Origin of the sequence: Dyella solisilvae (genome assembly GCF_003351225.1) — a bacterium.
Classification (GTDB): Bacteria; Pseudomonadota; Gammaproteobacteria; order Xanthomonadales; family Rhodanobacteraceae; genus Dyella; species Dyella solisilvae.
Window position 1 is genome coordinate 84,201 of record NZ_QQSY01000004.1, and the last position, 52,684, is coordinate 136,884.

33 protein-coding genes are annotated in these 52,684 nt (G+C 66.2%); 14 read left to right on the forward strand and 19 right to left on the reverse strand.

The genetic code is table 11. The features are described from left to right. Positions 1-397: 397 nt before the first annotated feature. From DVT68_RS15025 to DVT68_RS15035, 3 genes are all read right to left on the reverse strand, one after another. Positions 398-910 (reverse strand): DUF2127 domain-containing protein, encoded by a 513-nt coding sequence (locus tag DVT68_RS15025; RefSeq protein ID WP_114825923.1) that lies wholly within the window; start codon positions 908-910, stop codon positions 398-400. Positions 911-1,043: 133 nt separating this feature from the next. Beyond that, entirely contained in the window at positions 1,044-1,241 is a 198-nt protein-coding gene (locus DVT68_RS15030; protein ID WP_114825924.1) for a YbdD/YjiX family protein, read from the reverse strand. A gap of 10 nt (positions 1,242-1,251) precedes the next feature. Beyond that, the gene (locus DVT68_RS15035; RefSeq protein ID WP_114825925.1) at positions 1,252-3,327 is read right to left on the reverse strand and encodes a carbon starvation CstA family protein; all 2,076 of its coding nucleotides are present in this window, start codon (positions 3,325-3,327) and stop codon (positions 1,252-1,254) included. A gap of 215 nt (positions 3,328-3,542) precedes the next feature. On the opposite strand from DVT68_RS15035, the gene def reads away from it, so the two are divergent. Next, complete coding sequence (gene def / locus DVT68_RS15040; protein WP_114825926.1) at positions 3,543-4,082, forward strand: peptide deformylase; 540 nt, start codon at positions 3,543-3,545, stop codon at positions 4,080-4,082. A 163-nt stretch (positions 4,083-4,245) separates the two neighbouring features. Here def and DVT68_RS15045 read toward each other — a convergent pair whose 3' ends face one another. Both DVT68_RS15045 and DVT68_RS15050 read right to left on the reverse strand, forming a co-directional pair. Then, a complete protein-coding gene (locus DVT68_RS15045) occupies positions 4,246-6,021 on the reverse strand; it encodes an acyl-CoA dehydrogenase C-terminal domain-containing protein (RefSeq protein ID WP_114825927.1) in 1,776 nt (591 codons plus the stop codon). A 37-nt stretch (positions 6,022-6,058) separates the two neighbouring features. Continuing rightward, positions 6,059-6,541, reverse strand: coding sequence for a hypothetical protein (locus DVT68_RS15050; protein WP_114825928.1), 483 nt, complete (start codon positions 6,539-6,541; stop codon positions 6,059-6,061). Positions 6,542-6,737: 196 nt separating this feature from the next. On the opposite strand from DVT68_RS15050, the gene DVT68_RS15055 reads away from it, so the two are divergent. After that, a complete protein-coding gene (locus DVT68_RS15055; RefSeq protein WP_114825929.1) occupies positions 6,738-7,205 on the forward strand; it encodes an SET domain-containing protein in 468 nt (155 codons plus the stop codon). Between the two features lie 16 nt (positions 7,206-7,221). On the opposite strand, the gene DVT68_RS15060 is transcribed toward DVT68_RS15055, so the two are convergent. Both DVT68_RS15060 and fusA read right to left on the reverse strand, forming a co-directional pair. Then, positions 7,222-7,725, reverse strand: a complete 504-nt coding sequence (locus DVT68_RS15060; protein ID WP_114825930.1) for a GreA/GreB family elongation factor — start codon at positions 7,723-7,725, stop codon at positions 7,222-7,224. 135 nt (positions 7,726-7,860) lie between these two features. Next, positions 7,861-9,900, reverse strand: a complete 2,040-nt coding sequence (fusA, locus tag DVT68_RS15065) for an elongation factor G (protein ID WP_114825931.1) — start codon at positions 9,898-9,900, stop codon at positions 7,861-7,863. Between the two features lie 417 nt (positions 9,901-10,317). Here fusA and DVT68_RS15070 point away from each other — a divergent pair, with 417 nt between their 5' ends. From DVT68_RS15070 to DVT68_RS15080, 3 genes are all read left to right on the forward strand, one after another. Beyond that, positions 10,318-11,202 (forward strand): hypothetical protein, encoded by an 885-nt coding sequence (locus DVT68_RS15070; RefSeq protein ID WP_233523501.1) that lies wholly within the window; start codon positions 10,318-10,320, stop codon positions 11,200-11,202. Positions 11,203-11,284: 82 nt separating this feature from the next. Beyond that, a complete protein-coding gene (locus DVT68_RS15075) occupies positions 11,285-13,186 on the forward strand; it encodes a hypothetical protein (protein ID WP_233523502.1) in 1,902 nt (633 codons plus the stop codon). A 208-nt stretch (positions 13,187-13,394) separates the two neighbouring features. Beyond that, positions 13,395-15,959 (forward strand): hypothetical protein, encoded by a 2,565-nt coding sequence (locus DVT68_RS15080; RefSeq protein WP_114825934.1) that lies wholly within the window; start codon positions 13,395-13,397, stop codon positions 15,957-15,959. A gap of 1,202 nt (positions 15,960-17,161) precedes the next feature. Here DVT68_RS15080 and DVT68_RS15090 read toward each other — a convergent pair. The 7 genes from DVT68_RS15090 to DVT68_RS15120 all read right to left on the reverse strand — a co-directional run bounded on the left by DVT68_RS15090 (position 17,162) and on the right by DVT68_RS15120 (position 28,919). Continuing rightward, on the reverse strand, positions 17,162-17,743 hold the full coding sequence (locus DVT68_RS15090) for a DUF4136 domain-containing protein (protein ID WP_114825936.1): 582 nt from the start codon (positions 17,741-17,743) through the stop codon (positions 17,162-17,164). Between the two features lie 85 nt (positions 17,744-17,828). Beyond that, a complete protein-coding gene (locus DVT68_RS15095; RefSeq protein WP_158543517.1) occupies positions 17,829-20,069 on the reverse strand; it encodes a patatin-like phospholipase family protein in 2,241 nt (746 codons plus the stop codon). Positions 20,070-20,307: 238 nt separating this feature from the next. Beyond that, positions 20,308-22,572, reverse strand: a complete 2,265-nt coding sequence (locus tag DVT68_RS15100; protein WP_114825938.1) for a xanthine dehydrogenase family protein molybdopterin-binding subunit — start codon at positions 22,570-22,572, stop codon at positions 20,308-20,310. After that, on the reverse strand, positions 22,569-23,099 hold the full coding sequence (locus DVT68_RS15105; protein ID WP_114825939.1) for a (2Fe-2S)-binding protein: 531 nt from the start codon (positions 23,097-23,099) through the stop codon (positions 22,569-22,571). Before DVT68_RS15105 ends, DVT68_RS15100 begins: the two co-directional genes overlap by 4 nt. Before the next feature lie 51 nt (positions 23,100-23,150). Next, positions 23,151-24,476 carry an APC family permease gene (locus DVT68_RS15110; protein WP_114825940.1) on the reverse strand — a complete coding sequence of 442 codons (1,326 nt, stop codon included), beginning with the start codon at positions 24,474-24,476 and terminating at the stop codon, positions 23,151-23,153. A gap of 145 nt (positions 24,477-24,621) precedes the next feature. Continuing rightward, a complete protein-coding gene (locus tag DVT68_RS15115) occupies positions 24,622-26,550 on the reverse strand; it encodes a S53 family peptidase (protein WP_114825941.1) in 1,929 nt (642 codons plus the stop codon). A gap of 443 nt (positions 26,551-26,993) precedes the next feature. After that, positions 26,994-28,919 (reverse strand): S53 family peptidase, encoded by a 1,926-nt coding sequence (locus DVT68_RS15120; protein WP_114825942.1) that lies wholly within the window; start codon positions 28,917-28,919, stop codon positions 26,994-26,996. 548 nt (positions 28,920-29,467) lie between these two features. Here DVT68_RS15120 and DVT68_RS15125 point away from each other — a divergent pair. The 8 genes from DVT68_RS15125 to DVT68_RS15160 all read left to right on the forward strand — a co-directional run bounded on the left by DVT68_RS15125 (position 29,468) and on the right by DVT68_RS15160 (position 38,621). Next, complete coding sequence (locus DVT68_RS15125) at positions 29,468-30,982, forward strand: fumarate hydratase (RefSeq protein ID WP_114825943.1); 1,515 nt, start codon at positions 29,468-29,470, stop codon at positions 30,980-30,982. A gap of 299 nt (positions 30,983-31,281) precedes the next feature. Next, complete coding sequence (locus tag DVT68_RS15130) at positions 31,282-33,900, forward strand: bifunctional aspartate kinase/diaminopimelate decarboxylase (RefSeq protein WP_267897421.1); 2,619 nt, start codon at positions 31,282-31,284, stop codon at positions 33,898-33,900. Between the two features lie 88 nt (positions 33,901-33,988). After that, the gene (locus tag DVT68_RS15135) at positions 33,989-34,384 is read left to right on the forward strand and encodes an endonuclease domain-containing protein (RefSeq protein WP_114825945.1); all 396 of its coding nucleotides are present in this window, start codon (positions 33,989-33,991) and stop codon (positions 34,382-34,384) included. 3 nt (positions 34,385-34,387) lie between these two features. Continuing rightward, on the forward strand, positions 34,388-35,731 hold the full coding sequence (gene murL / locus DVT68_RS15140) for a UDP-N-acetyl-alpha-D-muramoyl-L-alanyl-L-glutamate epimerase (RefSeq protein ID WP_114825946.1): 1,344 nt from the start codon (positions 34,388-34,390) through the stop codon (positions 35,729-35,731). Positions 35,732-35,742: 11 nt separating this feature from the next. Beyond that, entirely contained in the window at positions 35,743-37,098 is a 1,356-nt protein-coding gene (gene murD / locus DVT68_RS15145; RefSeq protein WP_114826129.1) for a UDP-N-acetylmuramoyl-L-alanine--D-glutamate ligase, read from the forward strand. Then, complete coding sequence (locus tag DVT68_RS15150) at positions 37,061-37,690, forward strand: hypothetical protein (protein ID WP_147281749.1); 630 nt, start codon at positions 37,061-37,063, stop codon at positions 37,688-37,690. The genes murD and DVT68_RS15150 overlap by 38 nt, the downstream gene beginning before the upstream one ends. Beyond that, entirely contained in the window at positions 37,687-38,133 is a 447-nt protein-coding gene (locus DVT68_RS15155) for a GNAT family N-acetyltransferase (RefSeq protein ID WP_114825948.1), read from the forward strand. Before DVT68_RS15150 ends, DVT68_RS15155 begins: the two co-directional genes overlap by 4 nt. A 32-nt stretch (positions 38,134-38,165) precedes the next feature. Further along, entirely contained in the window at positions 38,166-38,621 is a 456-nt protein-coding gene (locus DVT68_RS15160) for a GNAT family N-acetyltransferase (RefSeq protein ID WP_114825949.1), read from the forward strand. A 106-nt stretch (positions 38,622-38,727) separates the two neighbouring features. On the opposite strand, the gene DVT68_RS15165 is transcribed toward DVT68_RS15160, so the two are convergent. The 5 genes from DVT68_RS15165 to DVT68_RS15185 form a co-directional block, all read right to left on the reverse strand. Next, positions 38,728-40,806, reverse strand: coding sequence for a M13 family metallopeptidase (locus DVT68_RS15165; RefSeq protein WP_114825950.1), 2,079 nt, complete (start codon positions 40,804-40,806; stop codon positions 38,728-38,730). 96 nt (positions 40,807-40,902) lie between these two features. Then, positions 40,903-44,697: a translocation/assembly module TamB domain-containing protein gene (locus DVT68_RS15170; protein WP_233523503.1), complete on the reverse strand. Its 3,795-nt coding sequence runs from the start codon at positions 44,695-44,697 to the stop codon at positions 40,903-40,905. 10 nt (positions 44,698-44,707) lie between these two features. Next, entirely contained in the window at positions 44,708-46,468 is a 1,761-nt protein-coding gene (locus DVT68_RS15175; RefSeq protein WP_114825951.1) for an autotransporter assembly complex protein TamA, read from the reverse strand. Between the two features lie 151 nt (positions 46,469-46,619). Beyond that, positions 46,620-49,241, reverse strand: a complete 2,622-nt coding sequence (locus DVT68_RS15180; RefSeq protein ID WP_114825952.1) for a glycosyltransferase — start codon at positions 49,239-49,241, stop codon at positions 46,620-46,622. A 943-nt stretch (positions 49,242-50,184) separates the two neighbouring features. Next, positions 50,185-50,652, reverse strand: coding sequence for a Dps family protein (locus tag DVT68_RS15185; RefSeq protein ID WP_114825953.1), 468 nt, complete (start codon positions 50,650-50,652; stop codon positions 50,185-50,187). A 160-nt stretch (positions 50,653-50,812) separates the two neighbouring features. Here DVT68_RS15185 and hrpA point away from each other — a divergent pair. Further along, on the forward strand, positions 50,813-52,684 hold a 1,872-nt coding region (hrpA, locus tag DVT68_RS15190), incomplete at its 3' end, for an ATP-dependent RNA helicase HrpA (RefSeq protein ID WP_114825954.1).

The window sequence follows — 52,684 nt, forward strand, 5'->3', positions numbered from 1 at the left end:
AACTGGTCGGGCCGAAGGCCCGGCCAGCGCCGAGTGGGGTGCTCTTTCTTTTGGTTACTTTTCTTTGGGCAAGCAAAGAGAAGTGACCCGGCCTCCGGCAGGAGGACGGAAGCCCGCCGCAGGCGAGCAAGGCCGCGGAAACGCCCCGTCCAGAGCAAAGTCACTGGATGACTCGCTGCGCTCGCCCCTTCGGGGCCGCCCTGCGGGCGTTCTCCGTGCTTCGCGCTCCGTCCAGCCTTCGCTGTGATGACGTCGAGGGAACGCACACGGAGATGGGTAGCCTCCCCCAGATGATCTGCACGTCTTGCCCTCCGCACTGTGTGCGCAAGGGTGACGAGCAAAGGCCACCCCGCCTCCGCCAAGATGCCGCCCCAGGAAGAAATTTGCAGAGCCGCCGCTAGCCCGCGGCCTTGGCCTTCTTCGGCCGCGGCTGCATCGCAATCCGCACCAGATACACCACGATCACCACATTGGCCACCAACGCCCCCAGCTTCAGCCAGGTGAAGCGAAACAGCACCTCATAGAACTCGATGGGAATCAGCGACCCGGTGGCGATCACGGTGAACCATTCGGCCCAGTGCTTGCGCAACCACAGGCCCGTGCCCTCGGTGGCGAAGATCGCCGCGTAAGCCAGCGCGACCAGGCCAATCGCCACGAACTTGCTGGGGCCCCACTCCTGCAGCAGGCCCACCAGCCTCCAGCGCAGGTCATTGCTGTCCGTCAGCGACAGGTGTTCCAGCCAGTGCACCAGCTTCTCGAAGTTCTGCTCGCGATACAGATGGAACGCGAACGCCGCCACCAGGATCAGGCCGATCGTCTTCACGCCTTTGTAGATGGCGATGATGCGCAGACCGAGGCTGTGCTGGGCCTCGATCTCGGAGGTGGGTTGGGTGAGGTGGTGTTCGCTCATGGGGGAGGGGCGACTTTACTCGCTCGCCCGGGAATGATGAAGGGAATGGCGGGGAAAGCCCAGCGGACGGCGGTGATACGAGAAAGGCCATGCCCCGACAGGGGCATGGCCTCGGGTGAACGGAGGCAGGCTTTCAGCAGCAGCGCCCGCCCGTGCCCTTGTAGCGGGCGATCTGCCGCTCGCGGAAAAATTCCTTGTAACTGGGGACCGGACGCTCGGGATGGTGCTCGCGCAGATGCTTGACGTAGACGTCGTAGTCCGGGATGCCGCAGCAGAGGCGGGCGGTTTGCACCGCCCACTTCCGGAACGCTTGCAGGTTGGACATGTTCATGAGTCAGCCCTCAGCGGACAGGCACGCTCCCCAGCGCCACGTATGGTTCCTCGTGCGCAGTGGGATGGTTGATGCGCCAGGCTTTCATGATCGCGGCAATGGCGAAGCCGGCCATGGTCACCACCAGCAGTATGAAAATGAGCGTCAGCGCCGCGTCCACGTAATTGTTGGTGATGATGCGCTCCATTTCCTCGGCGGTCTTGGCCGGGGCCAGCAGCTTGCCTGCGTCGCGGGCGTCGGAGTACTTGGCGGCCGCGGCCATGAAGCTGATCGGCCCCCAGAACTTCTGCCAACCTGCGGTGAGGGTGCACACCACCAGCCAGATCGCCGGTATGCCGGGCACCCACACATAGCGCTCGCGCTTGAGCTTGACCGTGACCACGGTCGCCAGCATCAGCGCCACGGCGGCCAGCATCTGGTTGGCGATGCCGAACAGCGGCCACAGCGTGTTGATGCCACCCAGCGGATCGACCGCGCCCTGGTACAGGAAGTAACCCCACAGGCCCACGCAGATCGCGGTGGCGAGCAGGTTGCCGGTCCATGACTCGGTGTGCTGCAGCGGCTTGTACACCAGGCCGGCGATCTCCTGGATCATGAAGCGGCCCACGCGGGTGCCGGCGTCCACTGTGGTGAGGATGAACAGCGCTTCGAACAGGATGGCGTAGTGGTACCAGAACGCCATCATGCCTTCGCCCGGGATGATGCCGTGGAGCAGCTGGGCCATGCCGACCGCCAGGGTCGGCGCGCCGCCGGCTCGGCTGAGGATGGTCTTCTCACCGATGTTGGTGGCGGTATTGAGCAGTTCGTCCGGCGTGACCACGAAGCCCCACTGGCTGATCGCGGTGGCCGCGTCCTGCGCGGTGGTGCCGATCAGCGCGCCCGGCGAGTTCATCGCGAAGTACACGCCCGGATGGAGCGAGGCGGCGGCCACCAGCGCCATGATGGCGACGAAGGCTTCCATCAGCATGCCGCCGTAGCCAACCATGCGTGCTTCGCCCTCATTGGACAGCAGCTTGGGCGTGGTGCCCGAGGAAATGATCGAGTGCCAGCCTGACACCGCGCCGCAGGCGATGGTGATGAACAGGAACGGGAACAGGTTGCCCTGGAACACCGGGCCGGTGCCGTCGATGAACTTGGTCAGGGCCGGCATCTGCAGCGTGGGGGCGGCCAGGAAGATGGCCAGCGCCAGCAGCATGATGGTGCCGATCTTGAGGAAGGTGGACAGGTAGTCGCGCGGCGCCAGCAGCAGCCACACCGGCAGCACCGAGGCGCAGAAGCCGTAGGCAATCAACAACCAGGCCAGCGCCTTGGCGTCGAAGTCGAACATCGGGCCCAGGGTCGGCGAGGTGGAGACGAAGGCGCCGAACCAGATCGACAGCAGCAGCAGGATCAGGCCGATGATCGACACCTCCAGGATTTTGCCCGGACGGATCCAGCGCAGGTACACGCCCATCAGCAGCGCGATCGGGATGGTGCAGGCGACGGTGAAGGTTCCCCAGGGGCTGTGCGTGAGCGCCTTGACCACCACCAGGGCCAGCACCGCGAGCACGATCATCATCAGCACCAGGACGCCGAACATGGCGACCACGCCGGCCACCGGGCCGAGTTCGTCGCGCAGCATGTTGCCCAGCGAGCGGCCGTCGCGTCGCACCGAGAGGCCCAGGATCATGAAGTCCTGCACCGCGCCGGCGAACACCACGCCAAACAGGATCCACAGCGTGCCGGGCAGGTAGCCCATCTGTGCGGCGAGCACCGGTCCCACCAGCGGCCCGGCGCCGGCGATCGCGGCGAAGTGATGGCCGAACACCACCCATTTGTCGGTGGGCACGTAGTCCAGGCCGTCGTTGCGCAACACTGCCGGCGTGGCCCGGCTCGGGTCCATGCACAACACTTTGTCGTTGATGAACTTGCTGTAGAAGCGATAGCCGATGACGAACACCGAGATGGCGGCAGCCACCAGCCAGATGGCGTTGATCGGTTCGCCGCGGCGCAGGGCGACGACGCCCAGGCACCAGGCGCCAATGATGGCGATGGCAGCCCACAGGATCTTGCCTGCCGGGCTGGGTTTGACGGCGACAGTAGACATACGCGTTGGCTCCTGGACAGTCCCCAGCAAGGGTCGTCCCGGTCGCGCCGGGGGTCAATGCCATTATGCGCCGGCAAATATTAGCCTTTGGTCGAATGTCCTTCGGCTTGGGTCAAAGCCCGGGGATGCGCCGCGGTCACGCGTGGCGGGTAAACTGCCGATCTTGCCGGAGCGGCCTCCGGCATCGGCATGGCGTTGAACAGGCGAGGTTTTCCATGATTCGCGAGATCCTGAAAATGGGCGACCCACGGCTGCTGCGGGTGGCGCCGCCGGTACCCGACGCCATGTTCGGCAGCGCCGGGCTGGACGCGCTGATCGCCGACATGTTCGACACCATGCACGCCGCCGGCGGCGTTGGCCTGGCCGCGCCGCAGATCGGCGTGGACCTGCAACTGGTGATCTTCGGCTTCGACCGTTCCGAGCGTTACCCGGACGCGCCGGCGGTGCCGCGCACCGTCCTGCTCAACCCGGTCATCACGCCCTTGTCGCAGGACATGGAGGAGGGCTGGGAGGGCTGCCTCTCGGTTCCCGGCCTGCGCGGCGCGGTGAACCGCTACACGCTGATCCGCTACCAGGGCGTGGACCCGGCAGGCGCGCAGATCGACCGCAACGCCGAGGGGTTCCATGCGCGCGTGGTGCAGCACGAGTGCGACCACCTGATCGGACGTCTATACCCATCGCGCATCACCGATTTCACCAAGTTCGGCTACACGGAAGTGCTGTTTCCGGGGATGGATGCGGGAGCGGACGAGTAAGTTCGGTGGTGCACACTCACGGCGCTGCCAAAGTTTCGTAACGCCCCATCCGCGCATCGTCCTGCTGTCGCAGCAATGACGGCGAGCCTGGAAGTCATCGCAAGCACAAAAAAAGCGGCCCCTCATCGGGGCCGCTTTTCTTCAACCATTGACCTCAACCCGCTCAGCCGATCGCCGGCAGCGTCTCCACGCCTGCGTCGATCGCCGCCTTGTGCAGCAGGCAGCGCGGCAGGATGCGCGCGAAGTAGAACTTGGCCGTGTCGCGCTTGGCCTGCTTGAACGCTTCCTGCTGGCTGCTGTTGGCCAGGGCCGCCACGCTGCGCGCCCACATGTAGGCGAGCGTGATGTAGCCGGAGTAGTAGAGGTAGTCGTTGGCGGCGGCGCCCAGTTCTTCCGGGCTGGCCATCACGCGCTGGGCGAGCGACAGGGTGAGGTCCGCCCATTCCTTGGTGTAGGACGCCAGCGGGCCGATCAGGCCGGCCATGGCCGGATCCTGCGCATGCTGCTGGCAGAAGGCCTGGATCTCCTTGGCGAACACCTTGAAGCCTGCGCCCTGCAGCTGGAGGATCTTGCGGCCCAGCAGGTCCGCGGCCTGGATGCCGGTGGTGCCTTCGTACAGGGTGATGATGCGGGCGTCGCGCACGAACTGCTCCACGCCGTTCTCGCCGATGTAGCCATGGCCGCCGTAGACCTGCAGCGCTTCCTTGGTGCTCTCCTGCGCCAGCTCGGTGACCACGCCCTTGGCGATCGGGATCAGGAAGGCGACCAGGTCGCTGGCCGTCTTGCGGGTGGCCTCGTCGGCGCCGCGGGCTTCCACGTCGGTCTGCAGCGAGGTGTACAGCAGCAGCGTGCGGCAGCCTTCCACGATCGCGCGCTGGGTCAGCAGCATGCGGCGCACGTCCGGCTGCACCAGCAGGTTGTCGGCCGGCTTCTCGGGGAACTTGACGCCGGACAGCGAGCGGCCCTGCAGGCGCTCGCGTGCATAGTTGAGGCTGTTCTGCAGCGCGCGCTCGGACAAGGCCAGGCCCTGCACGCCCACGCCGAGGCGTGCGGCATTCATCATGGTGAACATCGCGGCCAGGCCCTTGTGCGGCTGGCCGATCAGGTAGCCCTCGGCGGCGTCGAAGTTCATCACGCAGGTGGCCGAGCCCTTCAGGCCCATCTTGTGCTCGATGGCGCCGGCCGCGACGGCGTTGCGCGCGCCCAGCGAGCCGTCGGCGTTCACCTTGAACTTCGGCACGATGAACATCGAGATGCCGCGGCTGCCGGCCGGCGCGTCGGGCAGGCGGGCCAGCACGAGGTGGATGATGTTCTCGGCCAGGTCATGCTCGCCGGCGCTGATGAAGATCTTGGTGCCGGTGATCTTCCAACTGCCGTTCTCGCCGGCATCGGCGCGGGTCTTGAGCAGGCCCAGGTCCGAACCGGCCTGCGGTTCGGTCAGGCACATGGTGCCGGTCCAGCGGCCTTCCACGATCGGCTTGAGGTAGGTGTCCTGCTGCTCCTGGGTGCCATGCAGCTCCATCGCGTGGCAGGCGCCTTCGGACAGCAGCGGGTACAGGCTCCAGGACAGGTTGCCGGACTGGAAAATCTCGGTGGTGGCGGTGCCGACGGTGTTGGGCAGGCCCTGGCCACCGAAGTGCTCCGCCTGGGTCAGGCCGGTCCAGCCGCCCTCGGCGAAAGCCTTGAAGGCCTCCTTGAAGCCCTTGGGCGTGGTCACCGTCTGGGCGACCTTGTCGTACACGCAGCCTTCGGCGTCGCCACTGGCGTTGAACGGGGCCAGCAGGGCCTCGCTGAGGCGGCCGGCTTCTTCGATCACGGCATCGAGCAGGTCCCGCGTGTGGCCTTCGCCGCCCTCGAGCTTGGTGAGGATGGATTCGGCGCCCAGCACGTCAAAGAGGGCGAAGCGCTGGTCGTCGAGCGGGGCCTTGTAGATCGTCATGGCGAAGTTCCTTCGGTGGTAATGCTGGGCGCTGCAATTAGCGCCAGGTGTCAGGGATGCCCGGCACGGGCGAGAGCCAGTCGTTGCCGTGGAATGGGAAGTCGCGCGTGTCCTTTTCCTGCTCGGGCTTGGCTGTGGTGCTGCCCATCACGCTGTAGGGCACGCTGCCCGCGCTGCCCTTGACGGCCGCGACCTTCAGGGCGGCGGTCATTTCCGGCGTGGGCAGCAGGTTGATCTGGGTGACATCGGCGGCGAAGGCCGGGATGTCGAGGTCGAAGCGGGTGTGCAGGCGCACCGGCACCAGGTCGGCGACCTTCAGCTCGCCATCGAGGGACTGGAAATCCATCCCGCCGTAGCTGTTGTTCTGGATGCGGAGGGTGACCCGCCACTCACCGTTGGGCTGGGTGGTCATTTCCTGGATGCTCACGGTCGGCGGAAACACACTCTTCTTCGGCGGCCCGCAGGCCACCAGGCCAGCCACCAAAGCACCAAGCGCCACACCACGAAGCAGTCGTCCCATGGGTTCACCTCAAACGATTGTTTGAATCTTAGCAGGATGACCTTGGCGTCTGTCACGGGGGTCATCAAGTCGGCGGGTGATCTCATCGGGTATGCGATCACGCCCGCGTGATGACGCCGCCGGAGGCGGGGGGAGGTTCCCATGGCGCAGCGCAACAGGCATCATCGCGGGCTCTCCCTCCCAGACCCGTCTGCACATGACCCGTCGCATCGTCGCCCGTCGCTCGCCCATCCACGGCAATGGCGTTTTCGCCGTCGCTCCGATCAAGAAGGGCGAGGAAGTCATCGAGTACAAGGGCACGCTGATGACCCACGCCGAGGCCGACGTGATGTACGGCGACGGCGGCGAGACCGGGCACACCTTCCTGTTCACGCTCAACGACGAGTACCTGATCGACGCCAACCGCAAGGGCAACACGGCGCGCTGGATCAACCACAGCTGCGATCCGAACTGTCAGGCGCTGATCGAAGAGAGCGCCAATGGCGATCCGCGCAAGGACCGCGTGCTGATCGAGGCGATCCGCAACATCAAGCCGGGCGAAGAGCTCACCTACGACTACGGCATCACGCTCGACGTGCCGCACACCGCCCGCCTCAAGAAGCTCTGGAAGTGCCTGTGCGGCTCGAAGAACTGCACCGGCACGCTGCTCAAGTCCAAGCGCTGAGCCAACAGCGCCCGGGCTACGGTTCCGCCGGGTACTCGATGGCCATCACCTCCACGCTGAGGTTGCCGGCGGGGCGTTGCCACACGACCTCGTCGCCCACGCGGGCGCCGAGCAAGGCCACCGCCACGGGCGATACGTAGCTCACCATGCCGCGCTCCACGTCGGCCTCGTCTTCGCCGACGATTCGGTATCGCGCTTCGCCTTCCTCGCTGTCCACGGTCACCAGCGCGCCAAAGGCGACGCGGTCACGGGGCTGTTGCGACAGGTCCACTTCGATGGCGCTGCCCACCCGCGCGTTGAGCCAGCGCAGCTCGCGCTCCACTGCCGTCAGTTCGCGCTGCTCGGGCAGGGTGTCGCTGGCGGCGCGCAACGCGTCGCGCCGCTCGCGCACTGCGACCAGCCGCTTGCGCAACTGCGCCAGGCCCGTGGGCGTGACGTAGTTGGGATGCTCGCTAAGCGGGATCTCCGGCTGCCTGTCGCCGACGGACTCGTCCGCATCCTTCACAAAGGAGCGACTCATCGCTGACCTCCAGCGCCGGTCCAGCCGGCGCGCGTTCTGAAGATTCATATGGCGGCGCCACGGTTGCGCATCAAGCGCTCGGGACGCACTGGTCGACCGCGCGGCGTCGGCCGCGCGGACCGGAAAAGTGACGGCTCAGTCTTCTTCCACGTGGGGCTTCCATGCCTCGGTGAGCTGCTTCTGCACCGGTGGAGGCACCGGTTCGTAGTGACTGAGGTCAAGGCTGTAGCGGCCGCGACCACCGGTCATGGCCTTCAGCTCGGTGGGGTAGTCGGTGAGCTCGGCCAGGGGCGCCTGCGCCTTGATCACCAGCTCGCCGCCACGCAGCGAATCGGTGCCGAGGATGCGCGCGCGCTTGCCGGCCAGGCCGCCGGTGACATCGCCCACGCTGCCCTCGGGAATGGACACCTCGACGTCCACGATGGGCTCCAGCACGATCGGGCGCGCCTTGCCCACGGCGTCGAGGAAGGCTTTCTTGCCGGCGCTGATGAAGGCCACTTCCTTGGAATCCACCGGGTGGTATTTGCCGTCGTAGACGGTGACGCGCAGGTCCTGGATCGGATAGCCGGCGATGGCGCCGTTCTCCATCGCCTGACGCACGCCCTTCTCGATCGCCGGCAGGTACTGGCCGGGGATGACGCCGCCTTTCACGGCATCGACAAACTCGAAACCCGCGCCGCGGTCGAGCGGTTCCACCCGCAGGAACACCTCGCCGAACTGGCCGGCGCCGCCGGTCTGTTTTTTGTGGCGATGGTGTCCTTCGGCGCGACCGGCAATGGTCTCGCGGTAGGCGATGCGCGGCGGGTGCGTCTTCACTTCCACCGTGTAGCGCTCCTTCATGCGCTCGAGCATCACCTTCAGGTGCAGATCCGACAGGCCCCGCACCACGGTTTCGTTGAGTTCCTTGTGATGCTCCACGCGGAAGCAGGGATCCTCCTCCGCCAGGCGCCCCAGCGCCTGCGAAAGCTTCTGCTCCTGCCCCTTGTGGCTGGGTTCCAGCGCCAGCCCGAACATCGGTTGCGGGAAGCGCATGGGTTGCAGGTGGATGCGGTCCTCGTCGTGGGAATCGTGGAGCACCGCATCGAAATGGATTTCCTCGACCTTCGCGATCGCCGCGATGTCGCCGGGAATGGCCTGTTCGATCTCCTCATGGCCCTTGCCGCGCAGGCGGAACAGGTGGCCCACCTTGAACGGTTTCTTGTTGTCGTCGATGAACAGCTGGGTGTCGCGGCGGATCGTGCCTTGCCACACGCGGAACACGCCCAGCTTGCCGACGAACGGATCGTTGACGATCTTGAACACGTCGGCGATCACGTGCTGGCGTGGATCGGGGTTGACCGTGATGTGCTCGTCCTCGTCGTTCTGGAACGGCGGCGCGTTGCCTTCGGTGGGGTTGGGCAGCAGGCGGTCGGCGAGGTCGAGGAATTCCTTCACGCCCACGCCGCTGCGCGCGCTGACGAAACAGATCGGCACCAGGTGACCTTCGCGCAGGCATTGCTCGAAGGCATCGTGCAGCTCCTGCGGGCTCAAGTCGCCCTCGCCGGCGTCGAGGTAATGCCCCATCACCGACTCGTTGATCTCCACCACCTGGTCGAGAATGCGCTGGTGCGCGTCGGCCAGCGACGAGAAGTCGGTGGCGCCTTCGCTGTGGAAGAAACAGTCGCGCACCAGCTTGCCACCTTGCGCAGGCAGGTTCACCGGCAGGCACTGCGGTCCGAACTCGTCGCGCAGCGCCTCCACAAGCGCCCCCAGCCTGGCGCCGTCGAAGTCGATCTTGTTGATCACCAGCACGCGCGCGAGACCGCGCTCGGCGGCGCGCTCCATCATGCGGCGCGTGCCGTACTCGATGCCGTTGGTGGCGTTGACGACGATGGCGACCGTTTCCACCGCCGCAAACGCGGAGAGGGTGGGGCCGCGGAAATCGGCATAGCCCGCCGTATCGATGAGATTGAGATGGCTCTGGCCGTGCGGGATGCTGGCTATGGCGGTGTCGATGGAATGGCCGCGCGTCTTTTCCTGCTCATCGCTATCCGACTGCGTGGTGCCGCGCTCCACCGAACCCTGGCTCTGGATGACGCCGCCGGCATGCAGCATGGCTTCGAACAGGGTGGTCTTGCCGGCGCCGGCGTGTCCGGCGAGCGCGATATTGCGGATATTTTCCGTGTTGTACGACACGATGCGACCCTCCCGTGCATGGGCGCGGAATCGTGCCGGCGATGACCTGCGGCGCCGCACGAAGCCGCGCTGGCGGCTGACGATGGCGGGCCGTCATGGTCGTCCGGGCGTGCGGGACGCGGGGGCGGTCATGGCGGATACGGCCGGGGAGGCCGTCGCATTAGCCTTTCCCCATTGCCTGGCGGGGTCAAGTTGCAGTGCGGGGAAGGGGAACCCCCGGGCCGTCCGGGTTGTCTTGAGAAGTCTGAATCCCACGCGCGGGCGGCAGGACGCCCTCCCTCGCTTATCCCCGGAATAGAGCAGGGACTCGCCATCGAGCACACCGAGCAGGTCGAACACCATCGCTGGACGCCGCCTGGGCCACGCACGCGCGGGCTGGCGCCCCTGGATGGTCCCACACGCGCGCTTTTGCATCAGATGCGCTGGCGTCAGGCGCCGCCCAACCGGGTGCGCCGTAGCGTTGCGCTGGGCGTCGTTCTGCTGCTGCACGTGCTGTTCGCGCTGCTCGTGCTGCATGAGCTACGCCTGCCACCCTGGGGCGAGCCTCGCCATGCGCACCGGGATGCCTTGCAGGTGCGCCTGATCCGGGCGGCGCCGCCGGCCGTCCCTTCCGCGCCGCCCGAAGCCGTTCCGCCGCCGCCCCCGCCGCCGCCCAAGCCGTTGGTGCGCGAGCCTCCGGCCAAGCAGGCGATGACGGTCACCTTGCCTGAGCCGGCTCCGGCGCCGCCCGCCACCGTCGCCCCGCCACCGCAGCTCTACGACACCACCGGCCAGCTGCGCCTGCCCACGTCGGCGTCGACGGCGCCGGCTGCGCCCGAGGCAGGCTACGTGCAGCGCAAGCCGCAAGGTGACAGCCAGGTGATGAAGCACGACAGCCCGGTGACCTACCAGGCGACCCGGTTCGAGAACGACTGGGCGCCCGACCGCGGCAACAGCTCGATCGACGATGCGCTCAAGCGCGCCGTGGACAAGACCACGGTCACGCATACCTTCCACGTGGCGCCCGGCGTGCGGGTGACCTGCGCGGTGACCCTTGCCGCCCTGGCGGGAGGCTGCGGCGTCGGCGATCCGCCGCGGCAGCCGTCCGGACGCAGTGGCGACATGCGCCTGAACATGGCTCCGGCCAGCTCGCTGGCGCCGGGCGCGCCGCCGCCGCCGGCGCCGAGCATCGACGACTGCATCGCCATCTATCGCGCGAACAAACCGCTCCCGCAAGGCTGTCCGGTCGATACGCCGACGCGGTCGGTGGATGCGGAGATGCGGCAGCACTCGCCGCAGCCAGCGCCACCGTCGGGTCCTTGAGTACCGCCATGCCGCTGTCACGTTGCGTAGTGCGCTGCACGCCTGTCGCGCCCGTTACACTGGGCCCATGGAGAGGGAGTCCGTGCGCCGACTGACCGTGACGTTGCCATCGCCGAAGTCGGCGGCGGAGAGTGCGTTCGTCTATCGTCGTCGGCGCGCCGAGCGACCGCGCGAGCGCTGGTTGCGCATCCTCGCCCTGGTCGGCGCCCTGCTGGTGCACCTGGTGTTCCTGTTCGGCGCCATTCTCGGGCCGGCGTACGAGATGGAAGAGCTCAACGAATCGAGTGCGCCGCTGGTCGTGCGCCTGATCGAAAAGCCGAAGGAAGAGCCGCCACCGCCACCGCCGGTGCGCGGCACGCCGCCCAAACAGGTGGGGCCGGTGCACAAGGGCAGTGCGATCCATGCGCCGCACTTGGTCCGGCAGAGCAGTTCGTCCACGCGCACCAACAGCGAGCTGGCTCCGGTGCCGGTGCCCGCGATGCAGACACCGGTGATCGCCGAGGCTGCCAAGGCGAGCGTGCCCAAGCCGCAGATCACCGCGGCGCCGCTGCCGCCGGTCACCGTGCCCAAGCCCGCGCCCGCGGAGCAGTTGGAGCCGGTCCCTGTGGCGCCCCAGCCACCACAGGTGGCGATGGAAACGCCGCCCGTAGAGCACCCGGTCCCCCCGAAATTCCAGCCCGAGCCGGTGCGCAAGCCGCAGATCGAAGGCAACCAGCCGCCACCGCCGCCCGCGTCGATGGCCATTCCCGAACTGCCGTCGCAGTCGGCGCCGACGATCACGCCACCGACCATCGCGATGGAAAAGGCCGCGCCGGTCGACACGCATGCGAGCGTCGTGCAGGTTCCGCGCCCGGAGGCGCCGGCGTCGCCGCCTGAACCGGACATGCAACCAGTGCCGATGCCGGCCCAGGCCGCGCCGGCGGTCAACCTGCAGCCGCAGCCGAGCACGCAGGCCGTGGTGGTGCCGAAAGAGCAGCCGCAGGTCCAGTCGCCGGCCATCCGCGTGGCGGAGGCGGAAATGGAAGCCGTGCCGTTGCCTCCCAATCCCCAGCCCAGTCTGGAACGTCCTCAGGCGCCGAAGCTGCAGACGGCGGCGCCGACGGCGATCGCTCTGGATAACAAGCCAAGCATCGAGCGTCCGCAGATTTCGGTGGAGCCGCCATCGGAGGCGCCGTCCAATCAGCCCAGCACCGCCGCCGCGCCTGCCGCCAACGCGCCGTCACAGGGCGCCTCCAACGCATCGGAAAGCACCGCCAGCGCGGCCAACCCCACTACTAGCGGCGAGAGCGGCGTCAGCAGTGCGCCCAACGCCACGCCACAAGGCAGCGAGAGCGGCAGCCCGGGTCAGCCGCATGGCGTGGAGCGGTCTCCGTCGGTGGCCGGTGGCAACGGGCTCAACCTCAACCCGCCGGCGGGACAAGGCGCCGGGCAGGGCAGCCAGGGACAGGGCAGCGCCAATGAAGGCGTGAGTGGCACCTACGTGCAGCTCAAGCCGCATGGCAACACCGAAGTCATGTCGCACGGCACGCCCAATATCGGCTACACGCCCACGCGCTTCGAGAAGGACTGGACGCCCGAAGGCGAAAGCTCGATCGACACCGCGCTGCGTCATGCGGTGGAAAAGACCACCATGCGGCACACCTTCAAGCTTCCGCGCGGCGTGCGCGTGGAGTGCGTGGTGATGCCGTTGTTCCCGGTGGCCTTGTTCGGTTGCGGCGACGGCAATCCGCCGCCCAAGCCGGTGGACGACGTGGTTTACGACAAGATGAAGATGGCGCCGAGCAATCCGCTGATTCCTCCGCCCGTGACTGGTGGCGCGCCGACGATGGCCACCGTCAAGATGGACAACGCTGCGCAATGCTCGGCCGCGCGCGTGGCCGGCGGACCATTGCCGCCGGGCTGCGAGGTCGATCCTCCGGCGACGCCTTCCGGGCCCGCGCACAGCGGCAGCACCTGGGTGCCGGCGAGCGACCAATTTCACTGACGCACGTCGATCGCCGCGCAGGCGATTCGCGATGGCGAGCGTGCGCGGGTCAGGTTGCCGCTAGGTAAATCTACGGGACCCGCTTGCGAAGAATTGCGCTATCGACGTTGCGCAGGCCGGCGCGATACTCCGTGTTGGGAATGTGTGTCGCCGCCATGGCGCAGGACGAGTCGTGGAGCGACCCGCGCCTATCGTCGAGAGGTGACCCATGCATGCGGTTCGTTGGCTGTGCCTGATTCTCGCCATCGGCCTCGCGCCGACCCTCCCTGTCCACGCACAGACGAATGCGGCGGCTTCCAGCAAACCGCCCGGCGGCGCCGACTATCGGCCGTGGCCGCGCTCATTCGACGTCAACGGGATCCATCTCGAGTTGCACCACCCGCAGATGGACAGTTGGGTCGGCAACCAGCTCAAGGGACGGCTGGCGGTGGCGGTGCGCAAGGGCACGCAGGTCGGCAGCGACGGCAAGTCGCATGACGTGATGACCTATGGCGTGGCCTGGTTCAGCGCCCGCACCGACACCGACAAGGCACAGGGTCAGGTGACGCTGTCGTCCGTCACGATCGACAAGGTGGCTTTTCCCGCCGACGTGGCGAACGAGGGGCGCTATCGCGATGCGCTGGCGCAGATCGCCGGGCGCAGCAAGCAGGTGGCGAACCTCGACACGCTGGAGGCTTCGCTGGCGATACGTCACGCCGAGGACGAGGTCAAGAATGTCTCCGTGCGCAACGATCCGCCGCAGATCATCTTCTCGTTCGGCCCAGCCTTGCTGGTGTTGATCGACGGCACGCCGGTGTCCCGTCCCACGGGAACGACTGGCGTCGATCGCGTCGTCAATACGCGCTCGTTGCTGTTGCAGCAGGGCGGCGCGTATTACCTCACCTACGCCGGCCGCTGGGTCAAGGCCAGCAGCCTGCAGGGGCCATGGACCAGCGTGGCGACCCCGCCGTCCGGGGTGACCACCGCCGCGCGGGCGGTGATTCAGGCGAAGGAGGCTGACGCCCTGGATCAGCCGTCCGATGCGCTCAAGCAGGTGCTCGCCAGCGGCAAGCAGCCGGACATCGTGGTGAGCACGAAGCCGGCGGAGTTGCTGATGGTGGAGGGTGAGCCGCAGTTCGTCGCCATTCCCGGCACGCAGCTGGCCTACGTGGCCAACACCGGCGCCGATGTATTTGTCGACCAGGGGCACGGGATGACCTGGTACGCGCTGATTTCCGGACGCTGGTTCACCGCCGACTCAACGCAGGGGCCGTGGCGCTACGTGGCGGGGAAGGCGCTGCCCGCCGATTTCGCGCGCATTCCCTCCGACAGCCCCAAGAGCGCCGTGCTTGCCTCCATCCCGGGAACACCGGAGGCGGGCGAGGCGCTGATCTCCAACAGCATTCCGCAGACGGCGACCGTGGACAGCCGCACCGCGCAGCTGCGTGTGTCCTATGACGGGCAGCCGCAGTTCCGGCCTATCGAAGGCACCACGCTGACCTATGCGTGGAATACGCCGGTGCCCGTGATACGCGTGCCGGCTGGCGCGTATTACGCGGTGCAGAACGGCGTGTGGTTCACCGCAACTGCCGCAGAGGGGCCGTGGACCGTCGCGCTGGATGTGCCGGCGGTGATCTACATGATTCCACCGAGTTCGCCGCTGTATTACGTCACCTACGTCTACGTGTACGGGCACGACGGCAACCAGGTTTATGTCGGCTACTCCCCCGGTTACTACGGCACGGTGGTGAGCGACAACGTGGTCGTGTACGGCACTGGCTATGCGTGCAACCCGTGGATTGGCGACGACTGGTACGGCTGCCCGACGACCTACGGCTTCGGCGTCTCCTTCGGCTGGGCGCCATGGGCAGGCTGGAGCTACGGCTATGCCTGGGGATGGCCCTGGGCAGCGGCGTGGTACGGACCCTGGTGGGGGCCGTGGTGGGGTTACGGGCCTGGCTACTATCCGGGTTACTGGGGCGGCGCCATCGCCGCCGCCAACGTCTATGGGCGTTGGGGCAACAGTGTGGTTGCCGGACGCGGCGTGGCCTGGGCCAATCCGTGGACCGGCAACGCAGGGCGCGCCGTACGTGGCGGCTACGCCAACCAGGTCACCGGTGGTCGCGGCGCCGGCTATGCCGGCCGCAACACCAACGTCTACACCGGCAACACGACCGCGGCGGCGGGCGGCATCCGCTACAACCCGCAAACAGGTCGCGTGGTCGCCGGGCAGGGCGGCGCCGTCGGCAACATCTACACGGGCAACGGCGTCGCCGGTGGCACGCGCACCACCGTCAACACCAACACCGGACGCGTGACCCAGCAGGCGGGCGTGGCGGGTCGCACTGAAACCGGCGCCGGCGCGGCTGGCGCGTTCAACAGCCAGGGCGCCGCTGGTGAAGTCCGTGGCGCGGGCTACGTGCAGATCGACCGCACTACCGGCGAGGTCAGCCGTGGCGGCGTGGTCGACTACAACGACAACGTGTATGCGGGCAAGAACGGCGATGTCTATCGCTACGACGGCGAAAACGGTTGGCAGAAGGTCGACCCCAAGGGCAACTTCGATCGCGTCCAGCAACCTGACAGCGTCGACACCAACCGCGATCGTCTTGCGCGCGATCGCAGTGCAGACAGCAGTGTGCCTACGGCGCGGTCGCAGCGTTCGGGCGGGCAGCAGTTCGATCGCAGCAATTACAACCGTGGTTATGGTGGGCGTATGGGCGGCTATCGGCCGTCGATGGGTGGGGGAAGGTTTGGTGGTGGCGGGCGGATGGGTGGGGGGCGTGGGCGTTGAGTGTGTAGGTTTGCTGGGCATCGCGCCGCTGTTGCTGCGAAATTCCTTCCTAGTTCGTCATCGCAGCGCAGGCTGGACGGAGCGCGAAGCGCGGAGAACGCCCGCCAGGGCGGCCCCGAAGGGGAGAGCGCAGCGAGTCATCCAGTGACTTTGTACTTCGCTTTTGCTTTTGCTTTGGCGTGATCGCGAGCGTGCTCGCCTGCGGCGGGCTTCCGCTGCCCTGCCGGGCAGCGGGTCACTTCTCTTTGTTTGGCCAAAGAGAAGTAACCAAGAGAAAGGCCACCCCGATGTCGCGCCCCTGCGGGGTCGCGAGCGGGAGGCGGGGTGGATCGACAGGGCGTCCTGCCCTGACGATCCACTGGCCGGCGTCCTGCCGGCCACCCTTCGGGCTATTCCACCTCCCGCCCGCTCGCGTCATAGGGGAGGGGAGGTCAAATGCGAAGGGCCAAAAGCCAAAAGCAAAAGGCAAAGACCAAGGACCAAAGACCAAAGACCAAAGACCAAAGACCAAAGACCAAAGACCAAAGACCAAAGACCAAAGACCAAAGACCAAGAACCAAGAACCAAGAACCAAGAACCAAGTACTAAGGAACTGAGCGCGAAAGTGCCCCCGTAAGAGCGCACTCTGAACGCGAACGCCTCTGACGTTCACCTTCACGCTCGCACACAGAGCTACGAGGGTTTGGCGATGCGATGTGCCGCGCAGCGGCACGAGCCGTCACTGGATCCCCTGTGAGGCGGTGAGGGGTGGACGATCAGGCCCCGTAAGGGGTGCCTGGCATGGACGCCAGGCACTTTTCGTCAGGGCAGGATGCCCTGTCGAAAAGCCCGGCCGCCCCTCACGGACTGGTCGGGCCAACGGCCCGGCCAGCGCCGAGTGGGGTGCCGTTCTCTTTGGTTACTTTCTCTTGGGCAAGCAAGAGAAATGACCCGGCCTCCGGCAGGAGGGCGGAAGCCCGCCGCAGGCGAGCAAGCTGGCGGCGCCATCAAATCAAGCGCGAAAGTCACTGGATCCCAGCTTTCGCTGGGATGACGTTGAGGGAGGTCACACGGAAAGGGATAGCCTCCTCGCGGCATTGCGCGCACCTCGCATTCCGTCCTCCGTGCGCAGCGATGACACGCCGTACCGCCATCGCATTCTTCCAGCGCAAAAGCAACCACTCTCCAAACGTTGAACGAAGCGCCCGAACACCCCTCCATCCCTACTGCAAAATCCCATCCGACTTCAGCCTCGGAATCAACGTCTCCGCCAGCTGTGTAGTCACCCTCGGGATATCAGAACTGCCAACACCCTGCGTGGTGACCGTCCACACCAGCTTCTCCGTGCGTGCATCCCACACACTGGTTTCCAGCGTCACCACGTCGTACTGCGTCACCGATGGCGTGGACGCCCAGGCGCCGCCGTACCAGCCGTAGAAGCCGCCGTACATCGGGCCGCTCGGCGTGACATTGATCCGCTGCTCAACCCGCTGCACGCGCGTGACCAGCACTGCCTCGGCGCCTGTGCCCTTGACCAGGTCACGCAGGGGGACGGCGCCAGGACCGCCAGGCGGAATCTGGGTGTAACTGGGCGTGGCCTGCACGCCCGCCGCCTGCAGATGTTGCGAGAACGTGTCTTCGAAGATGCGCCGCATGGTGTCGCTGCGCGAGATGCCGACCACCACGACATGGTTGGCGGGCGGGCCGGCCCAGGACGGGTCGCGCCACTGGTTGGTGATGCTGAAGGTCTGGCAGGCCCCCAGCACGAAGCTGGCGGTGAGAAGCAGCAGTCGCAGCGATTTCATGGCATGGACTCCCGTGGATTGGCCCGCCGCGGCAGGCATGGAGCGATTGTCGGCCGGCCGGTGTGGATGCCGTGCGATGCCGGTGCTACTGGGTTGGTCGCAGCAGTGATCCGAATGTCAGGTAGACCGAGCTGTGTCCGCTCTGGCCGTAGCCGTAGCCAAGGAACAGTGGTCCCAGTGGCGTCTGGATGCCGAGGAACAGGCTGCCTGCGTAGATCAGCGAGTTGAGGTGCACCTGGCTCTTGTCCTGCCAGGTGTTGCCCGCCTCCAGGCTGGCGCCCACGTAGATCGGCGTGGAGAACAGCGCATCTGTCCGACCTGTCCGGCGATAAAGCACCGCGCGCCCGAGCACCGATTCGTTGCCGTAGAGCGAACGCTCGGCGAAGCCGGACATGTTGAGGAAGCCGCCCAGGAAACTGTATGCCTCGAAGAAGCGCGAGTTGTTGAGTGCGCTCGATGCGCGCAGGCCCAGCAACAGGTGATAGCGGGTTTGGGAAAGGCCGTAGTCTGGTACCCAGTCGGCGACCAGGCGCGCCACGTCGCCGGATGCATTGGCGCCCAGCCAGGGGCGGTAGAACTCATAGTCGAAGTTGACGTGCTTGCCCTGGGTGGGGAATTGCGCGTTATCCAGGCTGTCCCAGTCGGCGCCGACCTTGACGACGGCGTACTCGCTGGCGTCGCTGGGTGGGAATACGGTGGGGCTGCCGATGCGCAGCTGACCCTGGTCGTTACCTATTGTGAACGAGGTATACAGGCGCCACGTTGGCGTCGGCGTCCAGCCCGTCTCCACGCCTAGGTAACGGCGCTTGATGCGGTACTCGGCCAGTTGCTTGTTCGCCTCCTGATCGAACAGGGGGAAGTTTTCATTGCGCAGCATCAGGTCGGGCATGATGTAGGCGGAGGCGCCCTGACCGAACGGCTGGTAGAACTCGCTCGCCACGCCGCCGATGCGGCCGGCCCACAGCGTGCTGCGCCATTCCGCGCCGTAGCGGTTGATGTCGGTCGCGTTGACCTCGGCGGAGACGAGGTATTCGCTGCGGCCCTGGAAATCGTCGTCCAACTGGAAGCCGATTCGCCCGTAGAGGGGGCCCCATGGTTTGTCACGAGGAATGATCAGCAGGCCGCGCGAATCGTCCTGCTGCTGCAGTCGGTAATCAATCTGCTGGTAGGTGCCTGTGCCATAGAGCGTGCCGATCTGCTGTTCGAGCTTCGGCGCATCGAACGGCTTGCCGACGGTGTTGTCCAGGCGTTTCGCAACCAGCGAAGCCGACGACGTGTGCGTATCGTCGACCTTCAGGAACGCCACCAGGCCTGGATCGAACTGCCGCTGGCGATGGCTGGCGAGGAAGGCCTGCCATTGTTCGGGGCCGACGGCGAACTTGCGCAGCCTCGGCAAGGCCGCTTCCGCCGCCTGGCGGCCGATGGCGATGGCCTCGGCGCCGCGATTGAACTCGGCCGCGCTCATCGCGCCCAGCGCCGGCGTGATCAGGATGTCATCCGGCCCCAACGTGTCGAGCTGGCGCTGGGTTTTTTCCGCCATCAGTGCGCTGACCATCTGGTTGAGCACGGCGACCGGGTTGGTCAGTTCGTCGCGCGTGGCGAGCGGCGAACCCACGTCGACCACGATCAGCTTCTCGGCCCCCATGTTGCGTATGACGTCGATGGGGACGTTGTCCATCAATCCGCCATCGACCAGCAGCTGGTCATCGACGTTGGTGGGTGCGAAGGCGCCGGGCACTGACATGCTTGAGCGGATCGACAGGGCGAGGTCGCCGGAGCCGAACACCACGGGTTTGCCTGCCACGATGTCGGTGGCGACAGCACGGAATGGAATCGGCAACTTGTCGAAATCGTGCACGTCCCAGGTGGAGATCAGCAGCCTTCGCAGCAACAGCAACAGCTTCTGGCCTTGCACCACGCCAGTCGGCGTGACGATGCGGCCATTCCGGTAGCCGAATTCGAAGTTCAGCAGATAGCGGAAGTCGGCGTCCTTGCGGCGCATGGGCAACTCGGCGCGCGCTGGATCGTCTGAGAACAAGTCGCTCCAATCCAGCGTGGTGACGATGCGCTCCATTTCGGCAGGCGTGTAGCCGGCGGCGTACATGCCGCCGACGATCGAACCCATGCTGGTGCCTGATACGCGACAAATCGGAATGTGTTCGCGCTCGAGCACTTCCAGCACGCCGATGTGCGCGGCGCCGCGCGCGCCGCCACCGCCGAGTACGAGGCCGATGCACGGCGAATGCGCAGGTTGAGACGACTGCGCCCAGCTGGGCAGGCTCGCGCACAGCAAAAGCGTAGCGATCACGGCGAGACGTCGGCGCATCGAGAGTCCCTTTGGCGATGGGCGACGATTCCCCGTGTCGCCGTTCAACCGCATCCTAAGGCAGCAAATGTGCACGATGCATGCGCATGACGATCGATATCGATCGCCATGTTTCGCGTACACATTTTCGTCACGAATCGCCCGTCGGGTGACGCGCGCACGTCGCCGCTGATGCGGCGGCGAACTCTCTGCAAGGAAACAAAGGTGTGCCGCCCGACAGGTGTCGGGCGGCGGCGCATCACAGCATGCGCAGCAATTCCTTCATCAGCGGCAGCCGGCGCACGCGCACCGCACTGACGCGGAACACGGCGTTGGCGAGCGCGGGCGCGGCGGTGGGCATGGCGAGGAAGCTGGCGCCGGCGGGATCACGGTCTCCGGGGACCAGGATCACCTCGGTGGTATCGGGCAGCTGCAACATGCTGGCCAGCGGATAGTCCTTCCAGTTGCGCTGCTGGACCTGGCTGTCCTTGTAGGTCACGGACAGGTTGAGCGCGGTGGAGAGGGCGTCGAGCGTGGCGCCGGCGACCTGGCCTTCCAAGCCCATCGGGTTGATCACGCGACCCACGTCGACCGCGCAGATCGCACGCTCGATGTTGAGCCGGTTGCCCTGCAGCGAGGCCTCCACCGCGTGCGCGACGTAGGCGCCGTCGACATGCCAGCAGGCGATGCCGAAGCCGTTGACGGTGCGCAGCCAGTTCTTCCAGCCAATGCGGTCGGCCACCAGCTGGAGCACGTTGATCAGGCGGCCGGTGTCGAGCGTGCGGCCATCACCCAGGTCGATCATGCGGGCTTGGCCGATCATGCGCAGGCGCGTGACCAGAGGGTCTTCCTTGAGCGAATTGGCGATCTCGTCGACGAAACTCTCCACCGGGAACGCATTGCTCAGGTGCGGCATGCCGCGGGCGGTTCCGCGCGGCATGACCGAAGGCAGCGCGTACCAGTCGCTGCGCAGGTTGGGCACCAGGCCGGCAGGAAGCTGGTGCGGATCGATTTCGGACGTCCACAGCCGGTTGTCCGGCACGCCGCGCTGCACCAGCGCCGAGGCGCTGGCCATGCGCTGGGTCCAGGTCACGACCTGGCGCTTGCCGTCCAGCGTGGCGCTGAGTTTGTGCACGCTGGCCGAGCGGAAGTAGTCCTGCCCGAGATCCTCGTCACGCGTCCACATCAGCTTCACCGGCCGCTCGGCGAGCTTGGCCAGCATCACCGCTTCGGCGACGAAGTCATGGTCGAGGCGACGACCATAGCCACCGCCGACGCGCGGCACGCGGATCTGGATCTGGCTGGGCGAGAGCCCGGTGAGGCGCTGCACCACGCGCCACGCCTGCTGCGGCGCCTGGGTGGGCACTACGAGCGTGGCGCCGTCCTTGTCCACGCGCGCGAGGCAGTTCATCGGCTCGCTGGTGGCATGGGCCAGCCATGGCTGCACGTAGGTGGCCTCGACGCGATGCGCAGCCTTCTTGCCGGCGGCATCGACGTCGCCGTCGTTGCGCACGCGCGCCGTGGGCGCGGCGTCCTTGTCGTTGACCACGTCGGCGGCTTGCTGCTCGAACCAGGCGCTGCTCTCGCTCTGGCCGCCGGGCTTCCATTCCAGCTTGAGTTTCGCGCGGCCCTGCAACGCCGCCCAGGTGTTTTCCGCGAGCACCGCAACCGCCGGCGCACGCACGGTCTGGCCAAGCGGTACGCCTGGCTCCGGCTTGAGTTGCACCACCTTGACCACGCCCTTCACGGCCAGGGCGTCGGTTGTATCGAGCGTCTGCACGCTGCCATCGACCCACGGGCAGTGGCTGAGCACGGCGATCAGCGAGTCGCCCGCGTAGCTGTCGAGGGCGTAGACGGCCTGGCCGGTGACGATCGCGCGCGCATCCACGTCACCCGCCGGCTGGCCGATCAAGGTGTAGTGCTGGGGCGCCTTCAAGGGCACAGGCGAGCTGGGTGCGGGAATCTTGGACGCAGCCTCCGCCAGCGCGCCGTAGCCGAAGCGACGGCCATCCGGCGCGATCACATTGCCTTCCTCGCAACGGAGGCGGTCGGCGGGCACGCCGAGGCGGCGCGCGGCGGCCTGCAGCAGCAGCCAGCGCGCCACGGCGCCTGCTTCGCGCAGGTCGGCCCAGGCGGCCGGCACGGAGGTGCCAAGGCCGCCGTTCTGGTGGCCGTAGACGAAGCGCGGCGAACCGTTGTCGTCTTCCACACCCAGGCCGAGCGGCACCACGCTGACGCTCGTCCAGTCGGCGTCGAGCTCGTCGGCGATGATGCGGGGCAGGGTAGTGGTGGTGCCCGTGCCGGTGTCCGGATCACGCGCGCCAATGATGATGTTGCCGTCGGGGTCGATGCGCACAAAGGCGCCCAGACCATACAGGGTGTCGCCGAGCAGGGCGGCCGGCACGGGTGCATCCACGGCCTCCGCCAGCGGAATGCCGACAATCAGCGCGCCGGCGGCGCCGGCGAACACCTTGAGGAAACGACGACGCGACAATGGTAGGGAGGACTCGTGGCGCGCGCTCATGCGTGGCCTCCGGTGGCCGCGCGCTTGATCGCACGGCGAACGCGGGTCTGGCAGCCGCAACGGCACAGGTTGGGCATCTGGTCGATGTCGTTGTCGCTGGGCTGCGGGTGGCGGTTGAGCAGATCGAGCGAAGCCATCAGCCAGCCGGGCGTGCAATAGCCGCAGCCGATCGCATCCTCGTCGACGAACGCCTGCTGCAGCGGATGCAACTTGCCGTCGGCCGCGGCCAGGCCTTCCACCGTGGTCACCGCCTTGCCGGCCAGCTCGACCATCGGCAGCTGCGAGGAGCTGGCCAGCTTGCCGTCCACCAGCACCAGGTCATGGCCGCCTTCACCGTGCTCGCCGCTGTACTTGGTGCCGGTCAGCCGCAACACGTCGCGCAGATACCACAGCAGGGGCATCTGCGAGTCGCCGGTGTGGCGAAAGGCCCTGCCGTTGATCTCCAGATCGATCCCCTCGCGCTCCTTCTGCGGCACGATGGTGTTGCCGGCAGGCGGCGTGAGGATCTGGTCTTGCGCGTGCGCCATCAGTGAAGCTCTCCCTCGTGGTCCAGCCATTGTCGCATTGCCGGGGGCGGCTTACGACGCCACGCGGCTGAACAGGCGTCGCCAGACCAGGTAGACGGGGATGCCGGCGGCCATGATCAGCAGGCCGATGCCGGTGTTCATCGGGCTGGCGCGCAGGCTCTGCACCATCACCAGGCCGATCATGGCGATGAATACCACGGGTAGCAGCGGGTAGCCCGGCACTCGGAAACTGACCTGCGCCCCCCCATGCTTGCGATACCAAAAGAGCGTGCCCACGCCCACCGCGCAGGCAAGCCAGTCGCCAAAGGTGGCGTAGTCGAGCAACTGGCTGTAACTGCCTGACCATACCAGCACGATCGCCCAGCCCGAGAGCAGCAGCAGCGCCACGTTCGGCGTGTGGTGCTTGGGGTGCAGTTTGGCCACGCTGCGGAAGAACAGGCCATCGTCGCCCATCACCTGCAGTACGCGGGCGCCCGCCACCAGGGTGATGTTGCAGAAGCCCAGCGCGGAAATCGCCACACCCACGGCAATGAGCTTTGCACCGGCGGTACCGAATACCCGCTGCATCACGTCGGCGGCGGGCGCCCGGCTGGCGGCGAGGCCTGCATGGCCAAGCACGGCAAGATAGGCCAGGTTGACCAGAGCGTAGGCAGCGATCACCAACAGCATGCCCATCAACAGGGCACGAGGCAGGGTGCGTTGCGGGTCGTTGACCTCACCAGCCAGGTTGTTGAGATAGGTGAACCCGGAATAGGCGAACAGCACCGGCAAGGCCGCGCCCATGAAACCCACGCCGGCCGTCTCGGGGTCGGTGGCCAGGATGCCATGGGCATTCACGCCGGCCAGCAGCAGGCCGCATACCACCAGCACCGCCACCGCCAGCAGCTTGAGCAAGGTGAACAGGTTCTGGATCTGCGCGCCGAGGCGCAGGCCAAAGAGGTTGATCAGCGCCACGAAGACCAGCGCGCCAATGGCCAGACTAGTGGTGGCCGTAGCGGGCAGGCCGAACAGCGAGGTTGCGTAGCTGGCAAAGATGGTCGCTACTGCCGCCGTCGACCCCGAATAGATCACCAGCAGCATGCTCCAGCCGAACAGGAAGCCCGCCAGCGGACCGAAGGCCTCGCGCAGATATACGTAGCTGCCACCTGCATGGGGGCGGCGAGCGCCCAGTTCCGCATAGCACAGTGCGCCGATCAGGGTGAGCAGGCCCGCGCCTACCCACATCAGTAGCAGTGACAACCCCGAAGACGTCCGCATCGCCACGACGTAGGGGTTGAGAAAAATGCCGCCGCCGATGATGCCGCCAACCACGATCATGGCCGCGTCCCACGGGCGAAGGCGGCGGACGTAGCCGCCGGACGTGGAGGTGTCGCTCATGAAAAACCCGCTGCGGGAAACTGCAGCGAGAATGGCGGCTGGCGCGGCGGGCGGCAAGTCCCGCGAGATGGCGGCGGGCCATCCGTGGCGCCGGCCGGCGGCGAGGGGCCGTCGGCCGGCGAATCACTCCATGGACATACTGCGATCAGAGACCCGAATGCAGGAACAGATTGAAGTTACTGACATTGAGCGTGCCGATGCCTGCGCCCGGCTCATAACCCAGCACGCCGTAGTAGTACCAGTTGTCCCCGTAGCGGATGTCGTTGAAAGAACTGTAGGGACCGTAGCCGAAGGCGCTCTGCAGGAAATAGATTTGCGGGTTCCACAGGCCGATGCGATGGCCATTGCTCTGTCGCAACAACGCCGTGATGCCGTTGAGCTGCGGCGCGACGAAGCTGGTGCCGCCATAGCCATCAGCCACGCCGTTTCCGGGGAAATCGACCGAGTCGACGAGGGAGTAACCGGTTTCGGGATCGGCATTCAAGGAAATGTCCGGCATATTGCGCCCTTGGAAATTCGCCGGCAGCGTGAAGATCGTCTGGGGCTTGGCTCCGCCGTAGTAGATCAGGGACTGGTGCGGCTCGCTGCGCCGGATGCCCGAGGTCAGGAGTTGATAGAACGGCTCCTTCCAGTACACGCTGACGCCGCCGCCACCGCCGCCGCTGAAGATGTACTGTTTCCAGCCGCCAGGCGTCGGGTCATAGGCGTCGAGATAGTTGACGATATAGTCCCACCCCCACACTTGCTCGTGGGTGATCGATTTGATCGGTCCGCCGCCCGAGCCGAAGAAGTACGTGGTATTGAAACTGTAGGGCAGCGTGGTTCCGCCGGCAGCCGTCATGTATGCATCGTTCGAGGGCGACAGCACCGTCAGCGGCGTGCTGTAGTCGGGGGCGCCCAAACCTTCCCGCACAAGCTCGTAGGCGCCCGAATCTCCCGCGGCGGCAAACAGCGAAATGCCCTGCGCAGCGGCTTCGAGGAAGATCTGGTGGAGGGCATTCATCACGCCCGTTTCATCGACGCCCCCATTCATTTGAGGATAGTAGTCTTCCTCGGCCTCTCCCCAGCTCGTCGAGATGCTGTCGGCGATATTGTCGGAGACGGCGGCATAGAACGCGTCGATGAAGTTGCCGTTGGTGAGGTTGGGCGCCTCGTAAACGCGAATGTTCGCCTGGGGCGCCAAGCCGCCCGACTGCTCCACATCCAGCGAGGTTTCGTCGTCGCCGACGTTCTGGACGAGCCCATCACCCCCGTCGACTGAGATCACGGTAATGCGGTTCGCTTTGACCGGCAGTCCGATCATGCTCCAGTACGCATAGGCATCGCTGGGCTTGAAGCCCGCCAGCGTGACAATGCCAATGGTCGAGCCCTTGCCATTGATGCCGGCCTGATACAGCGGGTTGATGTTGTAGAAGTTGGCGACGTCGCCGACCGTATATTCCTCGGGGATGCCCGTAGCGGTGCCGTTGGCTTTGACATTGGTGGCGGCCAATGCCTTGCCCTGAACCTTCAAGGCGCCGAGCCGATCCGCGCGCGCGATGTTGGGATGCAGCTTCACATCGGTACTGAGTCCCGCAGTCGACAACAACGTGTCGGCGATGACAGACGGGATGACCGGTTGCGTACTGGGCCGGTGGAAGTTTCGCCCGTCCGCCGACTGGTAGTCGCGGACGGATGTCTGAAAGGCCGCATTGAACTGGGCGAGGGTGCCCGTGGCCTGGATGGCAAGGTGGTTGGCATATACGTTGCCCGGCGTGATGCCGTTCTGCCGCAGGAAGGACTGCACGCGGCTGATTTCATCCGCGGTGGCGCCGTAGCTGGCGCTGAATTGTTCCGTGGTGAGGAATTGGTGGTATAGCGGATCGCCCGGGGTGACCGTGCGACGGATGTAGTTCTCCAGGTCGGCCTGGTTGTGCAGCTTCAGGACCAGGGTGACGCTGACGGTCTGGCTGGTGTTGCTCTTACCCAGGTCGTTTGCAGCGGCGCTGGTCGCGGCGAGGGCCGGAACGGCCGGGCAGGCGAGCAGTAGCGCCAACGACGAGGCGAGCACTCGACGATGCATCAGGTTGCGCATAAACGTTCTCCAAGCATGGGAACGGTCGCATGGGAAGACGTCGCGCTATCCCTGCTCGGCTTATACCTCCCCGCAGGCCGTGGATGTCGTGTCGAAAAAACCACTCCCCAACAGCCCTGGCGCCCCTGAAATCGCACAGGCGGCGGGACTCTAGCGCGATTCATTGGCTACTTGAAGTAGCTGATATTTAAGAAAAAACGGTAATTTCTTTCGTGTCTCTTGCCGGCGCGCTGTAGGTGGGCGCTGGCCGTCGAAAGAAGTGGCGCGTCGTCCGTCATTCCCCACGACGTGGACGCCATGATGTCTTAGTTGATTCGTCGGTCAGGTTGGGTCTGCCCGGGGGGCGCACATTCCAGACGCGATCGATGTCGCAAGCAGGCCTGGACAAGCCAAGGGCCAGCGCCTCGCGGCGCCGGCCCTTGTTTCACGCACGGATGGCGCCCTCAGTGCGAGCCGAGGAATACCGCCAGGTTCGAAACGTTGAGCGTGCCGATGCCCGCGCCCGGGTCGTAGCCGTTCTTGCCGGCGTAGAACCAGTTGTCACCATTGCGGATGTCATTGAAGGCCGAATACTTGCCGTAGCCGAACACGTTCTGCAGGAAATAAATCTGCGGATTCCAGAGGCCGACACGATGGCCGGTGCTCTGCCTCAGCAGCGCGGTAATGCCATTGAGCTGCGGCGCCACGAAGCTGGTGCCGCCCCAGCCCCCTTGGGCGCCACCATCCACCGTCGAGACAATGATGTAGCCCGTCTCCGGATCCGCATTGAGTGCGACGTCCGGCACGTTGCGTCCCTGGAAGTTGCCGGGCAGCACGAGCAAGGTCTGCCAGCCTGCGACTGGGTCGTTATAGCTGAGAGTCTGCTTCTTTTCGCTGCGCTGGATGCCGTTGGTGAACCACTGGTACGCCGGCTGCTGCCAGTACACGCTGACGCCGCCTCCTCCGCCCACCGAGAACAGGTTGATCGCGCCCTTGCCGACGTACTTGTCGAAATAGTTCTGGATGTAGTCCCAGCCCCAGACGCTCTCCTTGTCAATCGACTTCGTCGGACCCGTGCGGAATGCATAGCTGTAGGGCACCGTGGTGCCGCCGGCCGCGGTGATGTACGGATCGGACGCCGGTGAGTCAACGGTGAGCGGCGCATTGAAGTCGCCCGCGGCGGTGCCCGCCCCCAGGTCGCGTACGGTGTCATAGGCGCCGGAGTCACCGCTGGCCGCAAAGGTCGACTGACCCTGCACGGCGGCTTCCAGCAGGATCTGGTGGAAGGTCTGCAGGTCGCCGACGTCAGTTGTATCGGTGTTGCTGGCGCCGTCCACGTTGAGCGCGGCGAAATTGAAAATTTCCGGCAGGCCCCAACTGGTCGAAATGGTGTCGGCCTTGTTGTCGATCACGGCCTGCATGAAGGCATCGGTGAATCCGTTGCCGGCATTGGGCGCGTGGTAGACCAGAATGTCGGCGAAGGGGGCGAGGCCACCCGACTGCTCGACATCGATCGAGGTTTCGCCGCTGTTGCCATCAATCACGGCGCCACCATCCACGGAGATCTTGGTGATGTGGTTCAACTTGGTGGGAAGCCCGATGCCGGTCCAGTAGTTGGTTGCGTCATCGACATAGAAATCGGACAGGGTCACGATCGCGACCGTCGATCCCTTGCCATTGATGCCCTTCGCGTACAGCGGATTGATGTTGTAGAAGTTGGCCACGTCGCCCACGGTGTACTCGCCGGGGACACCGGTCGCCGTGGTATTGCCGTTGGCGTTGGACGGCGCGCTCAGCGTGCTGTTGGCCAGGGCCTTGCTGCCCGCCGCCGCCTGGCTGTTCACCGATTTGACGATATGGGGCGCGTACCTGTGCTCGTTGTTGAGGCCGGACACGAACAGCAGGCTGCTGGTCAGCTGCGAGGGAAGGATCAGCGACTTCGTCGGCCGATGGAAGGAACGACCGCTCTCCTTCGAGACGAACGTGTGAATCGGTGTCTTGAATGCCGCGCTGAACTGCGCCAGCGTACCGCTCGTGCTGATGGCCATGCGGTTCCCCAGCACCGTGCCGCTCAGGCCGTTCTGCTTGAGGAAGTTTTGTACCTGCGCGATCTCCGCATCCGTTGCGCCGTACTTGGCGGCGAAGTCGCTGACCGAAAGGAAGTTGCGATAGTTGGGGCTGCCCGGCGTGACCGTCTGCTGGATGTAATCCTCCAGCTGCGCCTGGTTATGCAGGCGCAGGACCAGCGTGACATTGATGACTTGAGCGTTGTTGGCCGTGCCCGTATCGACGGCCGGCTTGATGTCTGCCGCGATCGAACCGGCGGAGACGGAGGCGAGCAGTACGGCGAGAGACGCCGTGAGCAACTTCCGGTGCAAGGTCGAATGCATTTTTTGGATCTCCAGGGTTGGGCCGCGGCCACACCGTTCTGACCCATGGCGACACAGACGCATGTCGCCCTGGCGTCGGCGAAGCTGCACGCCATCAGTGTCGAGAGTTCGATTCCCCAACTGCCCGGGCGGCCCCCTGAAGACATCACCGCGCTGGCCCGATCACGCTAACGCTGACGCTCCCCTGACGGAAGTGCGTGCGGCGGCGCAAGAAATGGCGAAACCTGCGTGAGGCCTCAATTCTTGCCGCAATATGTTGCGGGTACGCCGTTTGGCCTAGAAAAATGGCCAGGCGGCCGACAGGGCTCGCGCGCAGGCGTTGGGCCGGGCATTGGTCACCACCCATCCGTGGCCTGGAGCCTGGGCATCAACCGCGGCCCTGTGAACAACGACTCGGCCACTGCCGGAAGTTGCTTTCAGGCGGAGTGCGGCCGCGCAAGCCAGCGTCTTTTGGGGGCCGAGAGTCATTTGCGGCACAATAAGAAGGTTGTGCGTCGTCAACAGCCCTGTTCTCGACGCGGTCTTCCCCCGGAGTCGAAGCAGCAGCCATGACCATCATCAAGCAAGACGATCTGATCCAGTCCGTCGCCGACGCCCTGCAGTACATCAGCTACTACCACCCCGTCGACTACATCACCAACCTCGCCGCCGCCTACGAGCGCGAGGAGTCGCCGGCCGCGAAGGACGCGATGGCGCAGATCCTCATCAACTCGCGCATGGCCGCCGAAGGCCACCGCCCGCTGTGCCAGGACACGGGCATCGTGACGGTGTTCGTCAAGGTCGGCATGAACGTGCAGTGGGACGCGACGCTGTCGCTGGAAGACATGATCAACGAGGGCGTGCGCCGCGCCTACAACGACCCGGACAACAAGCTGCGCGCCAGCGTGCTGGCCGATCCGGCCGGCAAGCGCACGAACACCAAGGACAACACGCCGGCGGTGGTCAACATGTCCATCGTGCCGGGCGACACCGTCGAAGTGATCGTCGCCGCCAAGGGCGGCGGTTCGGAGGCCAAATCCAAGTTCGCCATGCTCAACCCGTCCGACTCCATCGTGGACTGGGTGCTCAAGACCGTGCCGACCATGGGCGCCGGTTGGTGCCCGCCGGGCATGCTGGGCATCGGCATCGGCGGCACCGCCGAGAAGGCGATGCTGCTGGCCAAGGAAGCCCTGATGGAGCACATCGACATCCAGGAGCTGATCGCCCGCGGCCCGCAGAACCGGGTGGAAGAGCTGCGCATCGAGCTGTACGAGAAGGTCAATGCGCTCGGTATCGGCGCGCAGGGCCTCGGTGGCCTGACCACCGTGCTCGACGTGAAGATCAAGGATTACCCGACCCACGCGGCCAACCTGCCGGTGGCGTTGATCCCCAACTGCGCCGCGACTCGCCATGCGCACTTCACGCTGGACGGTTCCGGCCCGGTCGCGCTGGATCCGCCGTCGCTGGAGCACTGGCCCAAGCTCACCTACGACTCAAGCAAGGGCCGTCGCGTGAACCTGGACACCGTGACCCCCGAGGAAGTGGCCAGTTGGAAGCCGGGCGAGGTGCTGCTGCTCAACGGCAAGCTGCTCACCGGCCGCGACGCCGCGCACAAGCGCATGGTCGACATGCTCAACAAGGGCGAGCCGCTGCCGGTCGACTTCAAGGGCCGCTTCATCTACTACGTCGGCCCGGTCGATCCGGTGCGTGACGAGGTCGTGGGTCCTGCCGGCCCGACCACGGCCACCCGCATGGACAAGTTCACCGAGCAGGTGCTGGCGCAGACCGGTCTGCTGGGCATGGTCGGCAAGGCCGAGCGCGGCCCGGCCGCCATCGAGGCGATCAAGAAGCACCAGTCGGTCTACCTGATGGCCGTGGGCGGCGCCGCCTACCTGGTGTCCAAGGCGATCAAGGCCAGCCGCGTGGTGGGCTTCGCCGACCTGGGCATGGAAGCGATCTACGAGTTCGAAGTGAAGGACATGCCGGTGACCGTCGCCGTCGACTCGGCCGGCACCTCGGTGCACCAGACCGGCCCGAAGGAATGGCAGGCCCGCATCGGCAAGATCCCCGTGGTGGTGGCGTAAGACCATCACTTCACCTTCTCCCCTCCGGGGAGAAGGCCGGGATGAGGGGCGGGTGCTCGCGAGGGCCTTTCTTAAGCGAGCCTTCGCGCCGGCAAAGTCGACGCAAGCCCCGCCCCCTCACCACCGTGAAGGTGGCAATGCCCCAACCCTCTCCCCACAGGGGAGAGGGGGTAGGTCGCGGCTCCATACCGCACCGCATTTAGCCATCCAAACGCCCGTGGCGCCGCGACGGTTGCAATCCGCCTGCTGCGGCGCAACACTGGCCAGATTGTTTTCTTCAACCGCTACCGAAGGTAACCGTGAACCCGCAAAGCCCCGCGTCGCTTCCTGCCGACGCATCCTGGATCGTGATGAAGTTTGGCGGCACCAGTGTCGCCACCCTGCCGCGCTGGCAGAACATTCTGGAGCTGGTAGCCAGCCGTCGCGCCGAAGGCGCACGCGTGCTGGTTGTCGTTTCGGCACTCTCCGGCATCACCGACGCACTCAAACAACTGTGCGCACAGGAAGACAAGGGCAAACGCATCGAGGCTGCCAAGGCGATCGCACAGCGTCACTACGACCTGCTCGATCACATGCAGCTGGCGGTTCCGGACACCCTCGGCGCCCGCCTGGCCGAGCTCGCGCAACTGGCTGAAGACGGCCCGTCGATTCTTGGCGAGCTGGCCTGGTCGGCCCTGGTGCAGGCGCACGGCGAGCTGATGTCCAGCGCGCTAGGCTCGGCCTTCCTCACGCACAGTGGCCTGGCCACGCAGTGGGTGGACGCGCGCGACTGCCTCTCCGCCATTGCGTTGCCCAACCAGAACGAGCGCACCAAGCTGCTCTCGGCGATGGTCGAGTGCAAGCCGGATCCGGCGCTGAATGCGCGGCTGGCCGCGCTGGGCGAGGTGTTCATCACCCAGGGCTTCATCGCGCGCGAGTCGCAGGGTCGCACGGTGCTGCTCGGCCGTGGTGGTTCGGATACCTCCGCTTCGTACTTCGGCGCCTTGCTGAAAGCGCTGCGCGTGGAAATCTGGACCGACGTGGCGGGCATGTTCACCGCCAACCCGCGCCAGGTGCCCAGCGCCCGCCTGCTGCAGCGGCTGGATTACGAAGAGGCCCAGGAAATCGCCTCCACCGGCGCCAAGGTGCTGCACCCGCGCTGCCTGTCACCGCTGCGCGAGCCGCGCGTGCCGCTGCTGATCAAGGACACCAACCGGCCGGAGCTGGAAGGCACCATCATCGGTCCGGAGGTGCGCGAGCACGCGCCGAGCGTGAAGGCGATCAGCGCGCGCAAGGGCATCACCCTGGTGTCGATGGAATCGGTGGGCATGTGGCAGCAGGTCGGCTTCCTCGCCGACGTGTTCGCGCACTTCAAGCAGCACGGCCTGTCGGTGGACATGATCGGTTCGGCCGAAACCAACGTGACGGTCTCGCTCGATCCCACCGAGAACCTGCTCGACTCCGACGCGCTCGCCGCGCTGGCCGGCGACCTGGCCAAGGTGTGCCGCGTGAAGGTGATCGCACCGTGCGCCGCCATCACGCTGGTGGGCCGCGGCATGCGTTCGATGCTGCATACGCTGTCGGGCGTGCTTGCCGAGTTCGGCCAGCTGCGCGTGCACATGATTTCGCAGTCGTCCAACAACCTCAATCTCACCTTCGTGGTGGATGAGAACGTGGTCGACGAGCTGCTGCCCCACCTGCACGAGCTGCTGATCACCGCCGGCGCCTTGCGCACTGACGACAGCGCGCTGTTCGGCCCCAGCTGGCAGGCGCTGTACGGCAGTGGGGACGTGTTGCCGCCGGCGGCGTCGTGGTGGCGCGAGGAGCGTCGTAGCGACCTGCTCAAGCTTGGCGCCGGCCCCACGCCGCGTTACGTCTACCACCTGCCCACCGTGCGCCAGCAGGCGTGCGACCTGAAGTCGCTGGCCGCGGTCGATCGCCTGCATTACGCGGTGAAGGCCAACACGCATCCGGCCATCCTCAAGGCGCTGGCCGAAGAGGGCTTCGGCTTCGAGTGCGTGTCGCCGGGCGAGCTGAAGGCGGTGATGGCGGTCGTGCCCGAATCGGCGCCGCTGCTGTTCACGCCGAACTTCGCCCCACGCGAAGACTACGAGTGGGCGCTCACCACCCGCGCCACGCTCTCGCTGGATTCGCTGTACCAGCTGGAGCACTGGGGCGAAGTGTTCCGCGGCCGCGAGATCGTCCTGCGCCTCGACCTCGGCCGTGGCCTGGGCCACCACGAGAAGGTGCGCACGGGCGGCAGCGGCAGCAAGTTCGGCTTGCCGGTGGAGCAGCTCGACGCCTTCCTGCGACTGGCCGACACCCATGGCGTGATCGTGCGTGGCCTGCATGCCCACCTGGGCTCGGGCATCCTCGATGACGGGCACTGGGGCGAGGTCTACAGCCAACTGGCCAGCATCGCCGAGCGCATCGGCAGCGTGACCTTCCTGGATATCGGCGGCGGCCTCGGCGTGCCCTCGCATCCGGGCGAGGCGCGGCTGGACATCGCCGCGCTGGACAAGGTGCTGCGCGAGGTGAAGGCCGCCTATCCGCACTACAAGCTGTGGATGGAGCCAGGCCGCTACCTCGTGGCCGATGCCGGCGTGCTGCTGACCAAGGTCACCCAGACCAAGGGCAAGGGCAACGGCCAGATCCGCTACCTGGGCGTGGACACCGGCATGAACAGCCTGATCCGTCCGGCGCTGTACGAGGCCTGGCACGAGATCGTCAACCTGACGCGGCTGGACGAACCGGGCACGGGGCTGTTCCAGGTGGTCGGTCCCATCTGCGAAAGCGGCGACGTGCTCGGCACCGACCGCCGCCTGCCGGAGCCGCAGGAAGGCGACGTGATGCTCGTTGCCCAGGCCGGCGCGTACGGCAAGGTGATGTCGTCGCCGTACAACCTTCGCGACGAGGCTGAGGAGATCATCCTCGAATAAAGCCGCACTTCTCCCTCTCCCCGTCGGGGAGAGGGCTGGGGTGAGGGGCGGGTGCTCGCGGAAGAGCCAAAATCAGGGACGGTCAAGGATGAAGCGTTTGAACGTAGATAGGGCGCGTGGGCTGCGCGCCGGTCAAACCGATGCCGAGCAGCTGCTCTGGCATCACTTGCGCAACCGCCGTCTCCAAGGCTGGAAGTTTCGTCGCCAGCATGAGATCGGGCCTTATATCGCGGATTTTGTGTGTCCGGATGCTGGCCTTATCGTGGAGCTCGACGGCGGGCAGCATGGCGATCAGCTGGCATATGACGAAGTGCGCACGCGAAAGCTGCAGGAAGAGGGTTATCGCGTGCTGCGTTTCTGGAACAATGACGTACTGACGAACACTGACAGCGTGCTCGAGGTGATTCTGGAGGCTCTCGCCAGCCCCGGCCCCTCACCCCGACCCTCTCCCCGGAGGGGAGAGGGAGCACGCCATGGAGACTGAGGCGTGACGACCCACATCCAACCCCGCATGACCCAGGTATTCCGCTTCGTGCGCTGCAGTTATGCAGACGGCGTGGCCGAGCTGGTATACGCCTTCGATCACGGCGAGGAACTGGTGGAGCGCGTGCGCTTTCCCAACGCGCCGGCCGTTCCCGCCAGCCACCAGGCTGCCTTCAACGAGGCGCTGAAGCTGCTGCACCTGATCGCGGGCGTCAGCTATTACAAGGCCGGCGTGCCGCCGCGCATCGACGTGGCGGGCGGCCCGTTGGACGACGCCACGGCCGACCTGCTCGATGCACTGTACCTGCATGGTCTGGCCGAGTTCGCGTACCGCAACGGGCTGGACCTGCGCGGCCGCATTGCCTTCCCGCGTGGCGGTGCAGCGCTGCCGGCGGCCAAGGCGCTTGGCCTGCCGCATCGCACCCTCGTTCCGATCGGCGGCGGCAAGGATTCGCTGGTCGCCGTGGAGGCGATCAAGTCCATCGGCGGCGAAGCCACCGCCGTGTGGGTGGGCAATTCACCGCTGATCGCCGCGTGCGCCGAGCGTACCGGGTTGCCGCTGCTCAATATCCAGCGCGAGCTTGCGCCGGGCCTGTTCGAGCTCAACCGGCTTGGCGCCTGGAACGGCCATATCCCGGTCACTGCGGTGAACTCGGCGATCCTCGCTGTGGCCGCCATCCTGTATGGCTACGACAGCATCGCCTTCGCCAACGAACGGTCGGCTTCGGCGGCCACGCTCGAATACGAAGGCCAGCTGGTGAACCACCAGTGGAGCAAGGGCCAGGCTTTCGAAGCGCTGCTCGGCGACTGGCTCCACCAGCATGTCGCCGCTGACCTCGACTACTGCTCGCTGCTGCGTCCCTACTCGGAACTGGCGGTGACGCGTACGTTCGCCAAGCTCACGCCGTATTTCGACGCGTTCTCCAGCTGCAACCGCAACTTCAAGCTGCTTGGCCCCAAGCCTGCCGACCGCTGGTGCGGACAGTGCCCGAAGTGCCATTTCGTGTTCCTGGCGCTGGCGCCGTTCCTGGCCAAGCCACGTCTGCTGTCGATCTTTGGCCGAAACCTGCTGGACGACGAGAATCTCGCCGCCGGTTTTGATGCGCTGCTTGAATATCAGGACCACAAGCCGTTCGAGTGCGTGGGCGAGGGCGCCGAGGCGCGCGCGGCGATGTACGCGTTGAGCCAGCGCTCGGAGTGGCAGGAGGACGCGCTCGTGGCGCGCTTCCGCAGCGAGATCCTGCCGCAGCTCGAGGTGAAGGATCTGGCGCTGGAACCGTGGCTGCAGCCGTCGGCCGAGCACCGCATTCCCAAGCGTTTGCAGCCGGCGTTGGCCTTCTTCGCGTGAGCGAGGCGCCGCTGCGCATCGCCGACCTGGCGGGCAAGCGCGTCGCCGTATGGGGCTTTGGCCGCGAGGGACGCGCCGCCATCACGGCGATCCGTGCGCGGTTGCCTCAGCTGTCGTTGACGCTGTTTTGCAGCGAGGGCGAAGTGTCGTCGGCGGGCGTATTCGACGCGACACTGCAGGTGCGCGGCGAGGAGCCCGATGCAATCGCTCTGTCGGCCTTCGACGTGGTGGTGAAATCGCCTGGCATTTCCGCCTACAAGCCGGCGTTGCTGGCTGCGTCTGAGGCGGGAGTGCGCATCACCTCCGGCACGTCGCTGTGGTTTGCCGAGCGACCTGATGCTCGCGTGGTCGCCGTCACCGGCACCAAGGGCAAGAGCACCACCACGGCGCTGATCGCCCATCTGGCGCGCAGCCTCGGCGTGCGCACGGCGCTGGCCGGCAACATCGGCATGCCAATGCTGGAGCTGCTCGACGCGCAGGCCGACTTGTGGGCGATCGAACTCTCCAGTTTCCAGACCGGAGAGGCCGGCCCCGTGGAGCTCGGCGTGATCACCAGCCTGTACGAGGAGCACCTCGATTGGCATGGCTCGCGTGAGCGTTATCTCGAGGACAAGCTCAAGCTTGCCCAGGTGTCGCGCACGCTGCTGGTCAACGCCACCCAGCCCTCGCTGCTGGAGAAGACCGCGGTCCATCCGCGGCGCATCCTGTTCGGCCAAACCGAAGGCTGGCACGTCGCCAGGGGCTTCATCCGTCGCGGCGCGAAAGCGGTGTTCGATGTCTCCCGCCTGCAGGCGCCCGGCGAACACAATGCGCTCAATGCCTGCGCTGCGCTGGAGTCACTCGAAGCCATGGGCTTCGATGCGCTGGCCGCAGCGCCGTCGCTGGGCAGCTTCCGCCCCTTGCCGCATCGCCTGCAGCCATTGGGCGCGCAGGGCGGTCACGAGTGGATCAACGATTCGATCAGCACCACGCCGCAGGCGACGCTCGCCGCGCTGGTCAGCCTGCCGGGACGCACGGTGACGGTGATCGTCGGCGGCCATGACCGCGGCCTCGACTGGAGCGATTTCGTGGCGGCGATGCAGCAGCACGCGCCGCACCTGATCATTGCCCAGGGCACCAATGGCCCACGCATCGCCAAGGCGCTGCGCGAGGCAGGCGTCACCGCGCTGCGCGAGACGAGCAGCCTCGATGCCGCGGTCGCGCTGGCGCGTGAACAGGCGCCGCCGGGAAGCACCGTGCTGTTGTCCCCCGGGGCGCCGAGCTTCGACCAGTTCCACGACTACGCCGAGCGCGGCCGCCACTTTGCGGAGTTGGCGGGCTTCGACAGTCATGCCATCGTCGGCATCGAAGGACTGGGCGTCGCTTGATGCGTTCAGGGCCGTCGGCGCGGTAGCTGACGCCGAGAAGTTGTTTGCGGGTGATTGGGCCAATGGAGGGATTATGTCGAGCAGGGAATGGTCGGTCGTGGTTGGCTTGCTTCTCGCGTCAGGGATGGTCATCGCCGGAGATACACCGACGGTAGGTTTCCAGGGCTTCGGCGCAGCGCGCATTGGCATGAGTCGCCAGGAGCTTGCCGCCGCGCTCGGTGACAAGCTGGTGGATGAGGTTCCTGGCGATCCCGACAACCAGCACTGTGGCTTTGTGACCTCGGCAAAGGCAGGCGAGGGCATCCGCTTCATGCTGATCGAAGAGCACCTGGCGCGCATCAACGTGTCGTCACCCGTCTTCCAGGCGGCCTCAGGCGCGCATATTGGTTCCACTGAGGAAGAGGTCCTGGCCGCCTATACCGGCCAGGTGGACGTCGCGCCCCACGCCTACAACGCGCCGGAAGGAAATTACCTCACGGTGCATTCCCCCGACGGACGCGATGGCATCCGTTTCGAGACGGACCAGGGGCGCGTAGTGAAGTTTTACGCGGGCACCGCGGAAGCCATCCAATACATCGAGGGATGCCTATGACGACGCCAAGCGGCGAGATCTTCCTGGTCGAAAGCGCTGGCGAAGTGGCCTCCTGCTTTCAGGCTTTCCATGCCTTGCGCCCGCATTTGACGGAAGCTGCGTTCCTGTCGCAGGTGGAACGCCAGCGCGCGCAGGGCTACCGGATCGTGGGATGGCGCCGCGATGGCCGGGTCTGCAGCGCCGCCGGATTCCGGCTCGCCGAATTCCTCGCCTGGGGCAAGGTGCTCTACATCGACGACCTGACCACTTTGCCGGGCGAAACCGGCAACGGTTACGCAGGCGCGCTGCTCGACTGGCTGATCACACACGCGCAGGAGCAACGGTGCGACGCCGTGCACCTGGACACCGGCTACGCCCGACACATCGCGCACCGTTTGTACCTGCGCAAGGGCTTCCAGCTGAGCAGTCACCACATGGCGCTGAATCTTGCCGACCTTCACTGACACGTCGCCGTCCTGTCACCGGAGTCAACGCCTTGGACATTCGTCTGGATGATTTGCGCGGGCCGGAGATTGCCGCGTTGCTGCAGGAACATCTCGATGACATGAAGCTGCACTCGCCGCCGGAGAGCATCCATGCGCTCGATCTGGACAAGCTGCGTCAGCCGGACATTTCCTTCTGGACCCTGTGGCAGGACGGCGAGTTGCTCGGTTGCGGCGCGATCAGGCAGCTCGACGTCACGCATGGCGAGATCAAGTCGATGCGCACGTCCATGCGTCATCGGCGCAAGGGCGTGGCGGCGCGCATGTTGCGGCATATTCTCGACGAGGCTGCCCGGCGTGGTTATCACCGGCTGAGTCTGGAGACGGGCTCGCCTGCCGCCTTCACGCCGGCGCGGGAGCTGTACGCGCGCTTTGGGTTCGTGCCTTGCGGGCCGTTCGCCGATTACGCTGAGGATCCCTACAGCGTGTTCATGACGCGGGAGCTTTGAGGACGCGCCTCTTCCTCTCTGGTGCGGAGAGGTGCGCGCAATGCGGCGCAAAGAAAGGGCCACGCCCCTTGCTAGGCGTGGCTCTAGTTGGCTAAGCCTGTTTGGCTTACCAGATCCGCACGCGATCCTCGGGCGCCAGGTACAGCGTCTCGCCCGGCTTGGGCTGGAACGCGTCATACCACGCATCGATGTTGCGCACGGTCTGGGCGCGGAACCGACCCGGTGCGTGTTCGTTGCCGAGCACCCGCGCGCGCAGCGCTGCCTCGCGCACCTTTTCGCGCCAGCTCTGGCCGAAAGCGAGGAAGAAGCGCTGGTCACCGGTGAGGCCATCAATGACCGGCGCCGGCTTTCCACCCAGCGACTTCTGGTAGGCGAGGTAGGCGATAGTCAGGCCCGAGACGTCGGCGATGTTCTCGCCCAGCGTCTGCTGGCCGTTGACGTGCAGGCCGGGCAGGGCTTCATAGGCGTTGAACTGTTCGACCAGCCGCTGGCCGGCAGCCTTGAAGTGGGCCTGATCCTCCGGTGTCCACCAGTTGGCGAGGTTGCCATTGGCGTCGAACTCGGCGCCGAGGTTGTCGAAGCTGTGGCTGATTTCGTGGCCGATGATCGCGCCGATCGAGCCGTAGTTGGCTGCCGGGTCGACCTTCGGATCGAAGAACGGCGCCTCGAGGATCGCCGCGGGGAAGTTGAGCGCGTTCTGCAGCGGCAGGTTCACCGCATTCACCGTCTGCGGCGTCATCCACCACTCGCCACGGTCCACGGGCTGGCCGAGCTTGGCCAGCTGGTGTTCGTACTCGTACTTCTCGGCGCGCTGCTGGTTGCCCAGCGCATCGTCCGGACGGATCTCCAGCTTGGCGTACTCACGCCAGGTCTCGGGATAGCCCACGCTGACCTTGATGTTGGCGATCTTGGCCTTGGCCTTCTGGCGGGTGGCCGGAGTCATCCACTCCAGGTGATCGACGCGCTCGTCGAAGGCGGCGAGGATGTTCTTCACCATCTGCTCGACCTGGGTCTTGGACGAGGCCGGGAAGTACTTCTTCACGTAGATCTGGCCCACGGCATCGCCCAACGCGACGTTGGTGCTGGCCACGGCGCGCTTCCAGCGATCGCGCTCTTTCGGGGTTCCCTGCAGGGTCTGGCCGAAGAAGCCGAAGCGCAAGTCGGCATAAGCCTTGGGCAGCAGGCTGGCGCTTTCGTTGAGGGCGTGGAAGGTCAGGTAGTCCTTCCAGGTCTGCAGCGGTTCGCTGGCGGTCAGCGCGGACAGGCCCTTGATGCCGGGCACCTGCCACACGTTGACAATCTTCTGCTGGTCCAGGCCGGCGGCCTTGAAGTAGGCGTTCCAGTCGAGGCCTGGCGCGCTCTTGTCGAACGAGGCGAGCGGCCACGGGTTGTTGGCCTTGTGGATGTCCTGCGTATCGACGATGTCGACGTGGGCCTTGGCGATCTTGGTTTCCAGCTCGAGGATGGACTTGGCCTTCGCATCGGCGTCGGCGATGCCGGCCTGCTTGAGCAGGGCCGCGACGTAGGCCAGGTATTTGCCGCGCGTATCCACCATCGCCTTGTCGCTGGACAGGTAGTAGTCGCGCGTGGGCATGCCCAGGCCGCCCTGCAGCAGGTAAGGGATGTTGCGGCCGGCTTCCTGCAGGCCATGCGAGACGAACAGGCCGAACAGGCGCTCGGTCTGGAAGTTGGTGGCGTTGACCGGATCAACGTCGGCGCGCAGGCCTTCACCCAGCACGCGGGCCAGGTCGGCCTTGCTGTTGATGGCGCCGATTTCCTTCAGCGCGGACTCGATCGGCGTGAGGCCACGCTTCTCGATGGTGGCTTCGTCCATGTAGGCCGCGTAGTAGTCGGCGATCTTGCGCTCGTTGCTGCCAGCCGGCGCGTTGCTGGCCGCCGCGGCCTTGATCAGGTCGGCCGTGCGCTGCTCGGCCTTGAGGAACACCTGCAGGAACACGCCCGTGCTGGAGCGGTCGGCCGGAATTTCAGCCGTCTTCTTCCAAGCGCCGTTGGCGAAGTTGTCGAAGTCGTTGCCCGGCCGCACGCTGTGGTCGATGCCGGCCAGGTCGATGCCGCTGGCGCTGCGCGCAGGCGTCTGCACCGCTGGAGGCGTGGCGGGCTCGGCGGCCCATGCGCACGTGCTGGTCAGCGCGGCGGCGGTGAGGATCCATCTGAATTGCCGCATGAGCGGTCTCCTGGCTGGGGAAAGTGTCAACGATAGTCCCACGCCTGTGGCGGTGGGCTATGACTTTTGGGCTAGCGTCTATCCATACGCGCCGCGTCAGCGCTCAAATCGATAGTTGAGCGTCGCGCGGTTGAATGAGGTGGCGCTCTGCGCCTCCAGGTTCCAGTTGCGACTGAAGTGGTAGCGCAGGGTGATCACCTGGCCGGGATCGAACAGCGCCACGCCGTAACTCAGGTACAGGCGCGGCGACAAGAACTTGCCTACGGTGAAGGCCGAGCCGCCGTTGAGCGCATCGCTGCTGCTCACGCCGATGTCGTCGATGCCCAGCCGCTGCCCGATGCTCTTGGCCAGCAGGTTGCCGGTGGCCGAACCCAGCGCCTGCGCTGCGGCATTGACCGTGCTGCCTTCACCGCTCCGCAACTGCGACAGCGGCCTGCCGGTGATCAGGTAGGAAAGCGCATCGGACTGCTCCATCACCGGCTGCGAGAACACCGTGAGCACCGGGCGCTGCGCGGTGCCGGTCACGTTGAGGCCCACCTGCTGGCCCGTGTCGATGGTGGCGTTGGGGTTGAGCCTGCGAATGGCGCGGATGTTGAGGCCGGGGTTGTCGATCGGCGTGCTGGCGAACAGCAGCTGGCCGCGGTCGATCTGCAGCGCCTGCCCGTAGGCCGTGTAGGTGCCACTGACTTCCACCTGGCCTTGGCCGGTGGTGGTCCGGCCAGGCCGCTCGCTGACCACCACCTGGCCGCGCAGCTTGCCGTCCAGGCCCATGCCCACGACGTGCGCCTGTTCGCCCAGCTTCACCGTGACGGTCGCGGTGATCGGCATGCGTTGGGCTGCCTCCTCGCGTTCCTCGTCATCGATCACCACCACGTCCGGTGACACGCGCGTCGCTCCGGAGCCAGGCAGCTTGTCGAGATTCACGTCGGCGTTGTCCAGGGTCACCGCGCCGGTGATCTCCAGTCCCTTGGCGTCGTGTTGGACGGTCAGGTCCGGTGACAGCGACACCTTGGCTGCGGCAATGTCGATCACCCGGACCTGGTTGCCCTTCAGCGTCAACACGCTTGGTGCGTTGGTCCCCAGCGTTGCGGCGCCAGCCAGCAGGAGGTCGCCATCGCCCGAGTGCACGCGGCCGTCGAGGCGGAAGTGACGGGCGTCGCTGGTGGTGATGGTGACGTGGCCCTCGCTCAGCTTGAGGCCCATCGCGGGAATTTCCGCGGAAAAGTCGCTCAGCGCCGCCTGCCCGGTGATGGCGGGCTGCGCAAGCGTGCCGCCGAGACCGAAGTCGCCGCTGATGGCGCCCTTGGGCTTGACCACCTGCGTGGTGAAGATCTCCAGCAGCGCGAGGTTGCTCACGTGCATGGACACGCGTCCGCCAAGCGCTCGTTGCGCGCCGCTGATCGTGGCCACGCCGTCCACGCGCCCCTTGTTGGTCAGCCCGGCATGCAGTTCGATGTGCTGCACCGACGGGCTGAGCTGGGCATTCAGGGCGAGGTTGTCGTAGGTGAGCAGCGGTTCGTCGGGACGGTCGGCATAGGCAATGACGCCACGCGCAGAGGTGATGGATGCGGTACCGCTCAAGGCGCCGGCGGTGTTGCGTCGCAGGTTGCCGCTGCCTTCCAGCATGCCGTCCACGCGCATGGGCACTTTGGCCGTGCTGACGGCGCTCATCACCAGCGCCAGTGGCAGGCTGTGCAGGCGATAGCTGGCTTCGAGGTTGCCGGCCCTGTCCTGCTTGGCGGCAGCACACAGCAGAGGCTCGCCCGCGGTGAGGCACAACTCGGACAGGCTCATCGCACCATCGTTGTAGGACAGCTGCGTGGCGTGCTGCAGGCGCCAGCGCGGGAGGCCGGCAAGATCGAGGTTAAGTGCGGACAGCGTGCCGTTCCACGCCGCGCCCCTGAGGCTGCCGGTCAACGCCAGGTTGGCGGAGAGCGGTTGGCCACGTGCATCAAGGGTGAGCGAATGCCGCTCGGCCGTGCCGTTGCCGCTGACATCGACTTCGTTGAAGGCAAGGCCGGCCGCATTGACACCGGCGGCGCGCAGATCGAGCCGGCCGCCTGGCAGGCTGATGTCGGGCACGTCCGCCAACAAGTGCAGGCGCTCGATGCGCTGCCCGGCGTAAGTCAGGTTGTTGCCTTCGAGGTTGGCATTCACCGCCAGTCTCGGACGCCTGCCGCGCACGACGATGTTGCCGCGCAGTCGGCCGGCCGCGTCAGGCAACCAGTCGCCCAGCGTCGCCACCGCGAGCTGGATGGTGACGTTGTTGGTATTGCCGGGCTGCGCCTGGATCTGCACGTCGCTGCCGCCCGAGACGAGGTGCAGCCTGCCGTCGACCACGCCTTCGGGCGGCAGGTGCAGCTTGCCTTCGCCGTGGATGGTGCGATCGCGCAGGCGGCCTTCCAGTCGACGAATCTCCAGCGTCACCTCCGGGCGATCCTTGGTCAGGGCGCCCTGCGAAGCAATGTCGAAATCCAGCGAGCCGTTCCACTTGGCGAACAACTGCCCCGGGTCAAACCGTTGCGCCGTGGCCTCGAACTGCCAGCCAAACGTGGGTTGCAAGGTCAGCACACCGGTCGCCTGCAGGCTGCCTTGTGCCTGCTTGACGTTGAGCGCATGCACGGTGAGCTGCTGCTGCGTGCCATCCAGTTCGAAGGTGACGTCGGCGAGCTTGCTCTGCGCGCCGATGGTCAGCGTGCTGGCGGCGTGGAATTGCTCGAGGTTGCCGCTGGCCTGCAGGCGGCCGTGACTCAGGATCTCCTGGCCCGCCACTTGTTCGGGCAAGACCACGTTCGCCCAGTCGACGGTCAGATCCGCGGCGAGAGGACGTGCGTCGAGCTTGAGCGTGCCTTGGGCATCGACCTCACCCGTGAATTGCGGCGAGCCGAGAGCGAGCCGCTCGATGGTGAGCGTGTTGAAGTCGTCGCTGAAGCGCGCACTCAGCGGGTGAAGCTGCAGCTGGTAGTCGTTGAGGTCCAGTTGCCCGCTCAGCGTGCCGCCACGCCGGTCGCCCTTGCCATCAAGCGCCACCGCCAGCCCGGTGAGTGCGCTGTCGCCCAGCAGCGGCTTGGGGTCGAAGCGCGGGGCGTCCAGTCGTGCGGTCCACGCGTAATCGCCGCCCTGCGCCAGGTCGAGCTGCAGGCGCGACGCCATTGGCTGGGTGAGTTCAAGCTCGGCATGGGCCTGCTTGCCGTCGCCATGGGCCTGCAGTTGGCCGGCGTATGCCGTGCCGGCCACGGTCCAGGCGAACTGCGTCGTGCTCTGGCCGCTGTAACGGCCGGCAATGAGCAGGGCGCCGTCGAGCGTGACGTGCCCGTCGGGCGAGCGCAGCGCCACGTGGCGCAGCTCGATGCCGCGATCCGTCCAGCTTCCGGCCAGGTCGAGCGCATCGGAGGCGAACAACGGCTTGCCGTCCTGACGAATCCGCGCCGCGCCCACCTGCGCGCGATCAAACACCATGTCGAACGGCGGCTTCCACGAGAAATGGCTTGCCGGCTGGTTGGGCTGGCTCCTGGGCAGGTCGATCTCCACGCCATCGGCGTTCAGGACGAACACGTGCAGGCGCTTGCGCAGCAGCGCGCGGGCGCTGAAGTCGACGTGGGCGCGGGCGATCCTGATGTCCAGCCCCGCGTCGTCGGCATAGCGAAAGCCGGTCACATCCAGCGGGCCGAGCAGCCGCCCCTGCGCGGTCTGCACGCTGATGGCGCCGTGCGTCAGCGCTTCGGCGCGCGCCAGTGCAAAGCGCAAGCCGGGTGAGGTGCCAACCAACCAGGCTGCGAACGCGAGGAGGACGAGCAGCAGGCCAAGCAGCGACCACATGCCAATGCGCAGCCAGCGGCGGCGCGGTGGCGGCGTGGGGGCGTGAGTCGTGGCGGGCGCGTCGGTGGTCATGACGGGATGCTCACAGGTCCGGACCGATCACCACGTGCAGCTCCACGCCGTGCTCATCCGGGTTGTGCACCGGCGTGCCCAGGTCCACGCGGATCATGCCCACCGGCGACAACCAGCGTACACCCAGTCCGGCGCCGACCTTGGGCCGATAGTCCGTGCCGTCAAACGCATTGCCGGCATCGACGAAGGCGGCCATGCCCCAGCGGCGGGTGAAGTAGTGTTCCACCTCGGTGCTGCCGACCAGCAGGTTCTTGCCGCCGATCACGCGGCCGTACGAATTCTCCGGGCCGATGCTCTGGAAGCCGTAGCCACGCACCGAACGATCGCCGCCGGCAAAGAAGCGCAGCTGTGGTGGAAGGTCGGTGAAGTCATTGGTCCAGGTGGCGCCCGCCGAGCCACGCAGGATCAGCCGGTTGTTGCCCCAGAATGAATTGATCCACTTGGCCTCCGCCGTGACCTGGCTGAAGCTGGCGTCGGACAACAGCGAGCCCACCGTGCTGCGCGCGGCAAACGTCAGCGACCAGCCGCTGCGAACGAACAACGGGTTGTCGCCCCATTTGCGCGAGAGCGACACCTCCGGATAGAACAGATTGCTGCGGCCATGCTCCACGCCGACCGCGGTGTCCGATTCGCCGGGCTTCTGGCCGACCGTGAAGGTGCCGTCGAGCGCATGCAGGCCGATGGTGCGCACCCAGCCGTACCACTGACGTGTCTCGTTGGCGACGAGCTCCAGCGTCTTGGAGTGGGACGTGTCGGTGTCGGAGTCGCGATAGGTCGCGCCGTAGTTGAAACTGCGCTGGTTGAGACCGGGCATGGGCACGGAGTAGAGCGTGGAGAGCGTCTTGAGGTTCTGCGCGAGCACCAGCTCGTTCTTCCACTTGTGGCCGCGGCTGTTGGTCCAGCGCCGCTCGACGGCTGCGCGCACGCCCACGCCGGTGTCGGTGCCGATGAACGGGCCGCCGGTGTACACGGTGCGCTTGGCCGGCGCCAGCTCCACCTTCACGTCAACCACGCCGTTCTTCTTGTCGTTCACGTCGGGCAGCACATTCACCACCGCAAAATAGTCGGCGCCGGTGAGCGCCTGCTGCAGTTGGAGAAGCTTCTCCTGCGCGAAGTAGTCGCCGGACTTGAACGGCACGTAGCGTTGCAGGAAGCCCGGCCTGAACTGCGAACCTTCGAAGTGCACGCTGCCGAACCGGTAGCGCGGTCCGACCTCCCAGGCCAGCCGCACCACGGCGCTGCGCTCGGCGCGGCTGACCTCCACGCGACGGGTGACCAGGCGCGCATCGAGGAAGCCGTTGGCGGTGAGCGCGGCGCTCAGCGCGTCGCGTGCGCTGTCATACGTGCCGTGGTTCAGTATCTGGCCGTTGAGGTTTTCGATGGCGCGCTTGGCGCGGCCTATCGCCGGAATCGCGGCTGCCTTGGCGTCCAGTTCGATGTTCACTGACGTGATCTTCACCGGCACGCCCGGCTGAACATGCAGCGTGACGCGCCAGTCGTCACCCACCGGCTCAAGCTGACCCTGCACCTGGGCTTCGTAGTAGCCGTACGGCTCCAGCGCCCGCCTGGCCTGGTCCAGCGATTGGCTATAGAGGCGCCGCACCTGCGCCTCGGTCACATCGCGATTGGCGTACTGCGAGATATCCACGCCCGAGGTGACGGCAAGCTTGAGCGGATCGTCCACGCCGTCCACCACCAGCTGAACCCCGGCATGCGCAAGCAGCGGGGCGAGCAACAGCGGTAGCAGCATCAGGCGTCGAAGGCGGCGCATGCGATCCTGTTTCCGTCCTGGAAGTAGCGGCTGGCGCGCGTCGGTGGAACGCGCAAGACCAGCTTAGCGGATCGTTCGTGGGATGCCGATGAACTGGCCTGACGCTGCTCGTCATTGCGATCCATGGCGCAATGACGAGTCTTGCTTGTGTTCAGCCCGCCTTGTCGCCGGCCTTGTGCGCAATCCAGGCGCCGATCACGGCCGAAACATAGGGAATCGACTGTGCGCTGAGGATGAACATCCACAGCGTGCCCTCGACATAGTGCGTGCCGAAACGCAGGCCCATGCCGATCACGCAGCACGTCAGGGCGATCGCCATCAGCAGCTCCTCGCGCACCGGGTTGAACGCGGCGAAGTTGCTGCCGCCGAGGCGGCGGCTCTTGGCGGTCACCACGAACGAGGTCTTCTCGCGGGTGAGGCCGTGCAGGATGCCGCGTGCGATCGCGTGGGACAGGCCCATGCTGGCCAGCGACGCCATCAGCGTGTCGTACCAGCTGCATGGGACGCGCGCGCGGTACAGCACGATGCCGAAGATGGCCTTGGCGAAGAAGAAGCCGATCACCGGGATCAGGAACAGCTGCATCGGCAGGCTGAAGATCGTCGGGAAGGCCACCATGCCGGCGGTCCAGAAGATCGCCATCATGGTGAAGATCAGGTGCAGCGCGTCGGCGAACCAGCTGAACCAGCCGGTGAGGAAGTGGAAGCGCTGGCCACCCGACAGCGGGCCCTTCTTGGTCATCCAGTCCCAGCGACCCTTGAGGATCTGCATGGCGCCGAACGCCCAGCGGTAACGCTGGCTCTTGTACGCCTTGAAGTCGGCCGGAGTGAGGCCCACGCCCATCAGCTCGTCGACGTAGACCAGCTCGTAGCCGGCGTGCATCAGGCGCAGGCCGAGTTCGGCATCTTCGCAGATGGTCCATTCCGACCAGCCGCCGGTGCCTTCCAGCGCCGAGCGGCGCACCATGGTCATGGTGCCGTGCTGGATGATCGCGTTGCGCTCGTTGCGGTGGTGCATGCCGATGCGGAAGAAGCCGTCGTATTCCCACGCGGTCATGCGGCGGAAGCGGTTGTGTTCGAAGTCGCGGTGCGCCTGCGGGCACTGCACCACGGCCACCTTCGGGTCGTGGAAGTAGCCGGTCAGCGTCGAGAGCCAGTCCTCGCGCACCACGTAGTCGGCGTCGATCACCGCCACCACGTCGGCGCGCGGGTCGGTTTCCTTCAGGCCGAAGTTCAGCGCGCCTGCCTTGAAGCCAGGCCACGGTTCCAGGTGGAAGAAGCGGAACTTGCTGCCCAGCTTCTCGCAATACTCCTGCACCGGCTTCCAGATCGCCGGGTCCTTGGTGTTGTTGTCGATCACCAGGACTTCGTAGTTTTCGTAGTGGAGATTGGCGAGCGAATCGAGCGTGACGATCACCATCTCCGGCGGCTCGTTGTAGCAGGCCAGGTGGATCGAGACGAACGGCTGCTTCTCCACCGGATCAGGCCGCAGCATGCCGGCATGGCGGACCCAGTTGCGACGCCACAGCACTTCGGTGAATTCGAAACCGTTGATCAGCAGGATGGCGAGGATCGCGATCTGGGCCGGGAACAGCAGCACCAGCATGGTCCAGTCGACCCAGCTCAGGTAGAAGTTGAACGGCAGCGTGGCGGACCACACGATCAGGCCGCAGGCGAGCTGGATCAGCGCGCAGAAGAACAAGCGTCCCATCAGCTTGAAGCGGCTGTAGCGGGTGGCGAACCACACCATCGGCAGCAGCGCGAGCAGGCTCGCCGCGATGGCCTTCCACGGCCAGGCGGTGTCCTCGGTCACCGGGCCCGTGAACGGGAACTTCAGCTCGCGGTCGGCGTTGAACATGCCCCAGTAGGCTTCGGTGCGGCCGGAGAGCTTCTCCTTCCACGGCTGGTCGAACGCCTCCATCACGTAATAGTCGATGTTGCGTTCCTTCGCGCGGTTGAACCACGTGCGCAGGAAGATCGCCTGGTTGGAGACCGAGGGGTCCGCGTACTTGAAGCGATCACCATTGGAGGGCCAGCCGATCTCGCCGATCACGACGGGCTTGCCGGGGAACATCTTCTTGAGCGTCTCGTAACTGCCCAGTGCGTCCGCCACGGCCGGAAAGGCCTCCAGACCGCGGCCCGGACCCGTCACCGGGATACCGTTCCAGTACGGGAACAGGTGCACGGTGATGAAGTCCACGTGCTTGGCCAGCTCGGGGTACTTGGCCCAGATGTGCCATGGCTCGGCGATCGACACCGGCTGGTGGATAGCGGCGCGCACGCGGTCGGCGTAGGCCATCAGCTGCTCAGGCGGAATATCGTTGCGGAACAGCACCTCGTTGCCGACGATCACCCGGTTGATCGAGTTGGGGAAGCGCCGCGCCTGGGCGATCAGCGTCTCGATTTCCTGTTCGTTGTTGTCCAGGCGGCGATCGATCCACGCGCCGGCCATCACCTGCAGCCCTTCCTGCTCCGCCAGGCGATACATCTGCGGATTCTGCAGGGTCGAGTAGGTGCGGATGCGCGAGGTGTACTGCTTGATCAAGCGCAGGTCGCCGGTGATCTCCTCGTCGGATGGAAAATCGTTCTTCAGCGGGCTCTGGTAACGCTGGAACGCGGACAGGGCGAAGCCGCCGATGGGGCCGTGCCAGTCCTCGGGGCCGTTCGGCAGATTGCTCCACCACCACAGGCCGATGTTCATGGCCGCGACGATCAGGGCGAGCAGGATGGCTGCAAGCAGTGGATGCCGGCTGTCGCGATTGACGTCTGTCTTCATGTTCCGGGCGCCTCGCGCCGGAAGTTGCTCGCGCGCAGGGCAGGGAAGCTCGAAGCAGCGTACGTCGGAGCACGACGGAATGACGACCCGGACCCACGGGCAAACAGACCCGACCCGCTCAAGCGCAATGCGGGGTACTTGGCATATGAAAACAGACTCTTGGTCGATGTCGCGCTCAAAACGGTCCCCGTGGCTGCCTCACACGAGGCCGAAAAGCTCAGAAAGCTTAACCACGGAGGCCATTCGGCTCAATGTGAGCCCGCCGGGGATGGTCAGCGCAAGGTCAGGGCGCATGCGCGCAGTCGCTTGTCATGGGCATGGTCCGGCCTTGCGGCGCCATGTCGACACCAGCGTGGGCTGGCTGTGCCTGGTGGTTTTCCAAAGACTTGCCTGAGATGGTTGCGCGCTGCGCCCTCGCCCAAGGCAGGCATGTGGGCGACATCGCGCGTCTGCTAGCCATCGGCAAGCGGACCGGCCAGGGCCGCCTCTCGCGGGGGACAGGCCGAACGTCGCGTTGAGCGCTTCATGCGGGAGGGGCGCAAATGTTCAGACGCCGTGACGAACATCGCCACCCCCGGCGTCGGTCCCGGCAGGGGCGACACGCTCCGCGGCGGGGCGCATCTTCGGGCGCAAGGCGGAGCAAGCTCCAGGCAGGGGCATCGCCTGCCAGGTCGCCGGTGTCTTCGACCGTCGCGGCCAGCGACGCCATGGTCTGGCGCAGACGTTGGGCAGGTTGGGCGGGGCTGCCTGAGCGCGCCGGGAAGTCCACCGTTTGGTCCCGCCGGCAAGGCCGCGATGTCGGTGGCGGCCGGTGCTCGCGTGGCCTGAATCCCCGAAAGCGTGTCGTTCCGGCAAAAGCCGGAACGACAGCGGGGTGCTCGGGCTCTTCCCGGACCAACCCCACCCTGGCCCTATCTCGGCTGGAAGAGGGTAGGGCGAGCGCTCACTTCAACAGCGAGCGCAGCATCCACGCGGTTTTTTCGTGGTCCTTCAGCCGGCCCGTGACCATATCGACGGTACCTTCGTCGCCGGCAGCATCGGCCACCTTGATCACTTCGCGGGAGGTGTGGGCGGCGATTTCGTGGCCCTCGACCAGTTGGCCCACCATGTCCTTCCAATCCGGCACGCCGGCCTCTTCCTTGATCGAAGTGAGTTTGCCGAACTGGCTATAGGAGCCCGGGGCGAACAGATCCAGGGTGCGGATGCGCTCGGCAACCTCGTCCACCGCCAACGCGAGCCCGGTGTACTGGGTTTCGAACATCGTGTGCAGGCTGTTGAAGTGAGGCCCGGTGATGTTCCAGTGGAAGCTGTGTGTCTTCAGGTACAACGAATAAGTGTCCGCGAGCAGCTTGGACAACTGCTCGCCGATCTGCTCCCGGTCCTTCTTGGCGATACCGATGGAAATGGCCATGGCTTGCTCCTTCTAGGCTGAGGGGGTGAGGCTGCAGCCAGCTTAGTGGGCTGGTCGCGAGCGGGGAAATGAATCGTGTCGATACCGGTGATAGTCGCAGGCTATCGGCGCCACCGTTCGGCGCCTGTGACGAGAGCCTCCGGCTATCATGTGCGGTCCGATGACACATGCACCTGTATCCCGCTCCTCTGCCCACGATGCCCGGCTGACGCCCCTGCGCCAGTCGCTTGAGCTTGTGTGCAGTCGCGACTATGGCCGCCTGCTGGGGCGCTGGCGCGAACTCACTCGTCGTCTGGATGAGCGCAAGCTCACCGCGCTCAGTGCAGATATCGACGCCTCGATGGTTCGGCGTGCGGCCCGCGCCGAGGCCAAGCCGACGATCAAGCTGGACGAGTCGCTGCCGATCACCGCGCGCGCGGAAGAGATCGTCGAGTTGATCCGCAAGCACCAGGTGGTGGTGATCGCGGGCGAGACCGGTTCGGGCAAGACCACTCAGCTGCCCAAGCTCTGCCTGGCCGCGGGTCGCGGCGAGGCCGGCATGATCGGCTGTACCCAGCCACGTCGCCTGGCGGCGCGTTCGATGGCGCGCCGCGTGGCCGAGGAACTTGCCACGCCGCTGGGCGACCAGGTGGGCTTCCAGGTGCGCTTCACGGACCAGGTGTCCGAACGCACCCTCGTCAAGTTCATGACCGACGGCATCCTGCTCGCCGAAACGCAGGGCGATCCCTGGCTGAGCAGCTACGACACGCTGATCATCGACGAGGCGCACGAGCGCAGCCTCAACATCGACTTCCTGCTGGGTTACCTGAAGCGGCTGGCGGTGAAGCGCCCGTCGCTCAAGATCATCGTCACCTCCGCCACCATCGACACCGAGCGCTTTGCCGAGCATTTCGACGGCGCGCCGATCGTGTCGGTGGAAGGCCGCACCTATCCGGTGGACGTGCGTTGGCGTCCGGTGGACGAGATGGCGGCGCGCGCAGGCCAGCGCGTAGCCGACCTGCAGCAGGGCAGCGCAGAGCACGTGGCCGCCGTGCTGGACGAGATCACCCACGACGACCCGCGCGGCGACGTGCTGGTGTTCCTACCCGGCGAGCGCGAGATCCGCGACGCCCACCTGCTGCTGTCACGCCGCCAGTACCGCGAGACGGAAGTGCTGCCGCTGTATGCGCGCCTCTCCGCTGGCGACCAGGATCGCGTGTTCAAGCCGGGGCCGAAACGGCGCGTGGTGCTCGCTACCAACGTGGCCGAGACTTCGCTTACGGTGCCGCGCATCCGCTACGTAATCGACTCGGGCCAGGCGCGCGTGAAGCGCTACAGCCAGCGCAGCCAGCTTGAGCGGCTGCATGTCGAGCCCATCTCGCGGGCCGCGGCCGACCAGCGCAAGGGACGCTGCGGCCGCGTGGGGCCCGGCACCTGCTATCGCCTTTATGGCGAAGCCGACTTCGACGGGCGCGCGGCCTATACCGATCCGGAACTGCTGCGCTCTTCGCTCGCCAACGTGATCCTGCGCATGCTGTCGCTGCAGCTGGGCGAGGTGGACCAGTTCCCGTTCCTGGAGGCGCCCGATCCGCGCGTGGTGGCGGACGGTTACCGCCGACTTGCTGAGATCTCCGCGATCGACGACGCGCGACGTCTGACTGCGATCGGACGTGTCGTAGCCAGGCTGCCGATCGACGTGCAGCTGGCGCGCATGCTGGTGGAAGCGGAAACGCTGCGCAGCTTGCGCGAATTGCTGGTGATCGTATCCTTCCTGAGCATCCAGGACCCGCGTGAACGTCCCGCCGACGCGCGCCAGCAAGCGGATGCGGCGCACGCGGCGTTTTCGGATCCGAAATCCGATTTCGTTGGCGTGCTGAACCTGTGGCGCGATTACGGCAAGGCGCACGAGGACCTTACCCAGTCAAAGCTGCGCGACTGGTGTTCGCGCCACTTCCTCAGTTTCATGCGCATGCGCGAATGGCGCGAGCTGCACCGGCAGTTGTTGCTCGTGGTGCAGGAGTTGGGGTGGAAGCTTGACGCTACGACATCTCCC

What these genes read in the sequence shown, in the direction of transcription:
- DVT68_RS15025 (WP_114825923.1), bottom strand. Translation starts at nt 910, where the DNA reads ATGAGCGAACACCACCTCACCCAACCCACCTCCGAGATCGAGGCCCAG.
- DVT68_RS15030 (WP_114825924.1), bottom strand. Translation starts at nt 1,241, where the DNA reads ATGAACATGTCCAACCTGCAAGCGTTCCGGAAGTGGGCGGTGCAAACC.
- DVT68_RS15035 (WP_114825925.1), bottom strand. Translation starts at nt 3,327, where the DNA reads ATGTCTACTGTCGCCGTCAAACCCAGCCCGGCAGGCAAGATCCTGTGG.
- def (WP_114825926.1), top strand. Translation starts at nt 3,543, where the DNA reads ATGATTCGCGAGATCCTGAAAATGGGCGACCCACGGCTGCTGCGGGTG.
- DVT68_RS15045 (WP_114825927.1), bottom strand. Translation starts at nt 6,021, where the DNA reads ATGACGATCTACAAGGCCCCGCTCGACGACCAGCGCTTCGCCCTCTTT.
- DVT68_RS15050 (WP_114825928.1), bottom strand. Translation starts at nt 6,541, where the DNA reads ATGGGACGACTGCTTCGTGGTGTGGCGCTTGGTGCTTTGGTGGCTGGC.
- DVT68_RS15055 (WP_114825929.1), top strand. Translation starts at nt 6,738, where the DNA reads ATGACCCGTCGCATCGTCGCCCGTCGCTCGCCCATCCACGGCAATGGC.
- DVT68_RS15060 (WP_114825930.1), bottom strand. Translation starts at nt 7,725, where the DNA reads ATGAGTCGCTCCTTTGTGAAGGATGCGGACGAGTCCGTCGGCGACAGG.
- DVT68_RS15070 (WP_233523501.1), top strand. Translation starts at nt 10,318, where the DNA reads ATGCGCTGGCGTCAGGCGCCGCCCAACCGGGTGCGCCGTAGCGTTGCG.
- DVT68_RS15080 (WP_114825934.1), top strand. Translation starts at nt 13,395, where the DNA reads ATGCATGCGGTTCGTTGGCTGTGCCTGATTCTCGCCATCGGCCTCGCG.
- DVT68_RS15090 (WP_114825936.1), bottom strand. Translation starts at nt 17,743, where the DNA reads ATGAAATCGCTGCGACTGCTGCTTCTCACCGCCAGCTTCGTGCTGGGG.
- DVT68_RS15095 (WP_158543517.1), bottom strand. Translation starts at nt 20,069, where the DNA reads ATGCGCCGACGTCTCGCCGTGATCGCTACGCTTTTGCTGTGCGCGAGC.
- DVT68_RS15100 (WP_114825938.1), bottom strand. Translation starts at nt 22,572, where the DNA reads ATGAGCGCGCGCCACGAGTCCTCCCTACCATTGTCGCGTCGTCGTTTC.
- DVT68_RS15105 (WP_114825939.1), bottom strand. Translation starts at nt 23,099, where the DNA reads ATGGCGCACGCGCAAGACCAGATCCTCACGCCGCCTGCCGGCAACACC.
- DVT68_RS15110 (WP_114825940.1), bottom strand. Translation starts at nt 24,476, where the DNA reads ATGAGCGACACCTCCACGTCCGGCGGCTACGTCCGCCGCCTTCGCCCG.
- DVT68_RS15115 (WP_114825941.1), bottom strand. Translation starts at nt 26,550, where the DNA reads ATGCGCAACCTGATGCATCGTCGAGTGCTCGCCTCGTCGTTGGCGCTA.
- DVT68_RS15120 (WP_114825942.1), bottom strand. Translation starts at nt 28,919, where the DNA reads ATGCATTCGACCTTGCACCGGAAGTTGCTCACGGCGTCTCTCGCCGTA.
- DVT68_RS15125 (WP_114825943.1), top strand. Translation starts at nt 29,468, where the DNA reads ATGACCATCATCAAGCAAGACGATCTGATCCAGTCCGTCGCCGACGCC.
- DVT68_RS15135 (WP_114825945.1), top strand. Translation starts at nt 33,989, where the DNA reads ATGAAGCGTTTGAACGTAGATAGGGCGCGTGGGCTGCGCGCCGGTCAA.
- DVT68_RS15150 (WP_147281749.1), top strand. Translation starts at nt 37,061, where the DNA reads ATGCCATCGTCGGCATCGAAGGACTGGGCGTCGCTTGATGCGTTCAGG.
- DVT68_RS15155 (WP_114825948.1), top strand. Translation starts at nt 37,687, where the DNA reads ATGACGACGCCAAGCGGCGAGATCTTCCTGGTCGAAAGCGCTGGCGAA.
- DVT68_RS15165 (WP_114825950.1), bottom strand. Translation starts at nt 40,806, where the DNA reads ATGCGGCAATTCAGATGGATCCTCACCGCCGCCGCGCTGACCAGCACG.
- DVT68_RS15170 (WP_233523503.1), bottom strand. Translation starts at nt 44,697, where the DNA reads ATGACCACCGACGCGCCCGCCACGACTCACGCCCCCACGCCGCCACCG.
- DVT68_RS15175 (WP_114825951.1), bottom strand. Translation starts at nt 46,468, where the DNA reads ATGCGCCGCCTTCGACGCCTGATGCTGCTACCGCTGTTGCTCGCCCCG.
- DVT68_RS15180 (WP_114825952.1), bottom strand. Translation starts at nt 49,241, where the DNA reads ATGAAGACAGACGTCAATCGCGACAGCCGGCATCCACTGCTTGCAGCC.
- DVT68_RS15185 (WP_114825953.1), bottom strand. Translation starts at nt 50,652, where the DNA reads ATGGCCATTTCCATCGGTATCGCCAAGAAGGACCGGGAGCAGATCGGC.